The following is a 57,671-nucleotide window of genomic DNA, read 5'->3' on the forward strand; positions in this document are numbered from 1 at the left end:
TTGAGAGGCTCCTTCTATCCTAATATATGCTGGTTGTGCCATAGTCTTCCTTTCTTTGAGTAAATATGGCTTTGATTATATCATTTTTATTTATAATTTCGTTTAAGAGTTTAAAAGAACTTAAAATAAATTTAGCCCAACCTCAATAGATTTATTTACTCTTCTTTATCTTAACTTTGGCTTTTATGTGCTAAAAACTGCGAGCTTTTAAAAAATTTTGCTTGAATTTAAGTTTGAATTCAAGCTTTAAAGAGCAGTGAATTTTAAGTAGCTTTAATTGTCGAATTTTTTGATAAGCTTTAAAAAAACAAATAATTTTTAAACAAGCTTAATCAATGAATTTTTTAAAGGAGGGTGAAGTTTAAGTGGGTTTAAGTAGTTTTAAGTAGCTAGTTTTTTTAAAAAACAAACGAATTTTAAGTAGCTTTAATTGGCGAGTTTTTTGATAAAGTGTTTTTTTGCTTCCTTGCACTCTCGAATATAAGCAAAAGCAGCTTTGCAAAATTTCAACTTGCCAAATTTCATAGCAAATTTATTTTTCGTTTAAAAAATAGAATTTATATATAATGCAAAGGCTCAATTAAACTTAACAAGATTTTCTTTTATCAATTTCAGCAAATTTTGATGAGAATTTTGTTTTAAATTGTTCGTCTTAGATCTAAAATTCTGTTTCTTTTCAGTGAAGGATATTTTTTCTTAACACCACCAAATTTGGCTAAGCTAAATTTCGCAAACTTCTATTTGCAGTTACAAGATGCTTAACGAAGTAAAAACATTCACAATTTCCATTGATATGATTTCGTCCCTTTGCAAACTCGAATTTGGCGTGCTTTACCATATAATGTGTTTTTGTTTCTTCTTGAAAAGTTGTGAGCTGAAAGGCAAAACAACAGTTCAAAATTTACCAAATCTGCAAAATTTGCAAATAAAGCTTGTTTTTTATAGGCTTTAACTTAAAAACTTTTAAATTTAATTTGTCCAAATTGTTGAATTTTTAGTGAAGCTGTGAATTTTTAAACTTAATTCGTGAATTTTTTAACCTTGATGATTTTGTCTTTTATGCTTGTGTGATTTTAACTAAAAATACGCTAAAATTCACAACACACAAGATAAAAGGAAGACAATGAAATTACTAAAAATATCCCCTTTAAGACAGGACTATTTAGAGCAAATGGGCTTTTCTTGGCACACGGACAAGGATGGCAGTGCTTACATAGCAGACGAGCTAGTGTGCGTGAGTGCAAATGAGGCAAATGCCTACTACAAGGCAGCTAACGAGCTTTATGATATGTTTGTTGCAGCTGTGCAAAATGTCATCGACAAGAACCGCTTTTCTGAGCTTGGCATTCCTTTTAGCTTAATTGATGCCATTAAGATGAGCTGGGAAAATGAGGTGCATTGGCATTTATACGGTCGCTTTGACTTAGCCGGAGGGCTTGATGGTAAGCCCATAAAGCTAATTGAGTTTAACGCAGATACGCCCACCTCGCTCTTTGAAGCAGCCATATTGCAGTGGGCTGTGCTAAAACAAAATGATATGAACGAACAAGAGCAGTTTAACAGCATTTATGAGAGTTTGAGGGATAATTTCAAGCGTCTCATTACCCTTGAGGAAAGCGTTGAGGGCTTTGAGGAGTATTACAAGGGCTGGAAAATCTTATTTTCAAGCCTTGCAAACGATGAGGATGCCCTTACTACAAGGCTTTTAGAGCATATAGCAAGAGAGGCTGGCTTTGAGACAGGCTTTTCTTACATAGATGAGGTTGAATTTTCCCCAGATGGCGTCTTTAAGGACGGGGTGAATTATGAGTATCTTTTCAAGCTCCTTCCTTGGGAAAACATAGCCATTGAGGAGGGCGAGCTAGCAATGCTTCTTACTCAAATAATGAAAAATCAAAAGGCTATCATCTTAAATCCCGCCTACACCTTGCTTTTTCAAAGCAAGGGCATACTCAAGGTGCTGTGGGAGCTTTATCCAAATCACCCCTTGCTCTTAGAAACAAGCGAAGCACCCTTGCCAAACAAAAAATGTGTCAAAAAGCCACTTTTTGGCAGAGAAGGTGCAAACATAAGCATTATCGAGCCTAACGGACAAGTTAGCTTTGAAACGGCTGGGGATTATGGCAGTGAGAAATTTATATATCAAGAATTTAGCGAGTTTAACTCTCATCAAAATGAGCTTTATCAAGCTGGGGTATTTTTTGCCTATGAGGGCTGTGGGCTTGGCTTTCGTAAAGGTGGCTTGGTGCTTGATAATTACGCTAAATTCGTGGGGCATATCATAAAAAACTATTGAATTTGGCTAGATAAATTTGCACAAAAAGGGGTTTTGAGTTTAAACCGTGTTAAAATGTTTAAAAATTTAAGAAAAAAATTCACAAAAAGCGTGAAAATTTAAGTAGCTTTGACAAGGTATTTGAATTTTTAAGCAAAAATTCACAAGATGTTTTACAAGCAAAAGGAGCAAAAATGAAAAAGCTAAAAATCGTTTGTTTGGACGGTGCCACGCTTGGCAGTGCGGATTTAAGTGCCTTTGAGGACTTTGGCGACTTTGAGAAATTTGAGCTAACGCCCAAAGAAAAGGTGATTGATAGGCTTCAAGGTGCGGATGTGGCTATGGTAAATAAGGTCGTGCTTGATGAAAATGTGCTTGATAACACGAACTTAAAGCTCATTTTAGAAACCGCCACAGGCACGAACAACATAGCCGTTGAGTATGCCAAAAGCAAGGGCATAGCGGTGAAAAATGTCGCAGGCTACTCTACGCAAAGCGTTACCCAGCATACCTTTGCCCTGCTTTTTGCCTTTTTAAATCAGGTGATTTATTATGATGAATTTACAAAAAGTGGCAAGTGGTGCAAGAGCGATATTTTCACGGATTTTTCACGTCTTACTACTACCCTTGCTGGCAAGAATTATGGCATTATAGGGCTTGGGGCGATAGGTAGGGAGGTAGCAAAGATAGCAAGTGCCTTTGGAGCAACTGTTTTTTACTACTCTACCTCTGGTGTGAATTCAAATGCTGAATTTACAAGGCTTGAGCTAGATGAGCTTTTAAGCGAGTGCGATTTTATCAGCATTCACGCACCCTTAAATGAAAAGACAAAAAATCTCATCACCCAAAAAGAGCTAAATTTGCTTAAAAACAAGGCGATTTTAATCAATGTAGGGCGTGGGGGCATTGTAAATGAGGATGATTTAGCCTTAATGCTTGATAAAAAGGATTTTCGAGCAGCCCTTGATGTGCTTGAAAGCGAGCCTATGAGAAAAAATCATCCGCTTTTAAGCGTGAAAAACAAGCAAAATCTCATCATCACCCCACACATAGCCTTTGCAAGCGAGGAATCAATGGCAAGGCTCATTAAAATGGTCTTTGAAAATCTAGTAGAATGGAGCAAAAATGGCAAGTGAGCACAGCTTTGACATAAGCGGAGCGCTTGATTTACAAGAGCTTAAAAATGCCTTAGAGCAAGCAAAAAAGGAGCTTGAAAGCAGGTATGATTTCAAGGGCGTTCAGGCTGGTTTTGAGCTAAATGAAAAGGAAAGCGTTTTTACGCTATCAAGCTCAAGCGATGGTAAAATCGAGCCTTTAAAGGACATACTCATCTCAAAGCTCATAAAAAGGGGTATTAACGCAGCAGCTATCAAAGAACAAAGTCGCAGTGGCGGGGCTATGACGCGTCTAGGCTTAAAGGTAAATGACAGCATAGACAGCGAAAATGCCAAAAAAATCAACAAGGCTATAAAGGACAGCAAGCTCAAAGTAAGCTCGCAAATTCGTGGGGATGAAATCCGCGTAACAGGAAAGCAAATAGATGATTTACAAGCGGTGATGAAGCTGGTGAAGGAGATGAATTTGGAGTTGAATCTAAGCTTTAAGAATTTGAAATAGCTTGAATTTTACTTTGAATTTGGTGAATTTTGTGTGCAAATTTTGAGTTTTTGCTGTGAATTTTTGAGAGTTTTTTGTGGGCTTTTTTGAATTTGGTGTAAAATTTAAGTGCTTCTTGTGAATTTTAGCTCAGTTTTTGGGCTAAATTCACAAGGCTGGTTCGTCTTTCGGTTATAAATCGCTTTTAACAAATTTCGGCAGACCGCTTCGCTTTCAGTCTAGCCCACGCCCACAAAATCGATTTCTGCCTCGAAATACTGCACCTTAACTTGATTTAACTGAAAATTCAAGCTTTTGCCTGAATTTTCGCTGTGCTTTAAGTATTTTTGTGAATTTTAGCCTTATCTCACCTTTAAATTCGCCAAAAATTCACGCAAATCTTGAATTTTCGCTTTTAAGCACATTGCGTGAAGTTAGACAGTAAAAAAAGCTTGAATTTTCACTTTGATTTTAAGTTCATTTTGTGAATTCTAGCCTTTTTGCAAGGCTTTTTAATTTGGTTTGATTTATTTAGATTACAGACTACTGAAAGGACAGATTTTCATTTTAAGTGGCTTTGTTTTAGCAAAAATATTTTCTGTTTTTTGTGTTTTGTGTTCCGTAATTTGTATGCAAAGTGCAAAATACGGAGCTTTTTAGTAGGCTAAATTCACATAAAATTAAATTTTTAGCTTTGAGATTTTTAAGATAGAATTTGGCAAATTTTTGCAATAATTTCACGGTCTTGTTTAAATTTTAATGTTTAGTAAATTTTGTGAATTTAGTTCGATTTAAATTTTCTTTCTAGTTTGCTTGTGTTAAGTATTTTTATAGAGATCTTTATTAATCTTTTTGTCTTTTAATCTCTTGTTAAAAGGGTTAACAAGTTTGCAAGAGTTTCAACTCTAAATAAGAGTTAGATTTATTTAAAGAGGCCTTGTTTTGAAATATTTTTTATCCTTTATCCTTGTTTTTATGCTTTGTGCTTGTGCTACAAAGCCCTCATTTTCGCATTCAAAATCTATTTTTGTAAGCTTAGTATCTGATCAAATCAAACTTAGCGAGGCTGGTTTTTTGTATCAAGATAATGACAATTTAAGGCTTGAAGTTTATAAGCTAGCACAGCCTTTATTTGTTTTAGAATTAAAAGGCACAAGGTTTTGTTTAAACAAGGGCTGTTTAAAAGAAGAAGAATTTAACAAAAAATTTTTCAAAAATTCTCATTACAAGGGCTTTTTAAGGCAAATTTTAACAAAAAAGGCTCTTTATGATGGGCTAAATTTAATTCAAACTAACTGCGGTTTTGAGCAAAATATAATTACTAAGGCTTATGAGTTAAGCTATGAGATTTGCGAGGATAAAATTTTTTTTGAAGACAAAAAAGCAAGGATGAAATTCTCATTAAGGGAGATAAAATGAAAGACATAAAGGACTTTTTAAGCCTTGAAAGGCTAAAAGATAGTGCTATTTTTAAAAGATTGCATTGTTCTTACAACGAGGCTTTAATACTTAGAGAACTTTGTGAAAATCACATAAGGGCAAATTCAAGCACTGCTGTTTATACCTTGCTTGTCAGTCTTTTTAAGGCTGAAAAATACGCATATTTGGATCATTTAAGCGAGCTTAAACACCTAATAGAACTTGGCTTTGTGGTGCAAACCTATAATGTTTTTAAAACTAATAGCAAAGAAAAGGGCTCACTTTTAGGGCTTTTGCAAACAGATGTTGCTTTGAGCGAGCAGTTTTTACAGCTTTTGGAGGGGGGGGCTAATTTTGATCTCTCACAAAAGGGTGCTTATGCGGACTTTTTGGAGTATTTAAAGGATGAGTTTGAGAGGATAAGAGGCTATGAGAGGCTGTCTTTACTTGCAAATAAGGAGCTAAAAGATGAGCTTAAAGCCTTTGAGGTGCATATTAAGGCTAGATTAAAAAAGAGCAAGTTTTATAATATAATCGCTGAAATTTTCAAAGAAAATGCCCTAAATGAAAAAGAAGAGCTTATCTTCCTAGCACTTTTAAGGCAAGAATATGCGATGGAGGGTGAAAATTCAGCTACGAGCGAGCTAAATTCGCTTTTAAATCTAATCAGCACAAACGAGCTTGAAAGGCTGGAAAATAAATACTTGCTTGATGAGGGAGCTAGGCTTTATGAGAGGGGGCTTGTTGATTATGATGAGTATTTGAATGCTTATGGGGATCTTACTAAGAGCTTTTTCATAACAGATGAGATCTTAGAAAGAATTGTGAATTTTAAAGAACCGCAAAAGAGTAAAAAGATCAAGCTTGAAACGGCTTTAAAGGAACAAGATATCTTCGAGCTAATCGAGCCAAGCACAGACATAAACGATGTCATAATGCCTACAAAAACAAAGGAGCTTTTGCAAAACATACTCAAACAGCAGGATAAAACTGTTTTAGAAAGATTGCATCTTTGGGGCATTAAGGCTAATAAGAACATTGAAGCTAAGATCATCTTTTATGGACCTGCTGGAACGGGCAAGACTATGAGTGCGCTGTCCTTAGCAAAATCGATGAAAAAGGCGGTTTTAAGCTTTGATTGCTCGAAAATTCTTAGTAAATATGTGGGCGAAAGCGAGCAAAATGTCCGCAAGATCTTTGATACCTACAAAAATATAGCCACAAACTGTAAGCAAAGTCCCATTTTACTGCTAAATGAAGCCGATCAGTTTTTAAGCACACGCACGGAAAACTCGGCAGGGGCTGATAAAATGCACAATCAAATGCAAAATATCTTTTTAGAACAAATAGAAAAATTTAGCGGTGTAATAATCGCTACAACGAATTTTTTAGAAAGCCTTGATACAGCCTTTTCAAGAAGGTTTGAGTATAAGATAGAGTTTAAAAAGCCTGATTACAAGGATAGGCTTTTGATTTGGCAAAAGGCATTGCCTAAAAATGCTAGCTTTGATGATGAGTTTAGTGTTGAAAATGTGGCAAATTACGAGCTAAGTGGGGCTCAGATTATGATGGTGGTTAAAAATACAGCCTTAAAGGCTGCCATTTCAAAGGATGGGGTTTTTAAAATGAAAGATTTTTTAGAAAGCATACAAAAGGAGTTAAATTCAAGCTTTGATAATGCTAAAATCGTAGGCTTTGGAGCGTAATTTAAGTGAATTTTGTTTGAAAACCGTAAAAAATTCACTAACATTAGACACTTGATATTTTTAGCTAATATACTTAGATCTAAAAGCTTGGTAGAACTTAATATATATTTTGCCCCACATTTTTGAGCGAAAATTTTAGCAATTCTTGGATTGCTTTTGTGCTGAGCTTTGCTTAAGTCAAATCGCTTTCTTTGTAAGTCTTCTAGCCCTTGTGTAGATAATGCAACAAAGTTTTAATAATCAAAGAGTGTGAAAAAACAGCAAATCGAAATTTTTTTAGAAAATGGGTGGTGATATTGCAGAGGGTGAAAGTTATTTTTACAACGCTAGGCTCGTAACTGCGTAGTAAGCAAAAAGAGTAAGGGAAGCGTGGTCGTGGGGCTTGTTGCAAAAGTTTTTACTTCGTGCTACGCATCTTGCAAGTTTGCAAGAAGGAACAATGGCACAAGATTTTGTAAAACACTCTAAAAACGAATTTGCAAACGGACGAAGCTAGATAAACGGCATAGAGAATGTTTTTGCTTCGTACTCTTGCAACTGTAAGCAAAAGGGGACTTGCAAAGGCTAGCTTAGGTCAGTTTCATGGCAAGGAAATTTTTCATGCACTTAAAGGAAACTGAATTTTGGATCTAAGATCAAGTTTAAGAATGAAAATTTGTATAAAATTTTCTTAAAATGGCTTAGGAAAAATACTAGGTCATTTTAATTAAACATATCAATGGACTAAAATTATTCATATAAAGATTTGGATTTTTTGTTATAATTTTCTTTTAAATCTTATTTTTGTTTCTTATCAAAGAAGGTGTGCTGATGCTTTTAATTAGTAAATTAAATGTTTTTGATCTTGTAGAATGTGAAAAATGTGCAAATAATACTCTGCAAGATTTTTGCGTAATAGATCTTCGTGGTAAACAAGCATTCTTAGCGGCACACTTAAAAAACTCGCACCATTTGCCAAGCGAGGACAAGGTCCTTAGCTTTCTTAAACATTACAGCAAAAAAGATCTATTTAAAATAGAATTACCCAAACCATTTTTAATCCTTTGTTTTAGTGCTGTTAGGGCGAGAAAAATGAGCGAGAATTTAGCACAAAATGCTAAATTTCTAACACTTTATCCGCACAAAGAACTTTTTTATCTAAACTGCGGGATAATGGAAGCCTTTGATAGTAGCTTTGAAGTGTGTGCTGGGGAGGAGGACTTTGAGGATGAGGCTTTTGGCAAAGAGGCAAAGTTTTTGCAAGGTGTAAGCGGTGCAAATGAAGCTACCAACTTAGCGTGCAATTATAGCGATGCTGTGAATTTAAGAGCTAAGGCACACTTGACAGCTTTTACCCCCCCCCCCCCCACCTTGTTAGCCACTTAAAAAACATTCAGCCTCAAAATGAGGGCATAAATTTAAAGGCAAAGTTACTTAAAAACGCAGATTTATTAAATTCAAATAAAAATTCACACCCACATGTGAATTTTTTAAGCCCCTTGACTGCTGGGCAAATTCAAAGCGACTATAAAAATTCAAAACATTTGCCAAAAAATTCACAAAATTATCAAAGCCCACAGCCAAATTTAAACAAAGCATCACACAGGCTACAAATTCAAACAAGCTACGAAAACCCCCTAGTCGCTAAAACCATAGCCACTTTAAGAGAAAAATATCTCTCACACAAAAAGGCTTGGGTGGTTACTTTTAGTGGGGGCAAGGACTCAACCTGTGTTTTACAGCTCGTCTATGAAATGCTTGTTTCTTTGCCACCTTACCTTCGCCGCCAAACCTACGCCATCGCTTCAAATACCCTTGTGGAAGCACCACACATTGATAGATTTTTATGCGAGGTCGTAGCTTCCATAAACGCTCACGCAAAAGCTCATAACATTCCCTTTGAAGTTATTATGGTTGCACCTAGCTTAAAGGATGATTTTTGGGTAAATCTCATAGGAAAGGGCTATCCAAGCCCCACTCGCACCTTTCGCTGGTGCACAGAAAGGCTAAAAATCAACCCAGCCAAGGCACAAGTAGCCAAAATCACCGCAAAGCACGGCTCTTGCATACTTTTATTAGGCTCACGCAAGGCCGAATCAAGTAACCGCAAACACTCCATAGAAAAACGCGTTTTAAATGAGGATGGCTACTCAAAGCATCACGATTTCCCAGACACATTAACATACTCGCCCCTTGCTGAGTGGGACACTGACGCTGTTTGGGGCTATTTGCTCTCACACAAACCCTTGTGGGACAAAGACCACAGCGAGCTTTTCGCCCTTTATAGCAAGGCAAGTGGGGATGAGTGTCAGTTTATCACGGATTTAAGGCAAAGCAGCTGTGGGGGTTCTCGCTTTGGGTGTTGGGTTTGCACTGTGGTAAATGAGGACAAATCAATGCAAGGCTTCATCAGCACAGGCGAAACACAGTTAAAGCCGCTAAATGAGTTTCGCAATTATATAAAAGCCCTGCGTGAGGATAAAGAGGCAAGAAGTGATTACAAGCGAGATGGGCGTGCTGTGTATAAAATAGGAGGCTTGGGACCCTTTTTAAGTCATAAAAGGATAGAAATTTTTACAAGGCTTTTAGAAGCAGAATTAGCATTTAAAAAAAATGGCGGTGTGAATTTAATCACAGATGCTCAAATTTTAGGCATACAAGCTGAGTGGGACAAGGACTTTGACTTAGATAAAACAGCCATTAAAATAGCTCAAAAATTTGGACGCTTAAAGGAGTATAAAATGGAAAAAAGCAAGATTTTACATAAAGAAATTTTGGAGGAAGTGGTGGGGCAAATGCCTACAAATCAAGCATTTAGTGTGCAAGATCTAGAAAATCTCATCATAAAAAGTGTGGAAATTTGTGCAAGCGTTCGTAACTCTCAAGCAAATACACTTATCAAGGCGGAAATAGCCAAGATTTTGGACGATAAAAGTGCAAAAAACGAGGATGCGTAGATGTTTATTTCAAGGATAAGGCTGTGCAATATGTTTGCTTACTACGGTGAAGTAAGCGTGGAATTTAGACCAAAAGATGATAAAAAGCTGTTTTTTATCTATGGGAATAATAGCTTTGGTAAAACAAGCTTTATCCGCTCGGCAAAGCTGCTTTTTCTTGGCACAAATGGCATAGAAATACCTGAAACGATTAGAAGATTTGCACCTAAAATCAGAACTCAAAAGGCTTTTATATTAGGCAATAGCGAATGGGAGGGTATCTTAAACAAAGCCGCATTAAATGAAAGGCAAGATAATTTTTTTGTTTGTTTTGAGGGCGAGTTTAATGAAAAGGATTTTGTGCTTAAACGGTCTTGGGAAAATGTCTATGATAGCGTAAAAGAAAGGCTTTATTTAAGGCTTGACAATGAAGAATTTTTTGACGATGAGGCACAAGAAAAAATCACAACTATGCTCCCTCCAAATTTTGTTGAATTTTTCTTTTTTGACGGCGAGGAAATAGAAAAAATCAGCGACAATCTCCGCACCCAGCTTAGGGCTAAAATAGAAGAAATCTTGCAAATAAGCCCACTTGATAGCATTATTAAGCAAGCAAAGACTTATCAAAGTGAGCTAAAAGAAAATGAAATAAAAAACACACAAAAAGCCACTTATATTAAAGCGAGGCGAAGTGATTTGGAAAAAATAGAAACTCAAATTCAAGGCACAAAAGACTTGCTAACTAAGTTTAAGCAAGATAAAGATGACTGTAGGGCTGAGTTAAAAGAAATAGAAAATAAGTTAAATAAACTAATATCGGATTTTAGTGTAGAACAAGAAAGGCTAATATCTCAAAAAATAAGCATTCAAGAAAAACTAATAGCCACTAAAAAAGATTTAAGCGAGAGTTTAAAATATGTCGTTTTTATAAGTAATGAAAGTTTGCTTAATGAGCTAAAAAATGAGCTTGAAAATCTACAAAATGCCGCACAAAAGGGCGATATAGAGGCACTAAAAAGACTAACGCCAGACATACAAGAAATCGCAAATAAACAAATTCACGCAAAATCCTACGCCCAAGCCCTTAAACAAAGCCTAAATGAGATTTTAAATGAGCTTTTAGAATCTATGCCTAAAATGCTAGAAAACAAAATCACAAAAGAATGTAGCAAAATTCCATTATCTTGTGTGAAAGAGATTGAAGACACTCTCATAAGGACACAGTCTTGTATCTTAGTCAAGGATTTTACTGAGATAAAAAAGCTAAATACAGAATTAAAAATACTTGCCGATGAAATAGACTCTTTAAATACTGATGAAAGCACCAAGGAAAAGCAAGATAAATTAAACGCCTCAAAAAAAGAGTATGAGAAAAGAAAAAGCGAGTTAGAGATAGAAATAAATAAATTAGAACAGGATTTATTAAAACAAGAAAATGATAAGATAATCATCGAGCGAGATATTGATAATGCTGAAATTAGCATAAATACTGAACGCATTAAAAACAAACTAGATATGCTTGAAAGCCTAAAAGAGTGTGTTGGTGCATATAAGGAACGACTCGTAAGACGGTTGCGTGAGGAACTGCACGATAAAATTTTGTCAAAATATAAAATGCTTTTTACTAATGATAATATAGCCGAACTTGAAATAGGCGAAGACTTTGAAATTCATCTTAAAAACAAAGATGGCGAGGCGGTCATTGTTGAGAGTCAAAGTAGCGGACAAAAGCAGATTTTAGCTATTTCGATTTTTTGGGCTTTAAGTGAGCTTTCAAATTCACAAATTCCTATAATCACCGATACATCTTTAAGTCGCATAGACACTGGAAATAGGGCAAACATTATCAAACACTACTATGCAAAAGGCTCGCAAATTATAGTCTTACCACTTGATAGCGAGATAGGAAAAAGAGAATTTGAATACGCACAACCATATTTAGCAGGACTTTATAAAATTTTTAACGATGAAAATAGAAGACACGCTCACATTAAACGAGTAAGCGATATTAGCGAAATCTTATAAGGACAAAATTATGGCAGATTTTTACACAAATCAACTAGAAGAAAATCTTATTGACAGAGTGCGTAAAGAGGGCTTTGGCTACAAACAACCTGAATTTGGCGAGAATGATTTTCCAAAATATCTTGTTTTAAGGGTGGCTTTGGCTAGGGCTTTAAGAATGGAAAAAATTCCACTTGATTCACCTTTGTGGCAACAGCGACAAATCGTGGGCGAAAAAAACTCCAAACGCAGTGAATATCACCTAGCACAGCTAACAGGCAAGGGTAAAGAGCGCCGTGAGAACTTTGATATCACCTTTCGTGCTTTATTTTATATTAGGCATAAGGACGAATTGCAAGGTGATGTATTTGCTAGCGATGAACTTTACCTAGAAATTTTAGAAAAATATATAAGACGTGGGCTTTACGAGCTTTATAACTCGTGGAAAAATGATGACAGCATTTATCAATGGGGGATTGATAATTTAGGCTTTGAAAACCTTGCCTTGCAGTCAATGCCAAAAAGCTCTGAAAATTCAAACGAGAGTTGGTATTTTAACAAGCTAAAACACTATTATAAGGATTTTGGTGTAAATATAAATTTAATTAGAGAATATGACTCATATCGCCATCATATTTGTAAAATCGAAGTCAGCGATGCAAATTCTTTGCCAAGTTTTGAGGCAAGGGCGAGATTTTTGGATAATGAATTTGGCAAAAGCGTGCTTGTTTCGCCTTGCGATGGAATACCTCGTGCCTTTGATATTCAAATTGCAAAGGATGAAAAGGACTGGAAATTCGTCCTTGTAAATGAATTTAAGGCTGGTTTAGCGAAATTAAAAAGCGAGAATCTTAAGCTTGGCATTTACGCAGGACAGGATGTGGATAAAAAGCCCTTTTGCTTTGATTTACAAGAAGTTCCACACTGCTTTGTATCTGGTGGTTCAGGTGGAGGCAAATCCGTCTTTGTAAAAGGGGCTATCTTATGTTTGTTGCAAAATAAAAATGTTGAAATTTGCGTTTTGGTTGCACAAAAGGGGACGGATTTTATGGTTTTTGGCGAGAAAATAAGGCTTATATATGATTTTGAGGGCGTGAAAAATGAGTTAGAAAGCCTTGTGGCTGAGATGGAAGCAAGATATAGTGTTATGAATGAGGCTAGAAGTGATGATTTTATCGCACTTGGTTTTAAATATAAAATCGTTATTATAGATGAGTTGAAAGATTTAATTACACAAGAAAACAAAAAAAATCAAGAAATCAGCACACCCATAGGACGCTTAGCCCAAAAAGGAAGGGCAGCTGGCATTCATTTGATTTTAGCCACGCAAAGTCCTGACGGACATAGCTTTAAAGGTGCGATAAGAAGTAATATCCACGGACGCATTGCTTTTAAAGTGCCAAAACTCACGGATTCTAAAATCATTTTAGATGAAAGTGGAGCACAAAAGCTACTTGGCAAAGGTGATATGCTTTTAAGGGTTGGTGCAATGACTAGTCCTAAAAGGCTTTTTGGGGCGTATTTAAGCGATGATGAGATAAAAAGCCTTATATAAGATGAAATGTTCGCATTGTAGGCTTGATTTTAACGAGGGGCAAATGCAGTGGGGACAAGCATCTTGCTGCAAGAGATCTTAGCTTTGAGTGTATTTAAGTACTAGTTGTGAATTTTAAAGATCTGCGATTTAAGTTGAATTTTAGCAAATTTATATTTAAAAGTGTTTTGTTAAAAAATTTAGATCTTATCACTTAGGCTTGTAATTTAGTTTTTTAAAAAATTCACCCCTCAAGCAAAAACTTATTTTAAATACCCTTTGAAAATCTTTTTTAAGCTTTATAAACTTTGCAAGGCTTTTTACAACAAAGTTTAAAATTCAAAAGAGTGCAGAATTTAAAATTTTGCTTGGCTTGTTTGAATTTTTAAATCTTAAAAAATTTCTTTTTCCTAAAAAGACTTAAAGCTACAATAGAGTGAAAAACAAGCTTGTCAATTTCACAAAACTTAAATTTGGCTAAAATTTGAGTATATTTAAAATAGAAAGCAAGGGATGCTAAAATGCCAACTTTACCCTTTTGCCTCACCACCCTACAAGTTATTAAAAAAGCAAGTAGAAAGGGACTTTTGACAGCTTTTGCTACTAAGTGCTGGATAGATTTTAGCTTAAGGCGACGCATTAGATCTTGTCTATCTTTTGTTGGCAAAGGCAGATAACAAAGAAAGCATACACTAAAGTTTTGTGCAGCTCATCTTAAGTATAGACATGCAAAAAATTCACAAAGATCTCACATTTAAGCTATTTTTATAGCATTAAACAAAACAAATTATAATTACAAATCATAAGGAAAAAGGGTGACACAAGCCTTGAAAAAACAAGATACAAATGCCGTTTTAGTGCCAAATTCAAGGCATTTCATTCAAAGCGAAAAAAATCTGAATTCACAAAGCAAAATCACACTAAATTCAAATTCAACCCCATTTTTCACACACAAAAGCACCACGCTTTATCAAGGCTCGGCATTAAATTCAGCCACATTAAAGCCACAAAGTGTGGATTTAATCATCACTTCCCCGCCCTATAATGTCGGCATTGAATACGGCTCAAATGATGATAGTAGCGAGTATGAAAGCTATCTTAACTTTTGCGAAAAATGGCTTGAAAACTGCTTTTTGTGGAGCAAGGATGGGGCTAGATTTTGCCTGAATATCCCGCTTGATAAAAACAAGGGCGGACAGCAAAGCGTGGGAGCGGATATAACGACACTCGCTAAAAAAGTGGGCTTTAAATACCACAGCAGCATTGTTTGGAACGAGGGAAATATCTCACGCCGCACAGCTTGGGGTAGCTGGCTGAGTGCCTCTGCACCCTATGTCATCGCACCTGTGGAGCTAATTTTGGTGCTTTATAAAAACGAGTGGAAAAAGGCACAAAAAGGCATTAGCGACATTCGCAAGGACGAGTTTATGGCTTGGACGAATGGGCTTTGGAGCTTTAATGGCGAGAGCAAAAAGCGAGTAGGACACCCCGCACCCTTTCCGCGTGAATTGCCAAAGCGTTGCATAAAGCTATTTTCTTTCGTGGGCGATGTGGTATGCGACCCATTTTGTGGTAGTGGCACAACTATGATTGAGAGCTTTTTAAATGAGCGTGAATTTATAGGCATTGAGCTAGATGAGAGCTACTGCGAACTAGCGAAAAATCGCTTTTTGCAAGTGGTGCAAAAGGAAAAAGGATTGTTTGATGGCTGAATTTTCGCAACTTGATTTGATAATGGAATTTTTTAAGGCAAATCCGGGGCGTGATATTTCGCATCAAAAGCTTGTCGATTGGGTAAGTAATGAGTGGCAAAAACGCACGGGTAAGGTTTTTAGAGACCCTGATAGGGGTATAAGATCTTTGCACCTTCTGCTTTGCAGTGATGTGAGCGTAGCGAAACGAAAAATGAGATATTTGCAAAAAATCGCCAAAGGCGTTTATCGATATGAGCCTGAATTAGTAGTTTTGAGAAAGGATTTAGAGGATTTTAGCCCCACTCTTAAAAAGCAGATTTTAGAGCGAGATAATTATAAATGTGTCATTTGTGGGCTTGGCAAAGGGCTATAACTTCAATAGAGCATATAAAGCCCAAAGATTTGGGGGGTAAGGCTAGTTTAGAAAACGGACAAACGCTGTGTGCGAGACATAATTTTTTAAAGAAAAATTTAAAGCAAACCCAAACGAGCAAGAAAATGTTTATAAGAATGCTTGAAATAGCTCAAAACGCCGATGATAAAGAACTCATCGCCTTTCTAAACGAAGTGCTTGAAGTGTATGAAAAGCACGGTATCAACGGACACATAGTGTGGAAAAAATAAGTTTTGTTTAAAATTAGTAAATTTTAAAATGACTGACTTTTTTCACATTTTTATATGAAATTTTTGTAAATTTTTCTTCACAAATTCACAATTTTACTTGCATTTAAATTTAACAAGCAAACTTTACTTAAATTTAGCTTAATGTTTAGCATAATGCAAAAAAGCAAGGGACACTTAAATGTCATTTTACAGCCAAAATTTAAAACATTTTCTTAAAACCTTGGATTTTTATTTTAAAGATTTTCACGGCAAACGCGAAATGTTACACGCAAAGGAATTTGCCACGTTTCGTGCTAGCCTGAGCTCGAACGGCAAAGCAGTTTTATTTAAGCTTTAAAGATGAATTTGGGGTATAATGTTACAAATTTAAAGGCAAAATGATGAGTTTTTATCCAAAAGATTTAGAAGAAGAAAGGCTCAAACAAAGAGTAGCGAATGATTTTTTCGCTAAATTTGTGTATGAGCCCTTAGAAAGAGTGGATTTTACCCTAAAAAACAAAGGCGATACGCTAGATACTGTCTATCTTTTGTGGGCTGAGGCAAAGGCTGGCAATGAAGCTGACATTTATGAAAGCTTTGTGCAGCTCATTCTCACAATAGGCGTGCAAAAAATTCACAAAAATTTTGCCATTCCTGAATTTCTAGGTGCTTTTGATTGCGAGAAAATCGCCTTTTTGCCTTATAAATTCATCAAAAAGTTCTTATACAGCGGGGATTTTAATTGGAAAAAAATCACCCCAAGCGATTACAAAAGCCCTGAATTTCAAAAAATGCTCTTTCAAAGCAAGGACATTTTAAAGGCTAAAAGCTTCATCTTTGACTATGAAAAAGATAACGCCGAATTAAAAGAATTCATTAAAAACTCAATCGCCAAAGGCGAGCATAACCCCATAGAAATTGATGCAGATAATTTTGATGTGTGTTACTTAAAATGGAGTGTTGAGGTTTTGCCGACCATAAGGCTAGGTGAAAATTGGGAAAAAGCCAGAAAGGCAAACATAGCCCTAGAACAAGACTTCTTTTTAGCCGATTTAATCAGCGAAGACAATGTCAGCTTAAAAGAAAATCTACGAGTTTTATTGCAAAAAAAACAACAACAAAACGGCAATAATGAGCTTTACTATGAAGCAAAAATAAAAGTAAATCATTTATTTAAACAATTTGATGAACTAAAATTTTACTTTATCAGCCAAAAAGCACACGATGATTTTTGGAAACGCTATAAACGACCACCTGAAAAGCAGTTTTGGAATAAAATACTTGAAAGGCGCGACAAACTCACGCCCCAAGACATTATGGAGAGAAAAGGGGCTTTTTTTACCCCACCCATTTGGGTTACAAAGGCTCAAGAGTATCTTGCCGCCACACTTGGCAAGGATTGGCAAGATGAGTATTATATTTGGGACTGTGCAGCTGGCACAGGTAATTTACTCAAAGGCTTGACACACTCAAATAAACTTTATGCTTCTACGCTTGATTTAAGCGATGTTTTGATAATGAAAGATTTATGCGAGCTTGATAGAAAGGACACAAGCAAAAAGCCAAAAGAAAAGCTAAATTTACTTGAAAATCATATCTTTGAATTTGACTTTTTAAACGATGAATTTTTTGATATTTATGATGAAAATGGAGCCTTACTTAAAAAATCACCCCTGCCACAAAAATTGCAAGATATTTTAAGGAAACTACAAAAGTCCCCCTCCCTTGCGAATGGCGACACAAAAAGCGAAAGTGGCGACACTTTAAACCCCTTGCGAGAGAGCGACACTTTAAGCCCCCCTCCCTTGCGGAGTGTGGATATAAAAAGCCCCCCTCCCTTGCGGAGGGGGGTTTGGGGGGTGGGTGAAAAAACCCAAAACACCGAAAAATCCCACCGCCCACTTGCCCCATATATGAAAGAATTTAGCCGTGCAATGCGAAAAAATCCCACAGACGCCGAAAACAAACTTTGGCAAGAGTTGAGAAACAAAAAACTAGGCTTTTCATTTAGACGGCAATTTGTAATCGACTCAAAATATATCGCTGACTTTGTCTGCCTTGAAAAAAGGCTGATTATAGAATGCGATGGCGGACAACACAACAAGTCCCCCTCCCTTGCGGATGGCGACACATTAAGCCCCCCTCCCTTGCGGAGTGTGGATATAAAAAGCCCCCCTCCCTTGCGGAGGGGGGTTTGGGGGGTGGGTGAAAAAACCGACACCCTAAATCACCCCGACATTCAAAGAGACTTTTATTTAGAAAGTCAAAATTTTAGAATTCTACGCTTTTGGAATAACGAAATTTTAGAGAATTTAGAAGGCGTTTTAAATGTAATTAAAGAAGTTTTGCAAGATGATAATTTTGCTAACGCAAAATTCACCCACCCCCAAACCCCCTCCGCAAGGGAGGGGGCTTTACCTTTGGCAAACTCTACTTTGCAAAGCAAGGGGACAAATTTTCAAAAGTTTATTACTAGCAAAGCCAAAACCAAAGGCAAGTCCCCCTTTGCTAGTGGGGCAAACCAAAAGTCCCCCTCCCTTGCAAGTGAGAATTCACACGACAAGTCCCCCTCCCTTGCGGAGGGGGATTTAGGGGGTGGGTATTTTGAAAGTGCCACTTCGCAGGGGGCTTCATCTATCCCAAAACTCATCATTTTCATCAATCCGCCGTATGCGGAGGTTTCAAGTAAAGACATTCAAGGTAAAAAAGGCGTAAATATCACAAAAATTCACGCAAAATACAAAGACATTTTGCAAACTGCGGGGCGAGAGCTTTTCGCACAATTTTTTATGCGAATTTACAAAGAAATTCCAAATTGTATTTTGGCTAGTTTTTCAAAATTAAAATATATCAATGGCAATGCCTTTGTGAATTTTAGAAAGGAATTCAAGGCTGAATTTAAAAAAGGTTTTATAAGTCCTGCTGATACTTTCGACAATGTCAAGGGACAATTTCCCATAGGCTTTCTCATTTGGAATTTAAATTCAAAAAAAGAATTCAAACAAATTCAACTTGATATTTTTGAAAGAAATGGTGAATTTGTCGGTAAAAAAGGCTTTTATAATTTTGAAAAAAATCAAATTATAAACAAATGGATAAATTTGTATAGAAACGACAAAGGCGACAAATTAGCGTGGTTTGACGGCATAAACAGCAACGATTTTCAGCACAATAATATCGTTTATATTGTCAATGAAAAATCGCAAGTTGTAAATCCTCGAGGTTTGTGGGTAAATTCACAAAATTTAATTCCTATTTGCGTTTATTTCTCCGTTCGCCACGCTATAAAGGCTACTTGGCTAAATGATAGAGACCAGTTTTTATACCCAAATGAGCCGAGCAACACCCCGTCATTGCGAGCGAGCAAAGCGAGCGTGGCAATCCATAAAAAAGGCGTGAATTCACAAGTGGATTGCCACGAGCCTAACAGTTCTCGCAATGACGAAGTAGGCAAAGAGCCTTTGTGGTGGGGCAACGACCTTGAATTTCAAAACGACTGCCTTGCCTTTACCCTTTTTCACAGCCAAAACCGCATTTCAAGCAAAATGCAAAATTCAAGTAATTTTACTTTGAATAACCCACCCCCAACCCCCTCCGCAAGGGAGGGGGCTTTTCAAAGGGCAAACTCCGCAAGGGAGGTGGAACAAAATGCAAGATTCTCTGCAAGGGGAGGGGCTTTAAAGGGTAAATCCTCCGCACAGCAGGGGGCTTATAATGCCACTTCGCAAGGAATGGGAGCTTTAAACAAAGCAAACCAAAAGTCCCCCTCCCTTGCGGAGGGGGATTTAGGGGGTGGGTCGTTAAATAGCGGCTTGTCAAACAATATAAACCACTTCATACCCTTTAACGAAAGCGAAGTGAATGCCAAAGAAGCCTTTAAAAGTGATTTTATGGTTAAATTTATGAGTGGCAAATTAGGCAAAAGTGGCGGTGTCTCGTCATTGCGAGCGAGCAAAGCGAGCGTGGCAATCCATAAGGACAAAAATTTAAAAGTGGATTGCCACGAAGTCGTGCCGAGTTGGCGCAATGACGGCATTTTGCCTTTTGACGAAAAAGAAATCAACTTACACATTCAAAAAAACTTTATCCCCACAAAGCCGCTTGAATTTAGCATTGAGGCGAAAAAAGTCTTTGATGCAGGTCGTGAAATTTGGCTTTATTATCACAACAACGCAAGGCAAAATCAAAATTACAACGCAAACGCTAGCCTTTATGACATAAAAGAGTATTTTCAAGGGCGCAGTGAAGCGGGCAAGATGAACGCTCCGCAAAAGGCAGCTGACTCTCACTACAAGGATTTAATCGGCACTTTGAATTTAGCCTTAAAAGAACTAGCCACAAAAATCACCCCAAAGATTTATGAATACGGCTTTTTAAGAGAGTAAAAATTTAAAAGCTATGCTTAAAATCCTTCAAAACAAAGCCCCCTCAAAGCAAGATTTTCTAGCCTTAATCACGCATTTTTTTAGATGGCTTTCAATCAGCAGAATTTGGCGAAACTACAAAGAATTCTTTGTGCTTTTTGTTTTGTGTATTTGCATTTTTGCCTTTAATCTAAGTTTGGAGTGGCTTAAATTCAAGGATTTTAAAGAACAAAAGCATCAAAGCTTAGAAAATGTCCGCGTCTTGCAAAGCTATGAAAAAACCAGCAAAAAGGGGCGAAAATACCGAGTTTTAAAGCTACAAAGCGAGGATTTTAGCTTTTACACCACGACAAAGCTAGAAAACGAGATCCGCCGTCATCAAGCCTTGAATTTGCGTGTCATCAACACAGGCGTGAATTTTAAGGACTATGTGAGCAAAAGTTTTTATATGCCAAGCTATGATTTTAATGTTACAAGCCCTGAAACAACGCCTCGAAACGCTATCATTTCATACTTTTTAAGCCAACACAGCGATGAAAAAATTGTTGAGTTTTACGGAGCCTTATTTTTTGCCCTGCCTGTTAGCTTAGAGCTTCGCACCGATGTGAATTTTTATGGCATAGCCCATCTCATCGCCATTAGCGGCTATCATATAGCTCTCATTTTTTCGCTAGCCTTTTTCGTGCTAATGCCGCTTTACACCTTTTTTCAACGCCGCTACTTCCCCTACCGCAACGCTCGCTTTGATTTAAGCGTAATTATCTTTGTGTTTTTGCTTTGCTATGCTTATTTGCTAGGCTTTGTGCCAAGTTATATTCGCTCGCTAGTAATGGCACTTTGGGGCTTTTACTTGCTTATAAAAAATGTCAAAATCCTCTCATTTATCAACCTTTTTTTTAGCGTCCTTTTTTGCCTCGCACTCTTTACGCAACTGCTTTTTAGCGTGGGATTTTTGTTTTCTGTGATGGGGGTGTTTTTTATTTTTTTGTATTTGCACCATTTTGGCAAGGCTTTCAGCAAGGGCTTTTGGGGCAATTTTGGCAATGTCATCTGCCTTAACATTTGGACCTTTTTTGCTATGATTATGCCCGTGCTTTACTTTTTCCCCCTTGTTTCAATGCAGCAAATCCTCGCCATCATCCTCAGCGCGGTTTTTGTGATTTTTTATCCTTTGGTGCTTTTGCTGCACCTTGTGGGCTTTGGCTTTCTTTTAGACAGTCCCTTGCTTGAATTTTTTAATTTCAAACTCTACGGCACGGATATGAAAATACCCCTGTGGCTCTTGCTAACATACACAGGCGTGGCTTTGGCAAGTATTTTTTCCAAACATCTTGCCCTGCTTTGTGTGGTGGTGAATTTAATCCCCTTTGCCTTGCTTTTAGCACAGTAAAAAGCCATTTCAAAATGGCTTTTTAGCTTTAAACCTTCTTGCTATCGCTTTTAGAAATATTTTTCCCCATTTCAAGCACTATATCGCTGAGTGTTTCAAAATTAAGCTTAGCCTCTTCGCTTTTTGATAAGTTCATAAATGAAGCGCTAAAAGTCTTAAAGGCTTCGCTTAATTTTTGATAATACTCGTTAAATTTAGCCTTGTTGAATTCTTGTGTAGCACCTTGCTCGCTTCCATCTTGTAAATTTTTGCCAAAGAGCTCAGGAAAGCTTCGCTCAAGCAAGTTTTGAGTGCTTAGGCTTAAATTATCAAAGGCAAAACCTGAATGCAAGGATTTAAATGTAGCGACTAGTGAGCTATCCACAAGATTTAGAGGGACAAACCAAATCGCCCAAGCTAGTGTTGTGATAGTGGTTGTTTGTGTGCTTGTGAAACTGTAAAAACTGTCAAGCTCGCTGCTGTCTAAGGCACCGTCAAAGTTTTTGTCCTTGTTTATCAGCTCATCAAGTTGCTCTTTTTCTTTACTTGCTTCGCTTAAGGCTTTTTGCCAACCACTTACAAATTTTTCAGCCTTAGCGCTGAGTAAAATGCTACCATCTTCTCTTTGCAAAAAGCTATCTTCTCCAAATTCTTCTTGTAAAGCCTTTATAGTTTCCTCGCCTAAGGTGCTTTTTTGAAACTCAAAACTTTTGGCATCTCTAAAAAAGATAGTTTTAAGCTTAGCTTCGGCTAATTTTGCTTGCTCACTTTCATCAGCTAGGCTTAAATCCTTACTTATAGCCTCAAGTTGTTCTTTGCTTAGAACGCCTAAATCAGCTACAAAGGCTTTTTTAGGCATTGAGCTTACACTCTCATCATTAAGTAAGCTTGCGGTGCTTGTTATAGTAGTGGTAGTAACCGTATCAAAGACAAGAGGAGAATAAGCCCAGCTACCGACATTAGCAGTGGCATAGGCGTAGAAATTCACCAAAAAGTTAGCATCTTGAGCCGTGTTTTGCGTTTGAATGCTTGCTGTATCAACGAGTTCGCTAAAACTCGCACCGCTGTGGGTGAATTTTTTGCTAAAACTTAGCAAATTTTGCAACGCGTTATTGCTTGTATTTGAGCATATCTTACTCATAGGGAATCCTTTCAAAAGAAATTTTCCCTCAATCTTTTGCCTTGAGTCATTATAAGCAAAAAACATTCCACAAATTCTTTAAAAGCAAGATGAAGCCGCAGTTTGACAAGCATTTGTTTGTTTTACTGTTTAAAAAAATGCTTATAAATTTGGCTATAATTTTAGCTTGTGAATTTAAAAAAGTTTTCAAAACTATTTAAGAGCTTAGTTAATTTTAAGTTTTTTAAATTTCAGCATTTTTAAAATGCTTAAACAAGATCAAGGTAGATAAAATGTGGGATAAAAAGATCATAGCCCTTAGCGATAGAAAGGCTGTGAAGGGGGATTTTTTAAGCTTTGTAGCAAGGCTTGCTCGATCAAAGATAGATCTTTTTATATTAAGAGAAAAGGATCTAAGAGAGGATGAGTATTATGATCTAGCAAAGGAGGTGCTAAGAATTTGCAAAAAGCATAAGTTGCTTTGCTTTTTGCATAGCTTTGATAGGGTGGCTTTGAAGCTAAATCATCGCTATTTTCACTGCCCCTTGGATATTTTAAGAACTGAGCCTCGTGTAGCTAAGTATTTTCATATCATTGGAAGTTCCATTCATTCCTTGGCTGAGCTTGAAGAGGCTGAGGGCTTTGGGTGTAATTATGCCATTTTTGGGCATGTCTTTGAAACCCTCTCAAAGCCTTTTGTAAGGCCAAGAGGGGTAGATGAGCTTGGCTTAATTTGTGAAAAAAGTCAGATTCCTATCTATGCAGTTGGAGGCATAAGGGCTGAAAACATAGCCTTGCTTAAAGGCACAAGGCTTGCTGGCATTTGTATGAAAAGTGCCTTGATAGAAAACTTAAAATTAAAAGAATATATCTCCTTGTGTGCTAAGAATTTAAGGCAGTGAGAGCTTAATGACTTGTTGACAGTGCTGTTTTTGTGAAAGCTTTTTGTAAAAAGTATTTAACTACCTTTACACAGAGCTATTAAATTCTCATTTTAAGAAAACTTGCATATTTTTTAAAAGATTTTTTTGCTACGACTCAAATGACAAGTTTTGTGATATTGAGTGTGTAAGCATTTAAAACAAATTCTTCTCATTATAAGGAAGATAAAAGATATTAAAGCAAGGCTTTTTAGAAAAAACTGTTTTGTGTTGTCATTTTAGGCATCGCAATCAACTGATTTGCTTTTTTTGATAACTCAAAATGACAAGGTGCTGTGGCAAAATCAACGCTGTTTTGAAAGATAGGTTTAAAACTTTAAAGATCTTTTTTGAATTTAAAAAGATAGGCTTGAATTTTATAAAAAAAGCTTGTAGCAACCTTAAATTTATAAAATGCTAAGACTTTAAATTCAAGCAAGGGCTTAAATTTATAAACTATATCTTAAAGCATTCTAAAATTTATATTTAAGCAAAAGATTTCCCCCATAATAATCAAGCCCTGTATTATAATGCTTATACAAAAGCTCACCGTTTAATCTCAAAGCACCAAGGGCAAAAAGCTCCATTCCTAAATTCACACTCACAGCATTCTTATGCGTTTCATTTTCATAGCTTAATTCCTCATTTTCAACGCGCATAAAGACCTGCTTGTGGCTATTATAAAGCTTATTTTCATAGCTAAATTTTGCAAAGGCAAAGGCACTGTCGTAAAAATTATACCTAGCCTCAAAGCCAACTAAGGCATCTAACACATAAGCATTATAAGCCTTTGATTCTAGCCCCAAGCCCCCATCTTGCTTAAAGCCTTCTTGACTTTCAAAATAATTTTGCACTCCCAAAAAGGGCTTAAAGCTTGCTTTTTCTCCAAATCTAGTTCCAAAAACAAGCCCTAAATTTGCTTGATAATTATTAAAGCTAGAGCTTGAATCAAGCGAGCTTTCTTCAAGCCATTTATTATCCACCTCAAAATCACCCAGCAAGAAATTCACATTAAAATCGCTTTCTAAGATCCCATAACTATGCCTTAAAAGCCCTCCAGCTGAAAACAATCTACCCTTTGTGTTTGTGCTTTGAGTTGTGAGATCCTGTTTGCTTGATCCATAAGCATAAGAAAGATTTATTTGAGAAAGTAGCTCATCGCCAAAGCTAGTAAAGCCCACATTAAAGCCATTTATAGAGCCTTTGAGATTCTTAGCCCTTAAAAGCCCTGAAAAATAATTTGCAAAAAAATCATAATTATAAGTAGGCTCAAAGGGATTTATGCTCTTACCTGTGTCAATTCTTATGAGATCAAGTGCAGCCATAGGTTTTGAGATCATATTTTTATTTAAAGGAGCAAGCAAGGCATCGCCTTTTATGGCATTTATCATATTTTGAGGAGAGGCTATGTAATTTTGCTGTATGCTCTCATCAAGCTCACTCATTACAGTTTGCAAATTTAAATTACTAGCCAAAAGCTTATCCTCTCCTCCAAATCTTGATGCAAGTGCAGATACTATACGCTTTTCGTTTGAATTTAGGCTTTCTTTATATTGATCAAATTTAGAGGGCGTAGCTACATTTGAGCTTGGAGGGGTGGTGGGATTTGTAGTTGGAGGAGTGGTGGGCGGGGTTTGGCCAGGAGGGGTAGTAGGTGTTGTCGTTGGCGGATTTGTAGGAGCTGTGGGGCTTGTGTTTATGCTTACTGTGCCGCTGTTTTTATCAAAATTCACATAAAGTAGGTTTAAATTTGGATATTGCACTGTTAGATTAGAACTATCAAGCCCTGTAATAGAGCCGTTGATGATTTGATAGCCTTGATTTAGTGAAGCACCGTTCATATTTACAACAACGGCCCCACTATTTGTTAGATTTCCTTGCAATTTCCCCATAACCCCATTTAACACCCCAAAGCTAAGAGTTGATCCTTGCTTGTTTTCTAGTCCTTGATTTACTTCAAGTGTGCCTCCATAAATTGCTATGCTTGATCTTTGTCCGTCCATTTGTGTGCTAATTAGCTTGCCTTTTACTTGTATAGAACCTCCATTGATGATTAGCTCTCCGCCTCCGCAAAAGCCTATTTGACAAATTCTAACATTGTTTGAGAAATTCTGTCCTCCGTTGTATAAATTGCCTTCAATGATAATGCTTCCGCCATTGTTTGTGATGGTGGCTATGCTTGAAGGAGAAGCAGTGGCTAGGACATTTTTTTGCCCTAGATTCCAAAGATCCTTTTTTATTTCTATTTTTGAGTTGTTATTTGTTATTTTGCCGTAATTGTTGGTGTTTGTATTGCCCTCGGTTTCAAGGACTAGGGTAGAGTTGGCATTAAGGGTGATGTTTCCGTAGTTTGTAAATTTAGCAGCCTTAATCTCAAATCTAGCATTGTTGTTAAGATTTACTGTCCCACTTGCACGAGTGCCAAAGCCAGAGGTGTTGGTGGTGTGAGAGTATTTAAGAGAGGCGTTGTTTATATTTATGGCATTTTCTATGCTTAGACTTTCAAAGCCATTTAAGATCAGATTTGATCTAGGATTTATGTTGAGTGTGGAGTAGTAAAAGGGTATGTTGGTGTTGCGACTTCTAGGATTTTGTGGCAAGGTGGCTGTGAGGGTGAGAGTAGAGCTGCCGCTTCCGCTTGTAGAATAGCTAAAAAAGCCTCTATCGTTTCCAAAAATGCACTCATAAACGCTGGTGCAATTGGCTATCGCCTTGCTGTTTTCGTTTGCATTACTTGCTAGTGTCAAAGAGGAGGGCAAGGAATTTGCATAATCAGCCCCAAAGCCTTCATTTACACACAGTACTACTACAAGCAAGGCAAAGAATTTGGCATTTTTTAAATCTTTTTTAGATTGCTTTTTTAATGCCCTTTGTCTTTTTAAGGATCCTTTGAAATTCACAGTCATAAACTAGCCCTTAGATAATTTTTGTCAAATTTTAGCATTTTTTCAAAAAAAAAAAAAAAAAAAAAACAAAAAAATTAAATTTTAATAAAAATTTAAGACTCAAGATGCTTTAACAAAATTTTCTCTTATCAATTTCATTAAATTTTGATGAGAATTTTGTCCTAAAATTTTAATCTTAATTTCCTTTAAGTGAAGGATAAAATTTTATCTTTTTATACATCTAAATTTAACAAGTCTAAATTTCGTAAAGCCCTAGAAATTCATAATTTCACTCATGTGGTTTCGTCCGTTTGCAAACTCGTTTTTAGAGTGTTTTACAAGATCTTGCGCTTTTGCTCCGCAAAGGGACGAGTGAAACTAAGTAAAAAATCCACAAAACCTTCATAAGCTTTGAGGCCCTCCTATAAATTTCACTTTCTTTAAGCTCCGCCAAGTCCCTTATTATAGGCAATAGTTCTTTGGCAAAGCAATGTTTGAGCGTATAAACGCTAGTCTAGCGTTTTAACATACCGAATACAGGAGTTTTGCGACCAGCCACACGCCCCCCTTTTTTTTCACGAACACGCCTTGCACCTTCTACTACGCAGTTACGAGCCTAGCCTTGTAAAAAATCACTCTCACCCTCTTCAATTTCACCACTCATTTTAGATATTTTTTCACACTCTTTGGCTATCAAAATGCGAATTTCTAGTAAAATTCTATTAATTAAAACACGAGACATTTTGCAAATTTCGGCGATTTTTTTCGCCTCTAAATCAAGGTTTCTTGCAAAGTTGCAAGCCGCATGGCGAAGCAAAAACATACTTCGTAATTTTTTAAATTTCTTTTGAGACAATTTGTGAATGAATCATATACTTGTTTTTCATTTTACCATCCATACTTTAAAATGATCTTGTATCAAATTAAAGTATTTTGAAGCAAATTTAAACCAAGAAAGCTTTTTTAAGCATTTTAATTTTAATAAAGATGAATTTAGTTTAATTTGATGGGTTTTGTAGCATTAAAATTCAAGGGATAGGGGGTATTGCCTTTTGTCTATACTTGAAAAGCTCTATCTCACTTAGAGTGGGCTAGCTGAGTTAAACCGCGTCTTTTTTAGAACACTAAGCCACTTTGCTATCTTTTGAAAAATAGATTTTTTGCCTCATCCTTGTAGCTAGTTAAGAGATTTTTTAAAAGGACTCATTTAAACAAGCTTATATTAAAAATTCACAAAGCCTAAAACACATTTTTACTGTGAATTTAAGTAAGTTTAAATAAATTCAACAAGGCAAATTTTAAAACATGCTCAGGTTGTGAATTTAGTAAAAATTAAGTGGCATTTTGTGAATTTAGTAAAATTAAGCGAGATCTTGTGAATTTAAAAGGCTAAATTAAAATAGCAAGTTTTTAAAGGCTTTAAAAGCTTTAAAAGTTTCAAATGGCTTAAGATATTTTAATAGGATTTTATCTTATCAATTTCAGCAAATTTTGATGAGAATTTTGTCCTAAATTTTTCGTCTGAATTCTGTTTCTTTTAAGTGAAGGACAAAATTTTCTTTTTTAGCCTTTAAATTTAGCTAAGCTAAACTTTGCAAAGCCCTAGAAATTCACAATTTCGTTGATATGATTTCGCCCATTTGCAAACTCGTTTTTGTTATGTTTTACCCTATAATGTGCCTTTGCCCCTTATGCTAGCAGTTACGAGTGTAACGAAGTAAAAAATAACTCTCATCTATTTTTATTTCACCTTGAATTTTAGAGTTTTTTACATTCTTTAAGGGTTAAAATGCGAATTTCTTTGAAAATTTTACACAAACTTTATTGTGAAATTTGACAAAGTTCAGCGATTTTTTTCGCCTCTAAATCAAGGACGAAATACTTCAAAATTCCTTAAATTATATCTGCGAAATTCGAGAATGTATTATATATTTGTTTTTCATCTAATTCTCCATACTTGAAAATGATATTGTATTAAATTAAAGTATCTTGAGCCTTTCCAATTAGCATTTAACACAGTTTTCACCCACGACTTCTTTTAAAATTTAGTTTTTAAAATTTATTTTGAAAATTTAATTTTGTTTTCTTAGATAGGCTTTAAGCCACTGAATTCTTAGCTCTTCAATCTTCTCCCCAAGTGCTCTTCCTTGAAGTCCTTGCCCTTCAACTAAGCTTGTATCAATCTTAGCCCTTAAAGCCTTCTTATAAATGCCAAGCTTTTTAGCCCTATTGATTCTTTTTTCATCCCAAAGCCCTAGCCACTGAGATAAGGGCATTTTAAGGGCTATTTTTGCTAGATCTAAATCATTAATCTTATCTTCAAAAAAGGGCTGTTTTGCTGAGCTTAAAAGGGATTTTTTAAGCCTTGTTTTTTTGAAAAATGCATCCTTGTCAAGCTCAAAGAAATTCAAGTAAAGATACAAAAAAAGCCCCTCATTTTTGATGAATTTTCGTGAATTTTCTAAGACTGTTTTGAAGCTTTGAATTTTTTCGTGTGCTTTTGTGTCTGTAAAAAAGATAGTTTTTTCCAAATTTAGGGTTTGTAAAAATTCAAAGCCAAGCCTTAAATTTCTAGCCTTAAAAAATTTATAAAGCTCAGCATTGATCCTATCCTTACTAAGCTCGTTTATGTCCATAGTTTTCATAAGATTTAAGCTGTTTTGAGCTATTTTTAGATCAAAACGAGCCACAAAATGAAGAGCTCTAAGAACCCTTAAAGGATCTTCTATAAAACTAAGATCATCAACATGTCTTAAAGTCCTAGCTTTTAAATCTTCTAAGCCCCCATAAAGATCTAAAAACTCATCGTTAAAGATATTTATCATCATTGAATTTATGCTAAAATCTCGCCTTTTTGCAGCTAGCTTTTCATCATTGCAAATACTAACTTCAAAGCCCTTGTGTCCCTTTGCTATCTTGTTTTCACTGCGAGCAAGGGATAGATCGTAGTTTTTAAACTTATACACAAAAAAGCTCTTGCCAAAGCCATTGGCGTTAAACTCTTGCATTAAACTGTCAAATTTGTGAGGATTTATATCATACACTTCTATGTCAAAGTCTGTAATTTCAAGCCCTAAAAGTAGATCCCTAACACAACCTCCTACTAAATAAGCCCTCTTTGTGTGCGGAGCTAAAAATTTAGCTATAAATTCAATGCTAGGATTATTTTTTAAGCTTATCTTCGATACTTGCAAGCAAAAACTCTAAGAAATTTATGGTGAGATCAAGTCTGATTTCTAAATCCTCGTGTTTGGTGCTTTTTAGCCCCTCAAAAAGAACCAGTATCCTTTCTTTGAGCTTGTTTAAAAAAAGCTCTTCATTTGTGCTTAAAATGTAGTTTGCTTCTTCATCTTGCTTGTTTTTGTAAGGCTGGGTAAAGTCTATGATCTCAGCATCTTCTGGGATCTTGGATGGTAGCTCTTCGATTTGAGGCTTTATTGATCTGCTTTCTTCTAGCACCTCTTGAGGCTCTTTTTCAGCTAGCTCTTCAATCTTAAGCTCTTCTTTTTCTTCTATTGAGATTTCTTTATTTTCTTCTTTTACAAGCACTTCTTCGGACTCTTCTTCGGATGTTTCTTGTTTTTCTTGCTTAGAAATTTGGCTATTGATCTCATAAATTGCCTTCTTTGCTAACTCATCTAAACTCATATCTTTATCAACCACCTTTTAAATTCATTAAGCTCCTCTTCGCTACTCATATTAACGAAAAAATCAAACATCTCAACATTTAGATCCAAAGGTCTTGATCTAAGTCCGCTAAGTCTTCTAATGGCACTAAGAGCGTTTTGATTCTTTGGATCAGCTTTTAAGATTTTTTTATAAATTTCTAAGGCTTCGCTTTTAAGCCCTTGTGCTTCGTAAATGGAGGCTTCTGTTATGGTATTTTTCATACTTTCCTAACTTAAAAAGATTGCATAATTGTAGCAAAAAAAATTTAAAATTTACATTTTTATGCGATAATCTAGCATTTTTCAAAGGAAAGAAAGATGAATGAGTTAGTAGAAAATTTTAAAACACTTAGTCAAATTCCACATTGTAGCTTTGATACAGCCTTGATGAGAGATTTTTTAAGCAAATTTAGCAAGGAACAAGGCTTTAAAACAAGCATAGACAAGATAGGCAACATACACTGCGTCAAGGGAAAGCCAACTGTTTGCTTACAAAGTCATTATGATATGGTTTGTATGGGCGAGGCTCCTAAGATAGAGCTTTTTGAAGAGGATGGCTTTTTAAGGGCTAATAACTCATCTCTTGGAGCAGACAATGGCATAGGAGTTGCCATAATGATGCAGATGATGAAGGAATTTGAGAATTTAGAATGCCTTTTTACAAATGACGAGGAGGTTGGTTTGCTTGGGGCAAATGCCTTGGAGCATACCTTGCTTTCAAAGCAGCTTTTAAATTTAGATCATGAGCTTGAAAATGAGGTGGTCATAGGCTGTGCTGGAGGGGTTGATATAAGGGCTGTAAAAAAGCCTCATTATGAGGAGGGTTTTGGCAGGGTTTATGAGCTTGAAGCCTTGAATTTTAAGGGAGGACACTCTGGCATAGATATAATAAAAGATACCCCAAATGCCATCAAAGAAATGGCAAACTTTATAACAAAAAACGAGGGAGTAGTGATAGAATTTAAAGGAGGAGAGAGGCTAAATTCCATAGCAAAGTACGCAAATGCCTTGGTTTTTTTCAAAAAAGAACCAAACAAGACTGAGAACATAGCTTGTAAATTCATAGGAGAAAAAAGGGCTTTCTTTTGCAAGGAAAGCAAGGAAATTTTAGCTGCTATCAATGCTTTTTCTCAGGGCGTCAGAGGCTATGATCAAAAGCTTGGCATAGTTAAAGCAAGCATTAATCTTTCCTTACTTAGCTGGGATGAAAAGGATATAAGCTTAGATCTTTATGCAAGGGCAAATACACTTGACGCACTTCAAAGGCTTGAATTTGAAACTAGAACCTTGTTTGAAAGCTTTAATTTTGATCTTAGCTCTTCAAATTTTTACGCACCTTGGGAAGGCGAGGAAAATGAGTTTAGTCAAAAGGTTTTAAATGCCTTAAAGAGTAAATTTGAGGATGCTAGAATTTTAGCTGTGCATGCTGGGCTTGAATGTGGAATCATAGAAAAAAAGCAAGAGCTTCTTTGTGCCTCAATAGGACCAAATATCTTCAATCCACACTCCACAGATGAAAGATGTGAGCTTGCTTCTGTGGCTAAGATAGGTGAGGTGGTTCGTTTAATCTTGCAAGAGGCTTGAATTTACTAAAATTAACTTTTTGTTTTTGATAAATTCAAGCTAAATTTAGCAAGGCATACTAGCTAAAAACTTTAATCAACGAAAAAAGAAAAATTTACAGTAACTGTTTACAGTAGCTGTTTGAATTTAAAATTTATCAAAGCTATTAGCTTTTTAATAAATTTAGATAATGTCCTCATTTTAGATCATTGTTTGAAAACAAAGGTAATAATTACGAAAATTCGGCTTAAAATAATGAAAAAAGCCCCTTTTGTAAAAACAGATGAAAAATTTCTCTTATCTTGGTGCGTGCTAACTGTATGATTAATTTTCATACAAAGCTTTAAGCAAAGCATCTTAAAACATAGCTTTTTAGAAAACGAAGTTTCTTTATAAAAACGATCAAAATTATAGGGTGTTTTATAGGTCTTTGTGCTTTTTGCTTCTCAACTAACTTGTGTTACTTTCTTGAAAAATCTCACAAAAAACTCACAACGAATTTTTTTTATGATAAACCGTAGCGTCTTTGACAAAGTTAGGTTTTTTACAATAAAGCACAAATTTGGTAAATGAAGTTTTTTGCGGCAAATAGTAGCTTCTTGTCTTGCAAGTTTTTATGATCTTTTTTGATAAAACGACAAGCTTAAGCGAAAAATTTGGCACTGTCTTAGAAAAAAGTCCATAAATTTTGCTTCAAAAACTTTGTAAAATGGTGAAATTTTTTGTATTTTTTGCAAAAATATGCTGAAAACTTGCTTAAAAAAGGTATAATACCGTCAAAATTCACAAAGTTTAGTTACTAAAACGAGCCTATCTTGCTTTGGCAGTTTAGAAACTAGCTTGGATTGAGGGTTTATGGAAGAATTTAAAAGTATGCTTCATCAAATTGGGCTACTTTATCAAAAACTAACAAAAAAGCAAAGAATAGTCATAGGGGTTTCCATAGTGGCTGTGATAGCTTTTTTGGTGTTTTTGGCTCTTTTTAGGGGTGGTAGCTCCACAACTGCTGGTTATGGTGTGCTTGTAGAGGATGCTGGTGCTACAAATGCTGCTGCTATCGTTGCAAAGCTAGAACAAAATGGAGTGCCTTACCAGCTTAGAAACGAAAGGACGATCTTAGTTCCACAGGATCAGGTTTATCGTCAAAGGATGATGATAGCAAGCGAGGGCTTGATTAAGGATTCTAGGGTTGGTTATGAGATCTTTGACATTCAGCAATTTGGAGCCACAAAGGCAGATGAGAAGATTAGACAGTTAAGAGCCTTGCAAGGTGAGCTTTCTCGTGCCATAGAAGCCTTAGAGCCTATACAAAGGGCTATTATAAACATAGCCATACCAGATGAAACAGTTTTTACAGAAAGACAGGTTCCTCCAACTGCTGCTGTTGTACTTACCATAAGAGAGGGGCTAAGGCTTACTAGAAAGCAAATTGATGGGATTAAAAACATAGTCTCAGCCGCTGTTCCAAAGCTTAGCCTTGATAATGTCAGAATCACAGATCAAAACGGCATTAGACTTGATGATGAGGAGCTTTTTGAAAGCGATCTAATAGCTGCTCAGGTTAAGTACAAAAGAGATCATGAAACAGAGCTAGAACAAAAGATCATAAACACCCTAGCTCCCTTTGCAGGTGGGGTTGATAAGGTAGTAGCTAGCGTTAATATTGAATTTGACTTCTCAAAGATGCAATCTCAAAGTGAAATTTATGATCCAAACACAGTCATAAGAAGCGAGCAAACCTTGAACGAAGAAAGTCAGGGCAGAAGAGAACAAAGCATACAAGGTGTTCCAGGTGCTGTGTCAAATATAGGTCCTGTTGAAGGGCTTGACGGTCCAAATGCACTTGAGTATTCAAAAAAGAATCAAGTAACAACCAACAATGAAATTTCAAAAACCATAACAAATACCCAAAAGTCCTTTGCTACCATCATAAGAACGGCTGCTGCTGTTATGATAGATGGCAAATACCAAGAAAGCCTTGATGCAGACGGCAACCCTCAGGTAGAATACATTCCTTTAACGGTAGAACAGCTTCAAAGCGTTGAAAATTTGGTACAAAGAACCATTAATTTCAATGCAGCAAGAGGGGATGTGGTAACTGTTAGTAACTTAGAATTTCAAAGGAAGGATGCCTTGGTTGAAAGTAAGGTTAAGACCTTTTATGAAAGATTTGTTAATCCTTTCATCCCACCGGCTAAGTATATAATAGCTGCTATCTTGCTTTTCATCTTTTACAAAAAGGTTATTCAGCCCTTTATGCAAAAAATGCTTGCAGATCTTGCTGAATCCGAAGAGGAATTGCAAAAAGAAGCCGAAGCCATCGAAGATGTCGAGGATACCTTGGAGAAATTCAATGCTGCAAGAAAGAGGGTGGAGGATCAGCTTGGCATAGGAGATAGCATAGATGAGGACGCACTTCAATATGATATTTTAATAGAAAAGCTAAGAGCCTTGGTATCTGAAAGGACGACCGAGGTTGCAGCCTTGCTTCAAACCTTGGTTGAGCATGATGCTGATTATGAGGCGAATAAGGAGGCCTAATGATTAAGCTTAGCGAAGAACAAAAGATGGTTTATGATGATCTTTCTATGCCAGAAAAGATCGCCATTTTTTTAATACAGCTTGGAGAGGATGTTACCACAGGGCTCTTCTCAAATATGGAGATTAATGTCATCACTGAGGTATCTCGCTACATAGCTATGGCTAAGCAGGTGGATAAATCCGTAGCCACAGCTGTCTTAGAGGAATTTTACACCCTGCTTCAATCAAATCAATTTATAAAAACAGGTGGGCTTGAGTATGCCAAGGAAATACTCTTTAAGACCTTTGGACCAGAGATTGCCAACAAGATCTTAGAAAAACTCACCAAGAGTATGGAGACCAATCAAAACTTCGCATATCTAGCCCAGATCAAGCCTCAACAACTTGCAGACTTTATCACAAAAGAACACCCTCAAACCATAGCCTTGATCTTAGCCCATATGGACTCCATTCACGCGGCTGAGACCTTGGAGTATTTTAGCGATGAATTAAGAGCGGAGGTAGTAATAAGAATGGCAAATTTAGGCGATATATCCCCATCTATAATCAAAAGAGTATCTGCTGTGCTTGAAAGCAAGCTTGAAAGCCTTGCTTCTTACAAGGTTGAAGTTGGAGGTCCAAGGGCTGTGGCAGAGGTGCTTAACCGCTTAGGACAAAAGGCTTCTAAGTCAACCATCACTTACATAGAACAAAGCGATGAAAAGCTTGCTGAAACCATTAAAGACTTGATGTTTACTTTTGATGATATAGCTAAGCTAGGCACTCAGGCAATTAGAGAGATTCTCAAAGTTGCAGATAAGAGGGATTTAATGGTAGGTTTAAAGGGTGCAAGCGATGGACTTAAACAAAAATTCCTCTCAAATATGTCAAGTCGTGCTAGTGAGCAGTTTTTGGAGGAAATGGGCTTTTTGGGTGCAGTTCGTGTAAAAGATGTCGAAGAGGCTCAAAGAAAGGTTGTTGAGATAGTTCAAAAACTTTCAGAACAAGGCCTAGTGCAAATGGGCGAAGCTGATGAAATGATAGAATAAAATGAAAAATACAAGCACAAATGTAATCTCACCAAGCGATACCAAAGAGCATGTTATAGATGGCTATCATTTTAAGGTGATGAGTGAATTCACAAGCCCTCAAAAGCAAGAGCCAAAAAAAGATGAGTCCCAAGCTTCAACCCAAACTCAAGATCCTGTAAGCACTGAAAATCCACAAAACACAGAAGCTGACAGACAAATTCTAATCGAACAAGAAGCCAAAAACGCACAAAAGATCTTAGATCTAATGAAAGAAAAAGAAGACATCATAGACAAGGCAGCAAGGGCTGAGACCCAGCTTGAAATGAAGCTAGAAAGTCAGCAAAAAGAATTCAGTGCAAATTTAGAACTTGCCAAAAAGGAAGCCGAGCAGCTAGGCTATGAAAGAGCAAGGACTCAAAACGAGCTAGAATTAAATGAATTAAGAGAGAAATTCAGCAAGTCCATAGCCAAGCTTGATGAGGTTTGTGCAAATTTAGAGCTTTTCATAGCTAAAAATGAAAAGGAATTAGCAAGTGCAGCCATTGAAATAGCCCAGGATGTAATAGATCAAGAGCTAAGTGAAAACTCGGCTAAAATAGCTCTGAATTTAGCCAAAAAGCTCATCACAGAGCTTGAGGGTGCAGCTAATATAGAGCTTAAAATTAGCCCAAGCGATTATGACTTTGTTAAGAGCAATTTGGCTGAGAATTCAAGGTTAAAAATAAGCCTTGATGATGCCATTAGCAAGGGTAGCGTAGTGATTTTAAGCGATAAGGGAAATATAGAATCAGATCTTAACAATAGGCTTGATAAGATTAAAAAAATGGCAAATTAATGAACTGCAAAGACTTAAAAAAACTTTCTTTGCAAGAACTTGAAAGTCTTGCAAAGGATCTTCGCAATCAGATCATTACAGTTGTTAGCAAAAATGGAGGACATTTAAGCTCAAATTTAGGAGCTGTTGAGCTTACAATAGCTATGCACTCCGTCTTTGAGTGCGAAAAGGATCCCTTTATCTTTGATGTCTCACATCAAGCCTACACTCATAAATTACTCACAGGAAGGGCTGAAATTTTTGACAGCCTAAGAAAATTTAAGGGTTTAAGTGGCTATACCAAGCCAAATGAGGGAGATTATTTTGTAGCAGGGCATTCAAGCACCTCAATTTCTTTGCTTGTTGGAGCTTGTAAGGCAATAGCCTTGAAAAAGGAGCAAAGAATGCCAGTAGCCCTCATAGGAGATGGGGCTATGAGTGCTGGCATGGTGTATGAGGCACTAAATGAGCTTGGAGAGAGAAAATATCCCTGTGTTATTATCTTAAATGACAATGAAATGAGCATTTCTAAGCCCATAGGGGCTATTTCAAAGTATTTATCAGGGGCTATGGCAAGTAGTTTTTATCAAAAATTCAAAAAACGAGTTGAAAATTTTTTAGAATACCTCCCCCCAAGTGCTACTTATATGGCAAAACGGTTTGAGGAAAGCTTAAAGCTTATAACGCCGGGTATTTTGTTTGAGGAGCTGGGACTTGAATATATAGGGGTTATCAACGGACACGATCTAAGTGAGCTAATACCAGCCTTGAAAAAGGCAAAGGCTATGCAAAAACCTTGCTTGGTGCATACTCAGACCATCAAGGGCAAGGGTTATGCACCGGCTGAGGGCAAACTTGCAAGTTGGCACGGAGTAAGTGCCTTTGACATAGCCACAGGAAAGGCTCTTAAAAAGCCTAGCTCAAAGCCCAGTGCTACCGAGCTTTTTAGCCAAAATTTGCTAAATTTAGCCCAAAAATACGAAAATGTAGTAGGAGTTACAGCAGCTATGCCAAGTGGCACAGGGCTTGACAAGCTCATTGAAAAATATCCCACTCGCTTTTGGGATGTAGCCATAGCCGAACAACACGCCGTTACTTCAATGGCAGCTATGGCAAAAGAGGGCTTTAAGCCCTTTATAACAATTTATTCCACCTTTTTGCAAAGAGCTTATGATCAAGTAATTCACGACTGTGCCATTATGAATTTGTCCGTTGTCTTTGCTATGGATAGGGCTGGCATAGTTGGTGAGGATGGAGAGACACACCAAGGAGCCTTTGATGTGAGCTTTTTGTCTGCTGTGCCAAATTTAACCCTACTTGCACCGCGCGATGCAGCTATGATGGGTGTGGTTATGGACTTTGCCTACGCTCATAAGGGTTGCATAGCCTTTCGCTATCCTAGGGGAAGCTTTATCTTAGATGATGAGTTTAGCCCTTGTGAGCTTAAGCTTGGCAAAGCTCAAATCTTAATTGAAAATTCAAGTGAGCTGGCATTTTTAGGCTACGGACAAGGAGTTGGCACTGCAAAATGCGTCTTAGACGAGCTTGAAACACAGGGCTTAAAGGACTATGCAAATTTAGTGGATCTCATCTTTGCCAAGCCCTTGGATAAAAACTTGCTTAAAAATTTAGCCAGCAAAACAAAGTTTTGGTTTGTATTTTCCCAAGGTGCAAAAATCGGCGGCATAGGCTCATTGCTTTCGTCTTTCTTGCAAGAAGAGGGCTTAAATCACATAAGGCTTGTAAGCTTTGAGTATGAGGATAAATTCATAGAACACGGCTCTACAAGCGAGGTAGAAGCTTCATTAGGACTTGGCACAAAGGAACTTGCTGAAAAAATCAAGCATTTTTGTGCTAGGTGAATTTTTTGACAAAGCAGACAAAAATCATAGGCTCAAGACAATTTAAGCGGATTTTCTCTTATCAACTTTAATAAATTTTGATAAAGATTTTGTCTCAAAATTTTCGCCTTAATTCTGTTTCTTTTAGATGAAGCATAAAATTACCCTTTTTTTGATTCTTTTTAATTTGCTTAATCTATGCTTGGCATAGCCTCAGAAATTTTCGATTCCGTTAATGTGATTTTTGTTATTTGCAAACTCATTTTTAGAATGTTTTACTCTATAATGTGCCTTTGCACCGAAATCCACTAAGCCGTCATAACCTCTCCCCCAACAATCACTATAAATTCTGCCTCATTCATAACTGCTTAAATCTCGTATAATAGGCAAAAGTTCATTTGAATTATTTACTACTTGAGTATAAACGCTAGTCTAGCGTTTTAACATGCCTTCTTGCAAAGTTGCAAGTATAACGAAGCAAACACACAGATGTTTTTCTCTTACTCTTTTAGCAGTGAAATAGCTTTCATCTATTTCAATTTCGCCATTTAATGTAGAAATTTTTTCACATTCTTGTGCTATTCAGATTCTAATATTTTTAATGATTTTATTGATACTTTGGCGAGATATTTTGCTTAATTTTGCAATTTTTATGGCTTTAATATCAAGGCTTCTTGAAAAGTTACGAGTGTAACGAAGTAAAAAAATACTTTACAATTTCTCTAAATTTAGCCTCTGAAATTTTGAAACGATTGATATACTTCTTTTTCATCGACACAATCATAATTTAAAACTTCTTTATTGGAGATTAAGTTGTCTTGAGCCTAATTCTTTTGTTTCAAATTTACACTTTTGAAATATTTTGTGAAAGATTTTTGCTTAAAATTATAGTTTTTTATTGCAACAAATTTAAATTTGTAGATTTTGATATAACAAGCGATAAACAAGCTATTTATCTTTCATACATTTAGGCTAAAAGGCCTTAAAATTTTAGATTAAGCTCTTTGCAGATAAAAATTGACAAAATAAAGTGTTTTTTATAAATTTTTTAGTATAATCACGCTTAAATAAACATTAAAAAGGATAAAAAATGGTTGTAAGGGTCGAAAATCCAAATGATAGAACAGCTTATTTAGAGCTAAACCGCGATGATATAGAGCTTTTGCTTGAGGAATTAGTACTTCATTATGAAAATTTAGACCAGTTTATAGAAGCCTTTGATCTCTTAGAGGTTACCTCAAAAATGGGCGATGATTTAAATGAATGAGACATATTTGTATCCTTTGTGGGTTTGATTTTATTAATACTTTAATTTTGATAACTTTTATTTTAATTTAAGCAAAAAAATACTACACTTTTACAAATTTTATATTTGATTTCAATATTAAGGTTTGTAAAATGCGTAAATTTTTACTTCTTTTATCCATCTTTGTTACAGTTTCTTTTGCTCGCGTGGATGATTATATAGCTGAGGCAAACATAATTAAAGGTATTTTACACGAAAGTATAGAGCTTTACAAACAGGGTAAAGCTGATGAGGCTAAGAAGAAGAGCGAGGATGCGTATTTTCAGCATTTTGAAAATATGGAAGGTCCTATAGGTAGAAATGTAGGACGAAAAGCCATCACTATGGAGAGAAAATTCTCAAATTTACGCAGAATGTATAAGGACAAGGCTGAGTTAAACAAGATAGAAGCCCTTGTTGAAAGTCTTATTTTTGATCTAGATGAGGTTGCTCCTATCATACAAACCGGCTTTCGTTTAGAGGCTGAAAAAAGCGATACCACAGATGATAAGATTGCAGAGGCTGCTTCTTTGGAGGCTGAAAAAAAGCGTCAAGCAGAAGCTGATGCCTTATTTGCTTTGTTAGGAGATTCTGATACTCAGCCAAGTACCCAAAGTAGCGAAGATATTCAAGAACAAGAAAATTTAGCACAAGCCTCAAATCAAGAAGCCTCACAAAGCCAAGAGGATATGGATACTATCTCAGAGCTTCAAGCTGCCTCTGCTATCAATATAAAATTGCAATTTTTAATGGACAATATCTCTACAAAATTCCTAGAAGCTGCGAATGAGTTTAAAAATAACAATATACAATCCGCCAAGGATCTACTTCACAGTGCCTTGTTTGATGATTATAGAAACTCAAAAGCAGAGGTGGTAGTTAGTGGCTTTACGACGGCTGGCTTGGATGCAAAAATTCAGCAAGGCATAAGAAGTCTTATAGCTAAATTTGATGAGGCAAATATAGACGAAAGGACATTAAGAACAGAGCTTGAAAAGATAGAGGAGCTGATCTTTGATGCCTTCTTGCAAATCCCAGAGGATCAAATTGCTAAAATTCAAGTCTCAGGCTTTGATGAAAATGCTATTAATGTAACTGATTATTCAAAGGTAGCTGATGATATTAAAATAGCCTTGGATAATATCTTAGAAGATTATCAAGGTTTTAGTAAATCCAGCATAGATGCCTTGCAAAATACCTATCTTGATATATTTGAGGCAAGTGGTATGGAAAGCAAGGTTGGTGCTGTTGATAGCAATATGAAGCTTAAAATAGAAAGTCTCTTTTCTCAAGGGGTAGCACTCATTAAGGCTAGTGCCTCAAAGGATGAGTTAAGTACCACCTTTGATGAGTTAAATACCCTAGTAGCCTCAATGGTAGATAAGATTCAAGAATCCACCCCCTATGCACTTTTCATTTGGGCTTTTGGTATCATCATAAGAGAGGGTTTGGAGGCTCTTATCATAGTAGTAGCAATAGTTTCTTATCTCATACAAAGTGGGAACAAAAACCGTCTAAACATAGCCTACTCAGCCCTTCTAACAGGTATAGTGTTAAGTTTCGTAACAGCCTTTTTGGTGTCTTGGATCTTTAAGCAAAATGCAGGTCAAAGTAGGGAGTTAATAGAAGGCATTGCTATGCTACTTGCTGTTGGCTTACTCTTTTATGTTGGCTTTTGGTTACTTTCAAATGCAAGAAACAAGCAGTGGGCTAATTTCATCAAAGGACAAGCGGTTGCTGCTATATCTAAGAATTCAGCTACAACTCTTTGGTGGACCGTCTTTTTGGCTGTGTATAGAGAGGGAGCCGAGACTGTGCTCTTTTATCAAGCCTTATTTTTTGATGCAAGAACTAGCACTGATTATGGGGCTGTTTTTGCTGGGCTTGGAGTTGGTTCTTTGATAATTATAATTTTATATTTCTTACTTAAAGCAGGAGCCATTAGAATTCCTGTAAAGCAGTTTTTCTATCTTACCTCTTATATCATTTTTTATATGGTCTTTGTTTTCACAGGCAAGGGCATTGGTGAGCTTATCGAGGGTAAGCTTATTACGCCTACCTTTTTGCCCATTAAATTTGATGCGATTTTGTGGCTTGGAGTGTATCCATACTACGAAACTCTCATTCCCCAGCTTATAGTTTTAACAATGCTTATCTTAGGCATTTTTATAACACATAAAATTACATCTTCACAAGGAGTAAAACGATGATTAAAAGATCATTATTAAGCATTGCAGCAGCAGCTGTTTTTGCAAGTGGCGTTTTTGGTGCTGAGGTGCCAATTGGTGATCCTATAGAAAGAAATGGTATGGAGATAGCTGCTGTTTATCTTCAACCAATAGAAATGGAACCAAAGGGTATAGATCTAGCTGCTTCTTTGGCTGATATTCACCTTGAAGCTGACATTCACGCTATCAAGGGTAACAAAAACGGCTTTCCAGAGGGCTTTTGGATACCCTATCTTAGCATAGCCTATGAGCTTAAAAATCTTGACACAGGTGGGGTTAAAAGGGGAACCTTTATGCCTATGACAGCTGATGACGGCCCTCACTATGGTGCAAATATAGCTATGGAAAAGGATAAAAGCGGTAAATTTGGACCTGGTAATTACGAGTTGACCTATATCATTGAAAATCCTGAAAAGCAAGGCTTTGGTCGCCACACTGACAAGGAAACAGGGGTTGGCAAGTGGTTTCAGCCTTTTAAGGTAAGCTATAAATTTAAATACACAGGTGCCCCTAAGTAAGCACTAACTCCTAGCTTTTGGCTAGGAGAGCCTTTGTTAAATTTAAAAAGGATTTGAAATTGAGCATTTATTTTCTTCATTTTTTTTCTGTTTTTTTGCCCTTTGTCTTTATTAGCTCCTTTGCTACTGCTGTAGTTAAAGATTTATTTAAAATTTTCATAGCCTCTTTTTTGGCATTTTTGTTTGGATATTTTACATTTTTTATTTCTGCTGCCTATCTTAAAACAGATGAGCTTCATTTTTATACCAACACAGTTTTTCTTTTTAGCCTCTTGGTGCTTTTTATTTTAAGTCTTATACAAAAAGAACTTTTTATATTTAGACTTGCTTTTATGTTCTTAATGAGCTTTGCCTTTGCTATAAGGTATTATTATCTAAGTCAGGATTTTCCTATCTTTACAAGCTCTTTACTTGACAGTCAGGCAATTTTTTCTATATCTTTTATATTGTTAGCCTTTGTTTTGTGCTTTGTGCTTTTCTTTTTCTTGCGTTGGCAGTTTAGCTTAAATAAAAAATTAAGCTTGGTAATTTTAAGCCTTGTATTTTTGTGTGAATTTGATAAAAGTTTGGCAAACATCTTACTCATTGCTATGAGGGAGCATTTTATAGATACTCATTCTTTTACTTTGTCTTTTGTGGCTAAGAGCTTGTATTATTCTAAGATGATGAATTATTTATATATGTTCTTTGTACTTGTTTTGGCCTTTGCTTCTTTGAAATTTAAGATAAAAAATCTAGCTAAAAAACATTTATTTGACATAGCTTATAGAAAAAACGAGGCAAATACCTTTAAAATCAATGCCTTTTTTACATCCAGCCTTGCTAGTGTGCTTATTGCCTTTGGTATAGTTTTGCATTTTGATTTAGTAGCCTCTAAGCCCATAAATATAGATCCACCAACCGAGCTTTTGCCAGATGAAAATGGGCTTTTTGTCTTTGATATAGAGCTTTTAAGAGATAATGGCTTACACCGATTTGCTTATGTAACAAGCGAGGGCAAGGTGGTGAGATTTTTTTTGATGAATAAAAGAGAGGATAGAGATTCACCTGTTGCCGTTTTTGATGCTTGTATGATTTGTGGAGAGATGGGCTATGTAAAAAGAGGAGGGGAGCTTATTTGCATAGCTTGCAATGTAAGGATCTTCCTTTTGAGCGTAGGTAAAGAAGGAGGTTGTAATCCCATACCCCTCAAATACGACTTTGATGGAGAAAAGATCACAATCAAGCTTGAAGATGTGATTTATGGCTCAAATTTCTTTACAGAGATCAAAGAAGTCATGGTAACAGATCCTGTTTCAAAGGGACAAATACTTAACTCAAAGGCTGAGTATTCTTACATTTACAAGGGCTTTACTTATTATTTTGAAACTAAGGAAAATTACGATGCCTTCGTAAATGATCCTCAAAGCTATGTGGATAATAATCTAAGTGCTAGATTTAGAATTCAAGGCTATGAGGAGGGCATTTGATGGGCTTAGATCTTAAAAAAGGAGGCTTTAAATGTTGTGGGCTATGATTAAAAGTTCTATTTTTAAGAATAAAATTCAAAAGATCTTGGTGTTTTTAACCTGCTTTTTGGCTACCTTGCTTTTATGTGCTATGCTAAATATCACTCTTGGTATAGGAAATGAGGTAGGAAAGCAGCTTAGAAGCTATGGTTCAAACATCATAGTTTTGCCAAAGGGTTCTAATCTTAGCATAGAAGTAGGGGGCAAGATTTATGAGCCTTTGAAAAATAAAAGCTACTTAGAGGAAAATGATCTACATAAGATCAAAGAAATTTTTTGGAGAAATAACATCACAGCCTTTGCTCCTTTTTTGGATGGTTCTGTTATGATGAAGGACAAGGAAGTGCTTATTATAGGCACTTATTTTGACAAGCACATTGAAATTGCTGATGAGGATGATTTTAGCACGGGCATAAAAAATTTATATCCTATCTTGCAAGTTGATGGAGAGTGGATAAAAGACGATGATAGTAGCAATATAATGCTTGGCGATGAATTTGCAAGTAAAAATTCCTTAAAAATTGGAGATACTGTGAATTTAAATGGCTTAGAATTTCAAGTAGTAGGCATCTTGCATAACGCTGGTAAGAATGCAAACAAGATCATTATGAGCTTAAATTTAGCCCAGCAAATGCTTAATAAACAAGGTGTTTTCTCACACGCAGAGGTCTCAGCCTTAACCATACCAGAGGATGATCTTTCTCAAAAGGCTCGCCGGGATACAAGCTCTTTAAATCAGCTTGAATTTGACAAGTGGTATTGTTCTGCTTATGTAAATTCAATAGCCTATCAAATAGAAGAGGATTTCAAAGGTGCAAGTGCTAAGCCTCAAACAGCAATTAGCGATGCTGAGAGCTTAATTATTAGTAAGATTCAAAGCCTTATGGGGCTTACAGCCTTGATTTGCTTGGTTGTTTCAAGCATTGCCATTGCTAGCTTGATGAGTAGTGAAATTCACTCACGCAAGAAAGAGATCGGACTTTTAAAGGTCTTAGGAGCCAATGCCTTTCAAATTTATGTGATCTTTGCTAGCGAAAATGTGCTTGTAGCCTTGATAGCAGCCTTGTTTGGCTTTGCTTTTGGAGTAGGGCTTAGCGAGCTTATAGCCTTAAGTATTTTTGATTATACCATTGCTATTAGCTTTATAGCACTTCCTTTGTGCCTTGCCTTTGCCCTTATCATCGTGCTTTTAGGTTGCTTGCTTTCTTTAAAAGATATAGTAAATCTACTTCCTGTGCAGGTGCTTTATGGTAAATAGTTTTTTAACAAGAGAGCTTTTTAAAAGCCTTATTTTTTCATTTAGAAGGGTATTTATCATCATACTTGCGATCTTTATCGCCGCCCTTGTGAGTTCTGCTTTTTTGAATATTTATTTTGACATTGACACCAAGCTTTCCAAGGAGTTAAAGGCTTATGGGGCAAATTTAAATATTTTATCAATGCAAGAAAATGAAAACATCAGCAACGAAGCCTTTGAAAGAGCAAAAAAAGAGCTTAATACAAGAGGGGTAACCCCTTATCTTTACTCCTTTTTAAATGTTGATGGGGCTGAGACCTTGGTACTTGGCACAGATTTTGGCTCTTTAAGGCTTACAAAGCCCTTTATAGATGTGCTTGAGGGTAGCTTTTCTTTGAGTGATTTTAAGGCTGATTCTGCCTTTATAGGCAAAGATTTAGCAAATAAGATCATAAGTGGCAACAAACAAGAAAGCTTAAAATCCCTAATAGGACGAGAGCTTGAACTTTACGGACTTGATGGGGAAAAGGCTGCCTTAAAGATCAAGGGCATTTTATCAAGTAATGATGAATTTGATACACTTTTTTTAGCACCTCTTGAGGTGGTGCAAATTTTAAGTAAACAAGAGGGCATAAACTATGCCACAGGTCTAGTTTATGGAAACTATGATGATGTAAGTGAGGTAGCTGCTAGAATTAGCGATGAGGAGCTAAACGCAAAGCCTATTTCCTCGGTATCTTTAAGCGAGGGTTTGGTGCTTGACAAGCTTAAGGCATTGATGTTTTTAATAGTACTTGTGGTCTTAATCATAGCCTCAACTAGCGTTAATACCACTCTCAGCTCCATCATTTTTTCTCGCAAAAAAGAAATAGCACTTCATTTAGCTTTGGGTGCAAGAAAGGCTGACATAGCCAAGCTTTTTGGGCTTGAATGCCTTGTGCTTGCCCTTATAGCTTCATTTTTGGGCATAATTTTTGGTTATGCCCTTGCCAATGTCTTTGGATGGATTATCTTCAATGCTGGCATTGATTTTCGCTTTAAGGCTGCTGTTTTAGCAGTGCTTATCTCGCTTGTCTTTGCCTTTTTTGCGGCATTTTTTCCAATAAAAAAGGCATTAAATATCAATGTATGTGATAATTTGAAAGGTGAATAATGAAAGAGGTAATTAAAATTCAGCATCTAAACAAGCTTTTTGGAGAGGTGAAGGCCTTGCAAGATATTAATTTTACAGTGCTTGAAGGAGAGTGGCTTGCCATAATGGGTCCAAGTGGTAGTGGCAAATCCACGCTTTTAAACATACTTTCTTTGATGGATGAGCAAAGCAATGGGGAGTATTTTTTAGGAGGCGTAAATGTTGGCACCCTTAATGAGGAGGCAAAAACTGTTATTCGCAGAGAGAAGATAGGGCTTATTTTTCAGCAATTTCACCTCATACCATATCTTAATGTCCTTGAAAATGTGATGTTAGCTCAGTTTTATCACTCAAGCGTTGATGAGGAGGATGCAAGGGCTGTGCTTGAAAAGGTGGGGCTTTCGCACCGCTTGAAACACCTTCCAAATGAGCTTAGCGGTGGGGAGCAGCAAAGACTTTGCATAGCAAGAGCCTTAATCAACAATCCCGAGCTCTTACTAGCAGATGAGCCTACTGGTAATTTGGACGAGGCAAATGAAAAAAAGGTGCTTGAGCTTTTAAGACAGCTTAAAAATGAGGGTAAAACCATAGTTTTAATCACTCACAATGAAATGCTAGGCAAACAGGCTGATAAAATGATGATCCTTCGCCATGGAGTAATGCAAAATGCTTGAAATATTTAGCCCTTTTTTTTCAAAGCTTAGTAACTTTGGCTTAAAATTAGCTAGAAAGCTAAGAGCAAAAGCCTTTTTAAGCTTTCTTTCAAGGCTCTTTTTTGCTAGAAAAAAAAGACCTCCTTTGGCACTTAGAACCTTTCTAAATTTAGCAAAGGATCAGCTAAAAAGTTCTTTTGCAAGTAGGATAAAAAAGCAGTTTTTAACTGTGCTTTTAAGTTTTATCTCAGTAAAAACTCAAGCACCCTATGTGCTTAAACAAGGCTTAATGTCAAAATTTAAGCAAGATTTTAGTTTAAATTTAGAAAACAAAGTTATAACAAGCTTTAATGCCTTATTTGATCATTTTTTGCCTATTTTAAAAGCTTGCCCCTTAAAAATTTGCAAAAACACAGTGTTTTATGTGAATTTATATAAAAAATTCACACAGTCTAGTTTTGTTTTACTTAGTTGCTTTTTTTTATCTGCTTGTTTTTATTCAAATGGAGGGGAGGTTGGCAAGGAAGCTCCTAAAATTTCGGCTAAGAATTTATTAGGTGAGGCTGTGAATTTACCACGCGACAAGGTGGCTGTTTTGGTATTTTTCGAGGATGGATGCAAGGCTTGTTTGCAAGAATTGCCCTTGCTTGATAGCTTTGCAGGAGAAAATTTAGACAAGATTAAGATCATAGGCATAAATTCAGTAGATGAGTTGGCAAAGATTGCCGAGCTTAAAAAAGAACTTGGAATTGATAATATCATTTTTACAAAGGATGATTTGGATCTTTCTTGGCAAAGATATAGCATCTTTGCCCTACCAACAACCATCATCATCAAAGAGGGCGTGGTGGTGGAACGTTTAATAGGAGATAAGCCTTGGCAAAATTTGCACTCAAAGCTCTTGTCCTTGCTTTAAGCATCTTTTTTGTAGGCTGTGAATTTAAGCGAGATTTTGAGGCCATAAATAGCGAAAAAAGCTATAAATTCAGCTTTAATGGCTTTGAAAAAAGATTAGATTTAGGCACTCAAAAACCCTTTGCACTTGTTTTTTTTACCAAAGACTGTGGCGTTTGCAAGGAGCAAATTCGCATACTAAATGAGCTAAAAGCAAAAAATGAGGTCCCAAAAGAACTTGCTAATTTTGATTTCTTTGTTGTTTTAAACGATGCACAAGATAAAGAAGATGCCATCCTTTTTGCCAAAGAAAAGGGTATAGCTTTTCCACTTTTTTATGAAAAAAGGGCAAGTGAGCTTTTATCTCGTGCTGTTGGTGGAATTTATGGGGTGCCTGTTACTGTTTTTTTTGATAAAGAGGGCATTCAAAGAGAGCTATTTATAGGACTTACGCTAGAAACTCTTTTGCTTAAAGAGCTTGTCAAAATACTTTGATCTAAGAGAAGGGCTTTTTGCAAATTTTTTGCTTTTGTTCTTAAAAAATGGCTTAGAGCTTTTACTTTGTGAATTTTATATTTTAATGTCAATTTTTTATAAAAATCAAGTCTTTAAAAACAGTTGCAAACTAAAACATAGATCTTATAGTATAAAAGCCTTCTTATTATTAAGTTTATGCTACAATAAGCCTAAAAATTCAAGGCACAATATGGCACACAAAGCTAATCAAAACTCACTAATAAAATCAAACAAAGATCCCAAAAATCTTAGCGCCCACAAAAAAGGCAGTAAAAATGAGGCTTTAAAAGAAAGTAAAAGCTTACTCAAAGATATACAAAAAAATGATCCTTCAAATTCTGTATCAGTTGTAATCTTAGCCGCAGGGCTTGGCACGAGGATGAAAAGTGCTACTCCAAAGGTGTTGCAAAAACTTTGCGACAAGGCTATGATCTTGCATATTTTAAAGCAAGCTTTTGTTGTGAGCGATGATGTAACAGTGGTGCTTTATCATCAAAAAGAAGAAGTTGCCGCCGCTATTTTAAGTGAATTTCCGCACACAAAAATCATCACACAGGATCATTTAAACTACCCAGGCACAGCAGGTGCTTTGCGAAACTATGCTCCAAAACACGACAAAATCATAGTTTTATGTGGGGATATGCCCTTAATTAAGGCTTTATCCTTGCAAGAAATGCTTAAAATGCTTGAAAAATCAAATCTTGTTGTGGGGGTGTTTGAAAGCGAGAATCCTAAAAACTACGGACGAGTTATCATCAAAAAAAATAAAATCGAAAAAATCGTTGAATTCAAGGACGCAAGCGACACCCAAAAAAGCATAAATATCTGCAACAGCGGGGTTTATGCCCTTGATAAAATGCTTTTAAACGAGCTTTTGCCAAAGATAGATAACAAAAACGCCGCCAAGGAGTATTATTTAACGGATCTTGTAAGTTTGACACATAAAAAGGGTGAGCCTATCTTGCCATTTTTTGCCTGTGAGCGTGAATTTATGGGCGTTAATGATAAAATTGAACTTGCAAGGGCTGAAAATTTAATGCAAGATGAGCTTAAAGAAGCTTTAATGCGTGAGGGTGTCATCTTTCATAATCCTCAGTCAAGTTTTGTAAGCCTTGATGCTAAGTTTATAGGCGAGTGTGAGCTTTATGAAAATGTGAGAATTGAGGGAAAGAGCGTGATTGAAAGCTCTGTCATAGAAAATTCAAGCATTATAAAAGATAGTACAGTAAAAAATTCACACATTAAGGCTACAAGCGTGATTGAAGAAAGTCTAGTTGAAAGCTCGGATGTGGGACCCTTGGCTCACCTTCGCCCCAAATGCAAAATTAAAAATTCACACATAGGTAATTTTGTAGAGTGTAAAAACGCCCTTTTGCAAGGGGTTAAGGCTGGGCATTTAAGTTATTTAGGAGACTGTGAAGTAGGGGATGGCTCAAATATAGGTTGCGGGACCATCACTTGTAATTATGACGGACTTAAAAAGCATCGCACCCTCATAGGCAAAAATGTCTTTGTGGGCTCAGATACTCAGCTCATAGCACCTGTAAGTGTGGCTGATGATGTCATAATAGCTGCTGGAAGCTGCGTTACAAGCGATGTGCCAAAAGGTGCTTTGTTTATAAATAGGGCGAAAGAACAAATCGTCAAGGATTATTTTTACAAAAAATTTGGGCTTAAAAAATGAGAATTGTTAAAAAATTCACGCTTAATTTTGGCGAGAAAAATTATGAAAATTTCGCTAAATTTTAAGGCTATAACTTTTATAAAAAATTGAATTTAAATAGCTTGACTTTGTAAAAAATTCAGCAAAAAGCGTGAATTTTTAGTGAATTTATATTAGAAAAAGGTAAAAATTTTAAAATTAAAAAGGGCAAAAAATGTTGCTTAAAGATAAAACCATTTTATTAGCCATAAGTGGCAGCATAGCCTTTTACAAGGCTTATGAGCTAATTTCAATGCTAAAAAAAGAAGGCTTGAAAGTAAAGGTGCTTTTAAGCGATGGGGTCTTAAACTTTGCTAGTCATTTAAGCTTTGAAGCCCTGTGTGATGGGGTTTTAAGCAAGGAAAATGAAACTTGGGTGGGGGCTAAAAATGTGGGTCAAATGTGTGAAAACGACAAAAATCACATAGCCTTTAGCAAGGACTGCGATGCCATAATTTTTGCCCCTGCAAGCGTGAATTCCATAAATAAATTAGCCAACGGCATAGCCGATAATCTTTTCATTCAAACCCTAATCGCCTCAAATGCCCCTCTCATCATAGCCCCAGCAGCCAACACAAGAATGCTTAATCATTTTAGCACACAAAACTCGCTTACCCTTTTGAAAAAAAACGGTGCCACAGTTATAGAGCCTATAAGCAAGGTTTTAGCCTGTGGGGAGCTTGGAGTAGGGGGCTTAGCAGAGCTTGAAAGCATCATTTTTGCCCTTAAAAGAGTGCTTTTAAAGGATGAGTTTTTTGTAGGCAAAAAAGTGGTAATAACAGGGGGTGGCACGAGGGAGAAAATCGATGAGGTTCGCTACATAGGCAATTTTTCAAGTGGCAAAATGGCCAAAGCCCTTGCAGATGCCTTTTATGCACTTGGTGCCACTGTAAGCCTTTTAAGCTCGGTTGATTTTGAAAATCTGCCTTATGAAAGCAAGCATTTTGAGAGTGTCGCTGAGCTTGAAGCCTTAATGAGTGAGCATAAAAACGATGATTTCTTGCTAATGAGTGCGGCTGTGAGCGATTTTTTACCCACATTTCACAAGGGCAAACTTAAAAAAAGCGATTTTAAACAAGGTTTAAGTTTGAGCTTAAAGCCAGCTAAAGATTTGCTTAAAAACCTTGAATTTAAGGGCAAAAAGATAGGCTTTAAGCTTGAATTTGAGGCAAAAAATGCCTTAGAAAACGCCAAAAATTCACTAAAAGAAAAAGGCTTAAATATGATTTGCCTAAATGTTTTAAGCCCTACAAACAAAGCCTTTGCAAGTGATATGAATGCCTTAACGCTTATCACAAAGGATTTTACTGAGGATTTAGGGCTTAAAAGTAAGCTAGATTTAGCCTTTGAAATAGCAAAAAGGTGTAAAGAACTATGAGTATGATAAATGCTACCTTGCCCATTGATATGAGGGTCATAGCAAGGCACAGCTTCAACCGCTACACCCTGCTTTTAAATCATAAAGAAGTTAGCACCAAAAGCCTAATCGAGCTTGAAATAGGAGCTGAGTATATAGCAGAACTTTATGAGAACAAAGGGGGCGTAATCACCTTTAAAAATCTTTACAAAAAGCCAAAGATCGCCTTTTTTGAGGAAGGGCTTGCTTTGATAGTTAGGCTTTTAGAAGAGCCTAATTTTAATTTTAAAGCCTTTGTTTTAAGCTCCTTAATAGGCTCAAAAAATAGCACAACTTTTAGCATTTACAAAGAAATGCTCTTTGCACTCTCGCAAAATATTTATCATATTCCCTTTGTATTTGAGAATAAACCTTGCTTGTTTCAGCTTAGATTAAGCACGAAGCAAAGCGAGCTTTTTTTGTTTTTTAGTGTATTTGGAAATTTAAAGCTGGTTATGAAAGAGGGCTCAAATACGGTTTATACCCCCTTTTACAAGGTAGCAAGGTTTTTAAAAGAGCATTTAAGCCTTGATATAGTGCAAGAAAAAAGCGTTACTAGTATGTTTGAGTTTAAAAAACTGCTTGATTTTAAGGGATAAAAATGAGTCAAAAAAACAAATTAAATCACCTTGCCGTTGTGATGGATGGAAATAGACGTTGGGCTTTGAAAAATGGCTTTTTGAAAGAAATAGGCTATACTCAGGGAGTTAAAATTGTCGAGCGACTCATTCGCATTTGCGTTGAAGAAGAAATTTCAAGCCTCACTCTTTTTGCCTTTAGCACCGAAAACTGGGCTAGACCGCAAGATGAAATAGACTTTATCTTTGCACTTTTAGAAAAGGTTTTGGACGAAAATTTGCAAAGGTGCATTGACAATAATATAAAACTTCGTGCCATAGGCGATTTAAGCCGTTTGCAGCCACATTTAAGAGCAAAAATCAAAAACGCCGAAGATGCCACGAAAAATTGCGCCCTTTTATGCGTAAATATGGCTATAAGTTATGGAGCCAAAGATGAGATAGTGCGTGCGGCTCAAAAGGTGGTTACGCAAGGATTAGAGCTAAATGAAAAAAACATAAGTGCGAATTTGGATTTGCCTTTGGATGTGGATTTAATCTTGAGGGTTGGCAGTGCAAAAAGGCTTTCAAATTTCTTGCTTTGGCAGTGTGCTTATGCTGAGATTTGTTTTAGCGATACCTTGTTTCCGGGGCTTACAAAAAGGGAGTTAAAACGTGCCATTAGGGAGTTTTACAAACGCGAGAGGACCTTTGGTAAATGATAATTTTTGTTTTTTTGTTTGGGCTTTGCGTTGGTTCTTTTGTATTTGCTTTTTATGAGAGATTTTGTGCTAAAAAGCCCATTTTACAAGCCCGTTCATTTTGCTTTAAATGCGAAAAAAGGCTTAAATTTTATCATTTAATTCCGCTTTTATCTTTCATTTTTTTGCGTGGAAGATGTGGCTTTTGTGGGGCAAAAATCAGCCCTTTAAGTCCTTTTTGCGAGCTTTTGTGTTCGCTTTTATTTGTTTTTGCATTTTTTCTTAGCTTAAATGCTGAATTTAATGCTTTAAGCGGTGAATTTAATGCCCTAAATGACAGTAAGATCAATGTGGCTTTTGGGGGCATTTTAAATGCCTTAAACAGTGATTTCATAGAAATTTTAAGCCTTATTGATGCTCAAAAATTCACGTTAAATTTTATCTTTTTGGCACTTTTTTTAAGCACGGTTTTGCTTTTATCCTTAATTGATTTAAAACTAAAAGCCGTCCCTGAAACGCTTTTGTGGGCGGCTTTTATCCTTGCTTTTTGTTATAGCGTGAATTTAAACGATATTTATGGCTTTTGGGGCGAAATTGATGGCTTTGTGCTTAATGCCCCCATTTTTGCTGGCCTTTTTTTCTTGCTAAAAAGCCTTGTTTCTTGCGTTTTAAATTTCAAAAGACAAAATGAAAACTTAGAAAGTATGGGCGAGGGGGATATTTTAATCATAGCCGCAATGGGCGGAATTTTAGGGTTTACAAAGGGTTTTTGTGTCATTTTTTTAGCTGCCATTTTGGCTTTGCCACTTTGTATGTATTTTAAGCTTTTAGAGAGCAAAAAAGCAAAAAGGGTTGAATTTTTAAGTCAAGGTGCTGAATTTAAAAGCAAAAACTGTGAATTAAGAGCCATAAATTCAAGCACAAAAAAAGAAATTCAAGCTCACAAAGGCTTAAAAATTGCAACTCATTCCTACGAACTGCCCTTCATCCCCTTTTTAAGCCTTGCCTTCGTGCTTGTTTTGGCACTTGGAGAGTTCTTATGAGGCTTGTTTATCGCTACTTGCTAAATCAGTTTTTAAGCACCCAGCTCTCGCTTTTTGGAGTGCTTTTTCTCATAGTCTCAATGGTCTTTTTCATTCAGCTTGCTAGAATGACAGCTAGCATTGAAATTAGCCTTGGGGATTTTTTCAAGCTTTATAGCTTTATGCTACCTCGAATTCTCATTTTTACTATGCCTTTAAGTTTTTTTATCTCCCTTACGATGACGCTTCACAGGCTCTCACGCGAAAATGAAAGCATAGTGTATTTCACCCTTGGCTTTTCGCCGAAGTTAATCGCAAGGTTTTTTTTAAGACTAGCTGCTTTGTTTAGTGCCTTTGGGCTGGTGATTTCTCTTGTTTTCATACCCGTTGCCTTTGTCTTGCAAAATAATTTCATTGATTTTAAAAAAACCCAGGTGAAATTAAATATAAAAACGGGCGAATTTGGGCAAAAATTTATGGACTGGCTAATTTTTGTCGAGGAAGAAAATAACGGAGTTTATCAAAATATTATTATGTATCGCCCTGTTAAGAATTTAAACGAGAAGGAATTTTTTATCATTGCAAAGCAAGGAATTTTAGAAAGAAAGCAGCAAAATTTATCCTTTAAACTCATAAACGCAAATGTCTATAATTTCGAGCAAAATCAAACCGTGTATGCTGGGCATTTTGAGGATATGATTATAAACACCCTCATTAGCTCAGACATTGACAGCAAGAAGTTTTACGAGTATTACAGCGATTTAAATACAAATGACAAAAGGGCAAAGGAATTTGTCATCTACACCCTAATAGCCCTTTTTCCCCTTGCTAGCACGCTTTTTGCCCTGTCCTTTGGCATAGTAACCTACCGCTATGACAAGGGGAATGCGTATCTTGGAATTTTTCTTGTAATAGGGCTTTATTTTGGGGCTTTGAGCCTTTTTTATAAGCCTCCCTTTGTGGCTGTGGCTTTGATTTTTTTGAGTGCTTTTTTGGCTTCTTTTGTTCTTTTTAAAAGGAAGATTTTAAATAGATATTAGCTTTTAAAAATGTTGAATTTTAAAGAAAATTTGTGGGTTTGAATTTAAGTTACAATCTTTGAATTTTAAGGCAAGTTTTTAGTTTTATTTAAATTTTAAAACTTGCAAAAATGCAAGTAATTTTAATAAAAATTTTTTTTCGTGTTAAATTTTTTATTATTGAGTGCTTTTAAAAAAGTGTCAAAAAATTCACACAATTTTAATAAAAAAATTCAAACAAATTTAAAAGGCAAATTTTTATGAAGCTAAAACTCATCTTTTCTTACGATGGCTCAAAATTTCAAGGCTCAGCCACCCAGCCTCATCAAAACAGCGTCCAAGACGCACTTGCAAAGGCTTTAAGGCATTTAGGCATTTACGAAAAGCCCCTCTTTGCCTCACGCACAGATAAAGGCGTTCACGCTTTAAACGCCGTGGCGAGCGTGAAGTGTGGGGAGCATTTTAGGGATTTAAATGCCCTAAAAGCTCTAATCAACCGCTTTTCTCGCCCTAACATTAACATTAAATTCACAAAAATAGTAAGTGAAAATTTTCAGCCTCGCTTTGATGCCAAAATGAGAGAGTATCGCTACTTGCTTTATCACGGTGCATTTAATCCCTTTTTAAGCTCTTATTTTCACTTTTATCCTAAAATTGATATTAAAAAGGCAAATGAAATCTTGTCCCTTTTTGTAGGCACTCACGATTTTAGGCTTTTTGCAAAGCAAAACAGCCCCAGCAAGGACAGCAAACGTAGTATTTTCATAGCCAAGGCTTACTCGCATAAGGATTTAACCGTGTTTAAATTCAGGGCAAATGGCTTTTTGCGCTCTCAAATTCGCCTTATGATGAGCGGGGTTTTAGCCGTGCTTGAGGGAAAATTAAGCAAAGATAATTTAAAAGAGCAAATTTTAGCCAAAGCCTCTCACATTCGCACCCCCACCCCACCAAACGCCCTTTATCTTGCGAGGATTTTTTACTAAAACTTAAGCTTATTTAAGTATAATATTTCGCTTCAAATTATTTTGAAAGATCAACCAAGCTTTTTAAAAGCAAGAAAGGTAAAATATGAAAAAACTAGCTTTAGCTGTTTTTCTTCTTTTTGTTGCACTGTTTTTTGTTGCTTGTGAGCAAAAAAAGAGTGAGCCAGCCACTCAAAGCCAAGAGCCTACTAGCGAGGCCAGCTCAGCCCTTGATACGATCAAGCAAAACGGTGTCATTCGCATAGGTGTGTTTTCTGACAAGCCTCCTTTTGGCTACATAGATGCAAGTGGGGTAAATCAAGGCTATGACATAGTCTTTGCTAAACGTATAGCAGCTGAGCTTCTAGGCGATGAAAACAAGGTGCAGTTTGTCTCTGTAGAGGCTGCAAACCGAGTGGAGTTTTTGAAATCTGACAAGGTAGATGTTATTTTAGCAAATTTCACTCAAACTCCTGAAAGGGCTCAGCAGGTGGATTTTGCTCTTCCCTATATGAAGGTTTCTTTGGGCATTGTCGTGCCTGAGGGCTCTGAAATTACGAGCGTTGAGGACTTAAAGGACAAGAAGCTTATAGTAAATAAAGGCACCACAGCAGATGCATTTTTTACCAAAAATCACCCTGAGATCGAGCTTATTAGATTTGATCAAAACACAGAGACCTTCAATGCCTTCAAGGATGGGCGAGGTGATGCCCTAGCACACGATAATACCTTGCTTTTTGCTTGGGCTAAGGAAAATGAGGGCTTTAAGGTGGTTGTGCGTGAGCTTGGTAGCAAGGATGTCATAGCCCCAGCCGTTCAAAAGGGAAATGATGAGTTAAGAGCTTTTATAGATGAGTTAATAGTTAAGCTTGCATCTGAGAGTTTCTTTCACAAGGCTTATGAGACCACTCTTAAAGCTGCCTTTACAGATGATATAAATGCCGATGATGTCGTTATCGAGGGTGGAAAGTATTAGAAAATCAAGATCCTTTTGGGATCTTGATTTGTATGAAGAGTCAAATGTCACCGTTTAAGTTTCGGTGCTAAATTTAGGCGATTGATACTTTTAGCTAGAATGACCTAGGATTTTTCCTAAGCCATTTCAACAAAATTTTATACAAATTTTCGTTTTTAACCTTGACATTAGATCTAAATTCAGTTTCCTTCAAATGAAGGTAGAAAAATTCCTTTGCCGTGAAACTGACTTAATCTAGCCTTTGTAAGGTCCTCAGAAATTCACAATTTTGTTGATATGATTTCGTCCGTTTGCAAACTCATTTTTAGAGTGTTTTACCCTGTAACTTTGCTCCTTCTACTGCGCAGTTGCAAGACGAAACGAAGTAAAAAATCCACCAAACCATCATAGAATTTTAGTCCATCGCTGTAAATTTCACTTTCTTTAAGCTATGCAAAGTACTTTATGATAGGCAGCAACTCTTTGGCAGAGTAAGTGCTTGAGTGTATAAACTCGTGCGATTTCGCTTTAACATTCCTTCTCGCAGAGGGACAAGAGGCTTAACGAAGTAAAAACATAGGTGTCTTGCGACCAGCCCCACGCCCACGCTTTCCACGCACACCACCGAAATAACTCTCATCAACTTCAACCACTCATTTTCTAAAGAAACTTCGTTTTGCTGATTTTTTCGCACTCTTTAAGGGTTAAAAGCTTGTTGCATAATTGCATTCACGCAAGGGCGAGAAACCTTGCACAAAACGGCGATTTTGCTTACGCAAATGTTAGCACAAAAGCATTCTAAAATTGATTAAATTTTCGCTTTTAAATGTAGGGCAAAAATATATACTTATTTAACATCGATTTTACCAAGCTTTGGGCCGTAATTATATCAGCTAAAAGTATCAATCGCCTAAATTTAACTAAAAAGAAAATGTGTAGCGAAGTCCTATAGCATAAGGCTGTTTTAGCTTTATTGTTGCTACATCAGGTGCTACTCCTAAATCCTTTGTTTGCTCCATTAAGCCTATCCTACCAAAAAGTTCTATGCCATGAGCTGAGGCTATGCTAGCTCGTAAGCCAAGATTAATCCCTGCATCAAAGCCGTTTGTGCTTTTTTCTGTATCCTCTGGGTCATTTGGATCTGCTTTTGAGCTGTGGTTTGCATAGCCAAGATATATGCCAGCAAAAACACCAAGATCAGCAGTAGGGCTTGAAGCAAAATTATATATGCTGTCAAAATTTGCATAGATATTGGAGCTATTTATTTTGGAAGTATCCTTTGTATAGGGTGCATAATCATAACTAGCCTAGCCCCAAAGTTTTCTCCAAAAAACTGCTCCAGCTACAACTCCGTATCTACCTCCGTTTAGGCTATCACTTGCAGATACTTCGCCACTACTTGCTTTTAGATCAAGGCTACCATAACCCACATTCACGCCAACAAAAACGCCACTTACCTCAGCCACCGCACTAGTAGCAACTAAACCAGCCAAAACTAGGCTTAACGCAATTTTTCTCATAAAGAGTCCTTTAAAGTGAATTTCT

45 protein-coding genes and 6 pseudogenes are annotated in these 57,671 nt (G+C 36.4%); 38 read left to right on the forward strand and 13 right to left on the reverse strand.

Annotated features, from left to right (window positions below):
• Nucleotides 1-715 precede the first annotated feature (715 nt).
• Nucleotides 716-838, reverse strand: a complete 123-nt coding sequence (locus DMC01_RS15785) for a hypothetical protein (RefSeq protein WP_282432239.1) — start codon at nucleotides 836-838, stop codon at nucleotides 716-718.
• 285 nt (nucleotides 839-1,123) lie between these two features.
• Between DMC01_RS15785 and DMC01_RS03145 the strand changes: the two genes are divergently transcribed.
• From DMC01_RS03145 to DMC01_RS03205, 15 genes and pseudogenes are all read left to right on the forward strand, one after another.
• A complete protein-coding gene (locus DMC01_RS03145) occupies nucleotides 1,124-2,296 on the forward strand; it encodes a glutathionylspermidine synthase family protein (RefSeq protein ID WP_142692840.1) in 1,173 nt (390 codons plus the stop codon).
• A 173-nt stretch (nucleotides 2,297-2,469) separates the two neighbouring features.
• Complete coding sequence (locus tag DMC01_RS03150) at nucleotides 2,470-3,411, forward strand: D-2-hydroxyacid dehydrogenase (RefSeq protein WP_142692841.1); 942 nt, start codon at nucleotides 2,470-2,472, stop codon at nucleotides 3,409-3,411.
• Nucleotides 3,401-3,892, forward strand: coding sequence for a YajQ family cyclic di-GMP-binding protein (locus tag DMC01_RS03155; RefSeq protein ID WP_142692842.1), 492 nt, complete (start codon nucleotides 3,401-3,403; stop codon nucleotides 3,890-3,892). Before DMC01_RS03150 ends, DMC01_RS03155 begins: the two co-directional genes overlap by 11 nt.
• Before the next feature lie 921 nt (nucleotides 3,893-4,813).
• On the forward strand, nucleotides 4,814-5,290 hold the full coding sequence (locus DMC01_RS03160; RefSeq protein WP_142692843.1) for a hypothetical protein: 477 nt from the start codon (nucleotides 4,814-4,816) through the stop codon (nucleotides 5,288-5,290).
• Nucleotides 5,287-6,996, forward strand: a complete 1,710-nt coding sequence (locus DMC01_RS03165) for an ATP-binding protein (protein WP_142692844.1) — start codon at nucleotides 5,287-5,289, stop codon at nucleotides 6,994-6,996. The genes DMC01_RS03160 and DMC01_RS03165 overlap by 4 nt, the downstream gene beginning before the upstream one ends.
• Before the next feature lie 810 nt (nucleotides 6,997-7,806).
• Nucleotides 7,807-8,361, forward strand: a complete 555-nt coding sequence (locus DMC01_RS03170; protein WP_142692845.1) for a rhodanese-like domain-containing protein — start codon at nucleotides 7,807-7,809, stop codon at nucleotides 8,359-8,361.
• Between the two features lie 95 nt (nucleotides 8,362-8,456).
• On the forward strand, nucleotides 8,457-9,932 hold the full coding sequence (gene dndC, locus DMC01_RS03175) for a DNA phosphorothioation system sulfurtransferase DndC (RefSeq protein WP_246058972.1): 1,476 nt from the start codon (nucleotides 8,457-8,459) through the stop codon (nucleotides 9,930-9,932).
• Nucleotides 9,933-11,936: a hypothetical protein gene (locus DMC01_RS03180; RefSeq protein WP_142692846.1), complete on the forward strand. Its 2,004-nt coding sequence runs from the start codon at nucleotides 9,933-9,935 to the stop codon at nucleotides 11,934-11,936.
• Nucleotides 11,937-11,946: 10 nt separating this feature from the next.
• A complete protein-coding gene (locus tag DMC01_RS03185) occupies nucleotides 11,947-13,470 on the forward strand; it encodes an FtsK/SpoIIIE domain-containing protein (RefSeq protein WP_142692847.1) in 1,524 nt (507 codons plus the stop codon).
• A gap of 893 nt (nucleotides 13,471-14,363) precedes the next feature.
• Nucleotides 14,364-15,161 carry a DNA-methyltransferase gene (locus DMC01_RS03190; protein WP_142692877.1) on the forward strand — a complete coding sequence of 266 codons (798 nt, stop codon included), beginning with the start codon at nucleotides 14,364-14,366 and terminating at the stop codon, nucleotides 15,159-15,161.
• Nucleotides 15,154-15,516, forward strand: coding sequence for a hypothetical protein (locus tag DMC01_RS14755; RefSeq protein ID WP_246058973.1), 363 nt, complete (start codon nucleotides 15,154-15,156; stop codon nucleotides 15,514-15,516). Before DMC01_RS03190 ends, DMC01_RS14755 begins: the two co-directional genes overlap by 8 nt.
• Complete coding sequence (locus DMC01_RS14760) at nucleotides 15,492-15,767, forward strand: HNH endonuclease (protein WP_246058975.1); 276 nt, start codon at nucleotides 15,492-15,494, stop codon at nucleotides 15,765-15,767. Before DMC01_RS14755 ends, DMC01_RS14760 begins: the two co-directional genes overlap by 25 nt.
• Before the next feature lie 178 nt (nucleotides 15,768-15,945).
• Nucleotides 15,946-16,123, forward strand: a pseudogene (locus DMC01_RS16150) (ATP-binding protein); the annotation flags it as partial.
• Nucleotides 16,124-16,147: 24 nt separating this feature from the next.
• Complete coding sequence (locus tag DMC01_RS16405; RefSeq protein ID WP_142692848.1) at nucleotides 16,148-20,131, forward strand: endonuclease domain-containing protein; 3,984 nt, start codon at nucleotides 16,148-16,150, stop codon at nucleotides 20,129-20,131.
• 13 nt (nucleotides 20,132-20,144) lie between these two features.
• A complete protein-coding gene (locus DMC01_RS03205) occupies nucleotides 20,145-21,500 on the forward strand; it encodes a ComEC/Rec2 family competence protein (RefSeq protein WP_142692849.1) in 1,356 nt (451 codons plus the stop codon).
• 28 nt (nucleotides 21,501-21,528) lie between these two features.
• Here the strand turns inward: DMC01_RS03205 and DMC01_RS03210 are convergent, their stop codons facing one another.
• Nucleotides 21,529-22,620 carry a hypothetical protein gene (locus DMC01_RS03210; protein ID WP_142692850.1) on the reverse strand — a complete coding sequence of 364 codons (1,092 nt, stop codon included), beginning with the start codon at nucleotides 22,618-22,620 and terminating at the stop codon, nucleotides 21,529-21,531.
• Nucleotides 22,621-22,892: 272 nt separating this feature from the next.
• Between DMC01_RS03210 and DMC01_RS03215 the strand changes: the two genes are divergently transcribed.
• Nucleotides 22,893-23,501, forward strand: coding sequence for a thiamine phosphate synthase (locus DMC01_RS03215; RefSeq protein ID WP_142692851.1), 609 nt, complete (start codon nucleotides 22,893-22,895; stop codon nucleotides 23,499-23,501).
• Between the two features lie 491 nt (nucleotides 23,502-23,992).
• Here DMC01_RS03215 and DMC01_RS13175 read toward each other — a convergent pair whose 3' ends face one another.
• The 7 genes and pseudogenes from DMC01_RS13175 to DMC01_RS03245 form a co-directional block, all read right to left on the reverse strand.
• A complete protein-coding gene (locus tag DMC01_RS13175) occupies nucleotides 23,993-26,425 on the reverse strand; it encodes an autotransporter outer membrane beta-barrel domain-containing protein (RefSeq protein ID WP_185908651.1) in 2,433 nt (810 codons plus the stop codon).
• A gap of 99 nt (nucleotides 26,426-26,524) precedes the next feature.
• Nucleotides 26,525-27,303, reverse strand: a pseudogene (locus DMC01_RS03225) (IS1595 family transposase).
• 568 nt (nucleotides 27,304-27,871) lie between these two features.
• Nucleotides 27,872-28,096 (reverse strand): annotated as a pseudogene (locus DMC01_RS16410) (IS1595 family transposase); the annotation flags it as partial.
• A 32-nt stretch (nucleotides 28,097-28,128) separates the two neighbouring features.
• Nucleotides 28,129-28,347: pseudogene (locus DMC01_RS16415) on the reverse strand (IS1595 family transposase); the annotation flags it as partial.
• 129 nt (nucleotides 28,348-28,476) lie between these two features.
• Nucleotides 28,477-29,598, reverse strand: a complete 1,122-nt coding sequence (locus tag DMC01_RS03235) for a tRNA nucleotidyltransferase/poly(A) polymerase family protein (protein ID WP_142692852.1) — start codon at nucleotides 29,596-29,598, stop codon at nucleotides 28,477-28,479.
• Nucleotides 29,567-30,052: a CiaD-like domain-containing protein gene (locus tag DMC01_RS03240; protein ID WP_142692853.1), complete on the reverse strand. Its 486-nt coding sequence runs from the start codon at nucleotides 30,050-30,052 to the stop codon at nucleotides 29,567-29,569. The genes DMC01_RS03235 and DMC01_RS03240 overlap by 32 nt, the downstream gene beginning before the upstream one ends.
• Entirely contained in the window at nucleotides 30,049-30,294 is a 246-nt protein-coding gene (locus DMC01_RS03245) for a hypothetical protein (RefSeq protein WP_142692854.1), read from the reverse strand. The genes DMC01_RS03240 and DMC01_RS03245 overlap by 4 nt, the downstream gene beginning before the upstream one ends.
• A gap of 96 nt (nucleotides 30,295-30,390) precedes the next feature.
• On the opposite strand from DMC01_RS03245, the gene DMC01_RS03250 reads away from it, so the two are divergent.
• The 5 genes from DMC01_RS03250 to dxs all read left to right on the forward strand — a co-directional run bounded on the left by DMC01_RS03250 (nucleotide 30,391) and on the right by dxs (nucleotide 37,862).
• Entirely contained in the window at nucleotides 30,391-31,656 is a 1,266-nt protein-coding gene (locus DMC01_RS03250) for a M20/M25/M40 family metallo-hydrolase (RefSeq protein WP_142692855.1), read from the forward strand.
• 834 nt (nucleotides 31,657-32,490) lie between these two features.
• Nucleotides 32,491-34,176, forward strand: coding sequence for a flagellar basal-body MS-ring/collar protein FliF (gene fliF / locus DMC01_RS03255; protein WP_142692856.1), 1,686 nt, complete (start codon nucleotides 32,491-32,493; stop codon nucleotides 34,174-34,176).
• Nucleotides 34,176-35,204 (forward strand): flagellar motor switch protein FliG, encoded by a 1,029-nt coding sequence (gene fliG, locus DMC01_RS03260; RefSeq protein ID WP_142692857.1) that lies wholly within the window; start codon nucleotides 34,176-34,178, stop codon nucleotides 35,202-35,204. Before fliF ends, fliG begins: the two co-directional genes overlap by 1 nt.
• A 1-nt stretch (nucleotide 35,205) precedes the next feature.
• A complete protein-coding gene (gene fliH, locus DMC01_RS03265; protein ID WP_142692858.1) occupies nucleotides 35,206-36,021 on the forward strand; it encodes a flagellar assembly protein FliH in 816 nt (271 codons plus the stop codon).
• On the forward strand, nucleotides 36,021-37,862 hold the full coding sequence (dxs, locus tag DMC01_RS03270) for a 1-deoxy-D-xylulose-5-phosphate synthase (RefSeq protein ID WP_142692859.1): 1,842 nt from the start codon (nucleotides 36,021-36,023) through the stop codon (nucleotides 37,860-37,862). The genes fliH and dxs overlap by 1 nt, the downstream gene beginning before the upstream one ends.
• 32 nt (nucleotides 37,863-37,894) lie before the next feature.
• On the opposite strand, the pseudogene DMC01_RS03275 reads toward dxs, so the two are convergent.
• Nucleotides 37,895-38,625, reverse strand: a pseudogene (locus DMC01_RS03275) (IS1595 family transposase).
• Nucleotides 38,626-38,931: 306 nt separating this feature from the next.
• Between DMC01_RS03275 and DMC01_RS13180 the strand changes: the two are divergent.
• The 17 genes from DMC01_RS13180 to DMC01_RS03355 all read left to right on the forward strand — a co-directional run bounded on the left by DMC01_RS13180 (nucleotide 38,932) and on the right by DMC01_RS03355 (nucleotide 56,147).
• The gene (locus DMC01_RS13180; protein WP_185908653.1) at nucleotides 38,932-39,108 is read left to right on the forward strand and encodes a hypothetical protein; all 177 of its coding nucleotides are present in this window, start codon (nucleotides 38,932-38,934) and stop codon (nucleotides 39,106-39,108) included.
• A 116-nt stretch (nucleotides 39,109-39,224) separates the two neighbouring features.
• On the forward strand, nucleotides 39,225-41,336 hold the full coding sequence (locus DMC01_RS03280; RefSeq protein ID WP_246058977.1) for an FTR1 family iron permease: 2,112 nt from the start codon (nucleotides 39,225-39,227) through the stop codon (nucleotides 41,334-41,336).
• Complete coding sequence (locus tag DMC01_RS03285; protein WP_142692861.1) at nucleotides 41,333-41,872, forward strand: iron transporter; 540 nt, start codon at nucleotides 41,333-41,335, stop codon at nucleotides 41,870-41,872. The genes DMC01_RS03280 and DMC01_RS03285 overlap by 4 nt, the downstream gene beginning before the upstream one ends.
• Before the next feature lie 59 nt (nucleotides 41,873-41,931).
• Nucleotides 41,932-43,341 carry a Fe-S-containing protein gene (locus tag DMC01_RS03290; RefSeq protein WP_142692862.1) on the forward strand — a complete coding sequence of 470 codons (1,410 nt, stop codon included), beginning with the start codon at nucleotides 41,932-41,934 and terminating at the stop codon, nucleotides 43,339-43,341.
• 31 nt (nucleotides 43,342-43,372) lie between these two features.
• Nucleotides 43,373-44,638, forward strand: a complete 1,266-nt coding sequence (locus tag DMC01_RS03295) for an ABC transporter permease (RefSeq protein ID WP_142692863.1) — start codon at nucleotides 43,373-43,375, stop codon at nucleotides 44,636-44,638.
• The gene (locus DMC01_RS03300) at nucleotides 44,628-45,770 is read left to right on the forward strand and encodes an ABC transporter permease (RefSeq protein ID WP_142692864.1); all 1,143 of its coding nucleotides are present in this window, start codon (nucleotides 44,628-44,630) and stop codon (nucleotides 45,768-45,770) included. The genes DMC01_RS03295 and DMC01_RS03300 overlap by 11 nt, the downstream gene beginning before the upstream one ends.
• On the forward strand, nucleotides 45,770-46,423 hold the full coding sequence (locus tag DMC01_RS03305) for an ABC transporter ATP-binding protein (RefSeq protein ID WP_142692865.1): 654 nt from the start codon (nucleotides 45,770-45,772) through the stop codon (nucleotides 46,421-46,423). The genes DMC01_RS03300 and DMC01_RS03305 overlap by 1 nt, the downstream gene beginning before the upstream one ends.
• On the forward strand, nucleotides 46,416-47,318 hold the full coding sequence (locus DMC01_RS03310) for a TlpA family protein disulfide reductase (RefSeq protein WP_142692866.1): 903 nt from the start codon (nucleotides 46,416-46,418) through the stop codon (nucleotides 47,316-47,318). Before DMC01_RS03305 ends, DMC01_RS03310 begins: the two co-directional genes overlap by 8 nt.
• Nucleotides 47,279-47,791: a TlpA family protein disulfide reductase gene (locus tag DMC01_RS03315; RefSeq protein ID WP_142692867.1), complete on the forward strand. Its 513-nt coding sequence runs from the start codon at nucleotides 47,279-47,281 to the stop codon at nucleotides 47,789-47,791. The genes DMC01_RS03310 and DMC01_RS03315 overlap by 40 nt, the downstream gene beginning before the upstream one ends.
• A 211-nt stretch (nucleotides 47,792-48,002) precedes the next feature.
• Complete coding sequence (gene glmU, locus DMC01_RS03320; RefSeq protein ID WP_142692878.1) at nucleotides 48,003-49,496, forward strand: bifunctional UDP-N-acetylglucosamine diphosphorylase/glucosamine-1-phosphate N-acetyltransferase GlmU; 1,494 nt, start codon at nucleotides 48,003-48,005, stop codon at nucleotides 49,494-49,496.
• Nucleotides 49,497-49,689: 193 nt separating this feature from the next.
• The gene (gene coaBC, locus DMC01_RS03325; protein ID WP_142692868.1) at nucleotides 49,690-50,892 is read left to right on the forward strand and encodes a bifunctional phosphopantothenoylcysteine decarboxylase/phosphopantothenate--cysteine ligase CoaBC; all 1,203 of its coding nucleotides are present in this window, start codon (nucleotides 49,690-49,692) and stop codon (nucleotides 50,890-50,892) included.
• On the forward strand, nucleotides 50,889-51,509 hold the full coding sequence (locus tag DMC01_RS03330) for a hypothetical protein (protein WP_142692869.1): 621 nt from the start codon (nucleotides 50,889-50,891) through the stop codon (nucleotides 51,507-51,509). Before coaBC ends, DMC01_RS03330 begins: the two co-directional genes overlap by 4 nt.
• A gap of 2 nt (nucleotides 51,510-51,511) precedes the next feature.
• Nucleotides 51,512-52,189, forward strand: coding sequence for a polyprenyl diphosphate synthase (gene uppS / locus DMC01_RS03335; protein WP_142692870.1), 678 nt, complete (start codon nucleotides 51,512-51,514; stop codon nucleotides 52,187-52,189).
• Entirely contained in the window at nucleotides 52,186-53,211 is a 1,026-nt protein-coding gene (locus DMC01_RS13185; protein ID WP_185908655.1) for a prepilin peptidase, read from the forward strand. The genes uppS and DMC01_RS13185 overlap by 4 nt, the downstream gene beginning before the upstream one ends.
• Nucleotides 53,208-54,230 carry an LptF/LptG family permease gene (locus DMC01_RS03345; protein WP_142692871.1) on the forward strand — a complete coding sequence of 341 codons (1,023 nt, stop codon included), beginning with the start codon at nucleotides 53,208-53,210 and terminating at the stop codon, nucleotides 54,228-54,230. The genes DMC01_RS13185 and DMC01_RS03345 overlap by 4 nt, the downstream gene beginning before the upstream one ends.
• Nucleotides 54,231-54,469: 239 nt before the next feature.
• Nucleotides 54,470-55,192, forward strand: a complete 723-nt coding sequence (gene truA / locus DMC01_RS03350; RefSeq protein ID WP_142692872.1) for a tRNA pseudouridine(38-40) synthase TruA — start codon at nucleotides 54,470-54,472, stop codon at nucleotides 55,190-55,192.
• Between the two features lie 85 nt (nucleotides 55,193-55,277).
• The gene (locus DMC01_RS03355) at nucleotides 55,278-56,147 is read left to right on the forward strand and encodes a cysteine ABC transporter substrate-binding protein (RefSeq protein ID WP_142692873.1); all 870 of its coding nucleotides are present in this window, start codon (nucleotides 55,278-55,280) and stop codon (nucleotides 56,145-56,147) included.
• Nucleotides 56,148-56,241: 94 nt separating this feature from the next.
• Here DMC01_RS03355 and DMC01_RS16420 read toward each other — a convergent pair.
• From DMC01_RS16420 to DMC01_RS03370, 3 genes and pseudogenes are all read right to left on the reverse strand, one after another.
• A pseudogene (locus tag DMC01_RS16420) lies at nucleotides 56,242-56,776 on the reverse strand (transposase); the annotation flags it as partial.
• Between the two features lie 270 nt (nucleotides 56,777-57,046).
• Entirely contained in the window at nucleotides 57,047-57,391 is a 345-nt protein-coding gene (locus tag DMC01_RS03365) for an outer membrane beta-barrel protein (protein ID WP_142692874.1), read from the reverse strand.
• Nucleotides 57,392-57,433: 42 nt separating this feature from the next.
• On the reverse strand, nucleotides 57,434-57,646 hold the full coding sequence (locus DMC01_RS03370) for a hypothetical protein (RefSeq protein WP_142692875.1): 213 nt from the start codon (nucleotides 57,644-57,646) through the stop codon (nucleotides 57,434-57,436).
• Between the last annotated feature and the right edge of the window lie 25 nt (nucleotides 57,647-57,671).

It is taken from the genome of Campylobacter troglodytis, assembly GCF_006864425.1.
GTDB classification, from domain to species: Bacteria; Campylobacterota; Campylobacteria; order Campylobacterales; family Campylobacteraceae; genus Campylobacter_D; species Campylobacter_D troglodytis.

Coding starts and splice junctions, on each gene's coding strand:
- DMC01_RS03210 (WP_142692850.1), bottom strand. CDS start 22,620: ATGAGTAAGATATGCTCAAATACAAGCAATAACGCGTTGCAAAATTTG.
- DMC01_RS13180 (WP_185908653.1), top strand. CDS start 38,932: ATGGTTGTAAGGGTCGAAAATCCAAATGATAGAACAGCTTATTTAGAG.
- DMC01_RS03305 (WP_142692865.1), top strand. CDS start 45,770: ATGAAAGAGGTAATTAAAATTCAGCATCTAAACAAGCTTTTTGGAGAG.
- DMC01_RS03155 (WP_142692842.1), top strand. CDS start 3,401: ATGGCAAGTGAGCACAGCTTTGACATAAGCGGAGCGCTTGATTTACAA.
- DMC01_RS13175 (WP_185908651.1), bottom strand. CDS start 26,425: ATGACTGTGAATTTCAAAGGATCCTTAAAAAGACAAAGGGCATTAAAA.
- DMC01_RS03185 (WP_142692847.1), top strand. CDS start 11,947: ATGGCAGATTTTTACACAAATCAACTAGAAGAAAATCTTATTGACAGA.
- DMC01_RS03205 (WP_142692849.1), top strand. CDS start 20,145: ATGCTTAAAATCCTTCAAAACAAAGCCCCCTCAAAGCAAGATTTTCTA.
- DMC01_RS16405 (WP_142692848.1), top strand. CDS start 16,148: ATGAGTTTTTATCCAAAAGATTTAGAAGAAGAAAGGCTCAAACAAAGA.
- DMC01_RS03180 (WP_142692846.1), top strand. CDS start 9,933: ATGTTTATTTCAAGGATAAGGCTGTGCAATATGTTTGCTTACTACGGT.
- DMC01_RS03330 (WP_142692869.1), top strand. CDS start 50,889: ATGAGTATGATAAATGCTACCTTGCCCATTGATATGAGGGTCATAGCA.
- DMC01_RS03345 (WP_142692871.1), top strand. CDS start 53,208: ATGAGGCTTGTTTATCGCTACTTGCTAAATCAGTTTTTAAGCACCCAG.
- DMC01_RS03295 (WP_142692863.1), top strand. CDS start 43,373: ATGTTGTGGGCTATGATTAAAAGTTCTATTTTTAAGAATAAAATTCAA.
- coaBC (WP_142692868.1), top strand. CDS start 49,690: ATGTTGCTTAAAGATAAAACCATTTTATTAGCCATAAGTGGCAGCATA.
- DMC01_RS03370 (WP_142692875.1), bottom strand. CDS start 57,646: ATGAGAAAAATTGCGTTAAGCCTAGTTTTGGCTGGTTTAGTTGCTACT.
- DMC01_RS03240 (WP_142692853.1), bottom strand. CDS start 30,052: ATGAGTTTAGATGAGTTAGCAAAGAAGGCAATTTATGAGATCAATAGC.
- DMC01_RS03170 (WP_142692845.1), top strand. CDS start 7,807: ATGCTTTTAATTAGTAAATTAAATGTTTTTGATCTTGTAGAATGTGAA.
- uppS (WP_142692870.1), top strand. CDS start 51,512: ATGAGTCAAAAAAACAAATTAAATCACCTTGCCGTTGTGATGGATGGA.
- fliG (WP_142692857.1), top strand. CDS start 34,176: ATGATTAAGCTTAGCGAAGAACAAAAGATGGTTTATGATGATCTTTCT.
- glmU (WP_142692878.1), top strand. CDS start 48,003: ATGGCACACAAAGCTAATCAAAACTCACTAATAAAATCAAACAAAGAT.
- DMC01_RS03245 (WP_142692854.1), bottom strand. CDS start 30,294: ATGAAAAATACCATAACAGAAGCCTCCATTTACGAAGCACAAGGGCTT.
- DMC01_RS03310 (WP_142692866.1), top strand. CDS start 46,416: ATGCTTGAAATATTTAGCCCTTTTTTTTCAAAGCTTAGTAACTTTGGC.
- DMC01_RS03285 (WP_142692861.1), top strand. CDS start 41,333: ATGATTAAAAGATCATTATTAAGCATTGCAGCAGCAGCTGTTTTTGCA.
- DMC01_RS03165 (WP_142692844.1), top strand. CDS start 5,287: ATGAAAGACATAAAGGACTTTTTAAGCCTTGAAAGGCTAAAAGATAGT.
- DMC01_RS03150 (WP_142692841.1), top strand. CDS start 2,470: ATGAAAAAGCTAAAAATCGTTTGTTTGGACGGTGCCACGCTTGGCAGT.
- DMC01_RS03250 (WP_142692855.1), top strand. CDS start 30,391: ATGAATGAGTTAGTAGAAAATTTTAAAACACTTAGTCAAATTCCACAT.
- fliH (WP_142692858.1), top strand. CDS start 35,206: ATGAAAAATACAAGCACAAATGTAATCTCACCAAGCGATACCAAAGAG.
- DMC01_RS03355 (WP_142692873.1), top strand. CDS start 55,278: ATGAAAAAACTAGCTTTAGCTGTTTTTCTTCTTTTTGTTGCACTGTTT.
- dxs (WP_142692859.1), top strand. CDS start 36,021: ATGAACTGCAAAGACTTAAAAAAACTTTCTTTGCAAGAACTTGAAAGT.
- DMC01_RS03145 (WP_142692840.1), top strand. CDS start 1,124: ATGAAATTACTAAAAATATCCCCTTTAAGACAGGACTATTTAGAGCAA.
- DMC01_RS03300 (WP_142692864.1), top strand. CDS start 44,628: ATGGTAAATAGTTTTTTAACAAGAGAGCTTTTTAAAAGCCTTATTTTT.
- DMC01_RS14755 (WP_246058973.1), top strand. CDS start 15,154: ATGGCTGAATTTTCGCAACTTGATTTGATAATGGAATTTTTTAAGGCA.
- truA (WP_142692872.1), top strand. CDS start 54,470: ATGAAGCTAAAACTCATCTTTTCTTACGATGGCTCAAAATTTCAAGGC.
- fliF (WP_142692856.1), top strand. CDS start 32,491: ATGGAAGAATTTAAAAGTATGCTTCATCAAATTGGGCTACTTTATCAA.
- DMC01_RS03215 (WP_142692851.1), top strand. CDS start 22,893: ATGTGGGATAAAAAGATCATAGCCCTTAGCGATAGAAAGGCTGTGAAG.
- DMC01_RS15785 (WP_282432239.1), bottom strand. CDS start 838: ATGGTAAAGCACGCCAAATTCGAGTTTGCAAAGGGACGAAATCATATC.
- DMC01_RS13185 (WP_185908655.1), top strand. CDS start 52,186: ATGATAATTTTTGTTTTTTTGTTTGGGCTTTGCGTTGGTTCTTTTGTA.